Raw genomic sequence first — 55,861 nt, 5'->3', positions numbered from 1 at the left:
TCATTTGCCTGGGATCGGTCTGGTTCCTGAAAAGCACCTCCCTGCTGCCCAACACCGCCACCTTGCTCTCTCTGTTGCTGGCCGCCGCGGGCGTTTTGCTCTTCGTCGTGGACGGCTTCAACAAATCCACCCTGGTCACCAGCCCGCTGCTGATCTACGCCGGCGGCGCCATCTACCTCTACGACGCGGTAGGCCTGCGCCCCAGCCATCTGCTGTCCTTCGGCATGATCCTCGCCGGACTGCTGATGCTGCTGGCCCGCAGCGAACACGTGCCGGAGCGCAGCCGCAGATTCCGGCTGCCGTCTCGGGACGGCGAACAATGAAAGCAGGCCCGCGCCGCCGTGCGCCCAGCCGCCTGCGACACTATCTCAATCATCACGGCCGCACGGCCCACAACATTTCCTGAAGGATAGGCATGGACAAAGTCCTCATTCTCGATTTCGGCTCTCAGGTCACCCAACTGATTGCCCGCCGCGTACGCGAAGCTCACGTTTACTGTGAGCTTCATTCGTTTGACATGCCGCTGGAAGAAATCCGCGCCTTCGCGCCCAAAGCCATCATCCTCTCCGGCGGCCCCAACTCGGTGTACGAATCCGACTACCAGGCCGATCCGGCGCTGTTCGAACTCGGCGTTCCGGTGCTGGGCATCTGCTACGGCATGCAGTTCATGGCCCAGACCTTCGGCGGCAAAGTGGAAGCCGGCGACAAGCGCGAGTTCGGCTACGCCCAGATCAAGGCCCGCCATCACTCCAAACTGCTGGAAGGCCTGCAAGACCAGGTGGACGACGCCGGCAACGGCTTCCTCGACGTCTGGATGAGCCATGGCGACAAGGTCACCGGCCTGCCGCCGGGCTTCAACGTCATCGCCGAAACCCCGTCCTGCCCGATCGCGGCCATGGCCGACGAGAGCCGCGGCCTCTACGGCGTGCAGTTCCATCCGGAAGTGACCCACACCAAGCGCGGCACGGAAATGATCCATCGCTTCGTGCTGCACGTGGCCGGCTGCAAACCCAGCTGGACCATGCCCAACTACATCGACGAAGCGGTGAAGAAGATCCGCGAGCAAGTGGGCGACGAAGAAGTCATCCTCGGTCTGTCCGGCGGCGTGGACTCCTCGGTGGCCGCCGCGCTGATCCACCGCGCCATCGGCCCGCAACTGACCTGCGTCTTCGTCGATCACGGCCTGCTGCGCCTGAACGAAGGCAAGATGGTGATGGAAATGTTCGCGCAGAACCTGGGCGTGAAAGTGGTTCACGTGCAGGCAGAAGCCGACTTCATGAGCAAGCTCGCCGGCGAGAGCGACCCGGAGAAGAAGCGCAAGATCATCGGCGCGGAATTCATCGAGGTGTTCGACCGCGAATCCGGCAAGCTCAGCAACGCCAAATGGCTGGCCCAGGGCACCATCTACCCGGACGTGATCGAATCCGCCGGCGCCAAGACCAAGAAGGCCCACACCATCAAGAGCCACCACAATGTGGGCGGCCTGCCGGAAGACATGAACCTCAAGCTGCTGGAGCCGCTGCGCGAGCTGTTCAAGGACGAAGTGCGCCAATTGGGCGTCGCGCTCGGTCTGCCGCACGACATGGTCTACCGCCACCCCTTCCCGGGCCCGGGCCTGGGCGTGCGCATCCTGGGCGAAGTGAAGAAAGAGTACGCCGATCTGCTGCGCCAGGCCGACGCCATCTTCATCGAAGAACTGCGCAACACCGTGGACGAGAAGAGCGGCAAGAACTGGTACGAACTGACCAGCCAGGCCTTCGCCGTGTTCCTGCCGGTGAAATCGGTGGGCGTGATGGGCGACGGCCGCACTTACGACTACGTCGTCGCGCTGCGCGCCGTGGTCACCAGCGACTTCATGACCGCTCACTGGGCGGAGCTGCCGTACAGCCTGCTGGGCCGCGCGTCCAACCGCATCATCAACGAGGTCAAGGGCATCAACCGCGTGGTGTACGACGTGTCCGGCAAGCCGCCGGCCACCATCGAGTGGGAATAAGCGCCCTCCTCTCAACCCCGGCAAACGCCGGGGTTTTTTCTTGTCCGCGCCCGGCGCAATTTATGCCGTTAAAATGCAATTGACTATCGCAACATTTCCCGACACGCGCTAAACTGGCGGCATGTTTGCCATACCGCCATATTCGCATTGCCTTAAGCAGATTCCAGCCCTGCGTCCAGCCCTTGCCGGCGCGCATTGAATCCGACTCCAGCCCCTCCTTCGCGCCACCGTCACCCAAACCGTCATGAACGCCATCGCCACGCCCGCCGCCGCACTTTCACGCTCCGACTACCGCACCCTGGGACTGGCCGCGCTGGGCGGCGCGCTCGAAATCTACGACTTCATCGTCTTCGCCTTCTTCGCCGCCACGCTCAGCCAATTGTTCTTCCCGCCGCAGATGCCGGAATGGCTGCGCCTGCTGCAAACCTTCGGCATCTTCGCCACCGGCTACCTGGCTCGCCCGCTGGGCGGCATCCTGATGGCCCACTTCGCCGATCGCCTGGGCCGCAAGCGCATGTTCAGCCTCAGCATGCTGATGATGGCCGGCCCCTGTCTGCTGATCGGCCTGCTGCCCACTTACGCCCAGATCGGCTATCTGGCGCCGCTGCTGCTGCTGTGCCTGCGGCTGCTGCAAGGCGCGGCGGTGGGCGGCGAGGTACCCAGCGCCTGGACCTTTGTCGCCGAACACGCGCCGGCGCGCCATCGCGGCTACGCGCTGGGCCTGTTGCAAGCCGGCCTGACCATGGGCTATCTGCTGGGCGCGCTGACCGCCACCCTGCTGGCCGAAGTCTTCAGCCCTCAGCAAATGCAGGACTACGCCTGGCGGATTCCGTTCCTGCTCGGCGGCCCGCTCGGCCTGTTCGGCGTCTGGCTGCGCCGCTGGCTGAATGAAACGCCGGTATTCCTGTCCCTGCGCTCTCAGCGACAGGAGCGCGCCTACCCGCTGCTGGAAGTGCTGCGCGCGCACCGGAGCACCCTGCTGCCGGCGGCGCTGCTGACCTGCGTGCTGACTTCGGCCGTGGTGATTCCGGTGGTGGTCACCCCCACCTTGCTGCAGCAGCACTTCGCCTGGCCGGCCAAGGACGCCTTCGCCCTGGGCAGCCTCGGCATCGTCTTCCTCAACATAGGCTGCGTGATCGCCGGCCGCGTCACCGACCGCGTCGGCCCGTTGCGCAGCCTGATCCTCTACAGCCTGTTGTTGCCCGTGGGCGTGGGCCTGCTCTACGCCAGCCTGATCGGCGGCTGGCGCTGGCCCGGCCTCGCCTACGCCGTCGCCGGTCTGTGCTGCGGCATCGTCGGCGTGGTGCCCTCGGCGATGATCAGTCTGTTTCCCGCCGACATCCGCGTCTCCGGCATCGCCGTCACCTACAACATCGCTTATTCGCTGTGGGCCAGCGCCGCGCCGCTGCTGCTGATCGCCGCCACGCCCTGGAGCCCCTGGATCTCGGCCCTGTTCAGCCTGGCCATGGGCGGCGTGGGCTTGTACGCGGCCAGCCGTTTCCGCGCGCCACGGCTTCCGCAGTGGGAAAACGTCGCCTACGGCCGGATTTGACGCAAGCGAAAGCGGTCAAATCCAGTGTTTGACGTCATTGGCCCAGCCTGATAGGTTCATGGTAGCCAGCTTGATTGCTGCACCGCGAGAGTCGTGCCTTCGCGGAATTCCCATTCATTTTCACCAGGAGATCTTTATGTCCAATGCCGCTGCAATCGCCAAGGAAAAAGAACAATTACTGGATGACGTGCGCCAGGTTCTGGTCAGCACCGAAGAGCTGATCGACGCCTCGCTGGACGACGGCAGCCAGAAAAGCAAGGAAATCCGCCAGCGCGTCAACGAAAAGCTGAAGCTCGCCAAGGCCAAGTTGCTGGACGCCGAGCAAGTGGTGGTCGGCAAGGCCAAGGTCGCCGCCAAAGCGACCGATCAATACGTGCATGAAAACCCGTGGAAATCCATCGGCATCGCCGCCGGCGTCGCCTTCCTGCTGGGCATGCTGGTTTCCCGCCGCTAAGGCATGCCGCAACGCCAATCTCCGCCCCGCCCCGGCAGCCTGCGCTCCTTCGCCGGCGGGGTGGCTTCCTTGCTGCTGACCCGGGCGGAACTGCTGTCGCTTGAAGCTCAGGAACTGAAAGACGACATCATCGGCAGCCTGTTCACCGGCATGCTGGCGCTGATTCTGATCGCCGTGGGCCTGATGGCGGGCCTGCTGCTGGTCTGGACGCTGACTCCGCCGACTCTGCGCGCCTGGGCGCTTGCCGCCTGCGCGCTGCTGTTCTGCGGCGCGGGCGCCTGGCTGGCCTTCCGTCTGCGTCGACGGCTGCGCGAGCAAGGACCGGCCTTCGCCACCACATTGGAAGAAGTGCGCAAGGACTGGGCGGCCTTGGGCGGCGGAGACGCGCCGTGAACCCGAGAGACCGCGCCATCAAGAAACAATTGCTGGTGATGAAGGGCGAAGCGCTCAGGGTCAAGCTGCGCCTGGAGCTGGACACCCTGCGCCGCCATCCTCTCGGCGCCGCTGGAGAAGGCCTGAAAGCCTGGGGCCGGCACCGCGGGCTCGGCAAGATTCTGGCCGTGCTCGGCAGCCTGCTGCCGCCGGGCGGAAGGTTGCAATCCTGGCTGGGCACCGGCGCGCGGCTTTGGGCGCTGTGGCAGCTGGGACGCCGCTGGCTGCGCCGCTGATCAAGCCTGGACGTTCACGCCCCCGCCGGCTTCCGCCTCAAGGTGGACCTGGACGTCCATCTCCCCGTTCTCCGACACTTCCCCGGTCGCCAACATCTTCTCGATGCCGGCCATGTCCTTGTCCATCTCCTTCATCATTTTCCTGAGCTCTTGATCGGCCTGCAGTTGACGCGTCTGCTGCTTGAGCCAGTTTTGCAGCTGCTTCAACTTCATCATGATGTCCTGGATCACCCGGTCGCCCGCCACCGGATTGCCCCCGCCGGCGCGCTGCGTTGCGCCGTCGTCGCGCGCGGCCGCTCCCGCGCTTTTGTCGCCATTGGCCGCGGCCGCGTCGCCACGCGCGCCGGCGGCCGACACATCGCCTTCCCCATCCTTTGTCTGCCGCGTTTCGTCCTCGGCGGTTTGCGCCTTGGCTTCAATCTGCGCCTGGGCGGCGGCGCCGGAAACGTCTCCGCCGCCGCCGGTCGACTCCGGCGCAGCCTCGCGCGAAGCCGCCGCGCTTGCCGCCGCCGCCGCGTCGCCGCCTACGCTGATCGGCATCATCGAATCGGCGGCGTTCTGCGTCATGCTGGCCACCAGCTGCTTGAGCTCCTTGACCGCGCGCGCCAGCTCCGCCGCCAGCGCTTTCAGGCTGGCCTTGTCCCGGCCCGCCATCTGCGCCATCTGCAGCAACATATCCACCTTCTTTTTCAGCATCTCCTTCTGCATGCCGTCCACTTCGGGCGAACGCTTGGGCAAGGGCCGCAAGGTCACCTTCAATTGCTGCATGAACTTGCCCAAGCTTTGCTGCAAGGAGGATTGCAACTGCTGACGCGCTTGTTGCGCCGGACCAGCCTGCAAGGAAGCCGTTGGAGCGGCGGTCTGGGCCGTTGCGGACTCGGCGGACGCAGCTGAAGCCGCTGGCGCGGCGCGACCGGCCGGCGGCTTGGATTGGGACAGCGCATAGGAGACGGAATAGGGCTTTATCACGGGCATATAAGAAAAAACCTATGGTTATGACATTCTATCGGCCGTGCAGGGGATTTCTTTACGCTAAAATCGACATCATGCAAGACAAACCCGTCCCACCCGCTGAAACCATGGCGAGCCGCGCTCAGCTGGCCTCGCCCCCCTTGCCGCCCGCGGCCATCGCCTGGCTCGCCGAAATCGGCATTGTAGACGCCGACGCCCTGAGGCAACGCGGCCCGGTCCTGGCTTTTTTGCAATTGAAAAGCCGCGGACGCACCGCCACCCGAAAGCTGTTGTTCGCGCTGGAGGCCGCCTGCCGCGGCATTCATTGGAACCAACTCGGCGCCGAAGCCAAAGACGCCTTGCTGCGGCAATTGGCCGCGCATCCGCCCGTGGCCGCCCCGCCGCCCGAGGCCGAGATCGCCCGTCATCTGGCGCTGGCCCTGGAGCTGGCCGCCCAGGCCGGTTCGGAGGGAGAGATTCCGGTGGGCGCCGTCGTCGTCCGGCAAGGCGAAGTGATAGGACGCGGCTACAATCAACCTATAGGCCGACGCGACCCCAGCGCCCACGCCGAGATCATGGCCCTGCGCGACGCCGCCGGCCTGCTGGGCAATTACCGCCTGGACGGCTGCGATCTGTACGTGACGCTGGAACCCTGTCTGATGTGCAGCGGCGCCATCATGCACGCCCGCATCGCCCGCGTGATTTACGGCGCGCCCGACGCCAAGACCGGGGCCGCCGGCAGCGTGCTGGACGTTTTCGCCGACAGCCGCCTCAATCACCACGCCGCGGTGTTCGGCCAGCAACAGGCGGACGCCTGCGCGCAACCGTTGACGGCGTTTTTCCAAACCCGTCGGAAAGGCTGATGCCATGCTGCGACTGATGCTCGCCCTGTCCTTGAGCGCGTCCGCCTTCGCCGGCGACGCGGAAGACGACGCGCTGGCGATGGACCCATTGGCGGCGGCGGCTTTCGCGGTTCAGCAGCAGGCCGCCGCGCCCTTGCTGGACACCTCTCCCAATCCGCGCCATTACGGCGCACCCTGGATTCTGGTCGGCGTGCGCAGCCAGACCCTGCGCCGTTACGACGGCTGGGGGCTGTTGCAACGCGAATATCAGGTGTCCACCGCGCGCAAGGGCGTGGGAGAAGTCAGCGGCAGCTACCAGACCCCGCGCGGCTGGCACCGGGTCTGCGAGCGCATCGGCGCCGGCGTGGAAGCCAACACCATTATTTTCCGCCGTAAAGTGACGCCCTGGAAGTACACGCCGGAACTGCACATCCAGTACCCGAACAAGGACTGGATCCTCACCCGCATTCTGTGGCTGTGCGGCGAAGAGCCGGGAAAGAACCAAGGCGGCGAAGTAGACAGTTATAATCGAGCCATTTACATCCACGGTGCCGGGGACCACGTGCCCTGGGGCACCCCCACCTCCCTCGGCTGCGTCCGCATGAAGAACCCGGACGTAATCGAACTATTCGACGCCACCGACAACGGCATTGATGTCCTGATTGATGAGAACGCCTGATGCACTCCGCGCTGACCCTGACCACGCCCGCCCTGCTGTTTCCCGCCATTTCCCTGCTGTTGCTGGCCTATACCAACCGTTTTCTCGGCCTGGCCGGCATCATTCGCAATCTGTACGAGGAATACCGCGATAGCCAGGATCCCAAGATCCTCCGCCAGATCGGCAATCTGCGCACCCGCATCACCTTGATCAAATGGATGCAATGCCTGGGCATCGCCAGCCTGTTTCTATGCACGGTGGCGATGTTTCAGGTTTATACCGGCTGGCAGGCTTGGGGGGAGCTGACTTTCGGCATCAGCCTGCTGTGCATGATCTGCTCGCTGGCGGTGTCGCTGATCGAACTGCTGCGTTCGTCCGACGCGCTCAACATCCTGCTGTCCGATCTGCAAGCGGAATACGACAAGCGGCGCTGAAAGCCGGCCCGCCGCCGGCTACGCGCGGCGGGCGGTGCTGGATTGCTTGCGCCGGCAGATGGCGCGGAATCGGTCTTAAAACCTGTTCTAAGACGCCGGGCGCCGCGCCACCAGCAGGCTCAGCGGCATGCTGACCCGGCACACCTGATCGCCATCGCCCCAGGCGCGGGCGATGCGGCTGGAGGCATCGTCCAGCACATGCTCGCCCAGGGTCTGTTTGCACAGCTTGCTGGCGGACAGCGTGTTGAGAAAGCCCAGATATTGCTCCAGCGTCCAATCGCAATCAATCGCCAGATCCGGCGTTTCCAGCACAGGCAGCGGGCAACCCGCCGTGCTGTAGCCGTCCCACAGTATCTGGCAGCGGCTGGACCAGAACGGTTCGATGATGGACGTCAAAATCGCCGCGGCGCGATCCACTTCGGGGGACACCCTGCATAGATGATAACCCCAGGCGGCGAACACGCCGCCCGGCTTGAGCACCCGTCCCACCTCCGGCCAGAACGACGGGAAATGAAACCAATGCAAAGCCTGCGACACCGTGATCAGATCGAAGGCGGCGTCGTCGAACGGCGTGACCTCGGCCGGACACTCGCGGTAATACACCTGATTATGCGCCTCGGCCTGACCCAGCTGCGCGGAGCTGATGTCCGTGGCGTCCACGCGCGCGAAACTGTCCCCCAACCTCACCGCGGTCTGACCGTTGCCGGTGGCGCAATCCCAGGCTCGCCCATATTCGGCGCACTGCGGCAATAGCCACTGATACAAGGCCTCCGGATACGCCGGACGAAACCGGGCGTATAAATCCGAATACAGGCTGAAAGTAGCAACGGAATTGGATAGCATGTTCGCTCTCTACAATTGCTGTAGCTTTCCATTAGATGACAGCCTAGACCGTCATGTCCATTCGTCATAACAGACGTTCACAATATATTTCAGCCCAGACGCATTCTCAAGCCGCCCGCAATGCGGGCGGACTTCTGTCCATCGTGCCTGGCCACAAAAATGCTTATATCATAATCTATCGGCAATCGCCAGCCGTCGCGACGGCGTCCGGCTCCGGATTGGCAAAGCGAGGCCAGGAGAATCAAATAGGCGGGACGGGGGAAAACCGGCAAGAGGCGCGCCGGAAACGCAAAAAAGCCCGCATGGCGGGCTGATTGCTGTTCTAAAAGCGGGATTGTGGTGCCGGTAAGAGGAGTCGAACCCCCGACCTTCGCATTACGAATGCGCTGCTCTACCAACTGAGCTATACCGGCACATCACTCCGCCCTGAAGCAGAGCGCGTAATAATAAACAGTTTCCTGCGATTTGAAAAGGGGCGTCGGCCATTTCCAAATAACCGGCTTGATTCTTTAAGCCCCCAATGCAAAAACCCTGAATTCAAATACTTGAATTCAGGGTTTTGAATCTGGTCGGAGTGAGAGGATTCGAACCTCCGGCCTCTACGTCCCGAACGTAGCGCTCTACCAGGCTAAGCTACACTCCGTTTTACTGCCTTCAGCGCCAAGCGCCGAGGAGCAGAAATTTACTACATCCGATGCTTTCTGACAAGCTTTTTCTAATTGACTGGTCGGAGTGAGAGGATTCGAACCTCCGGCCTCTACGTCCCGAACGTAGCGCTCTACCAGGCTAAGCTACACTCCGACGACCATCTTCAAGCTTGTCCGAAAACCACCCCGCTGCTGTCTTGGCTGCGGTACAATCTGTGGCATCAGAGGACGCGCATTATGGAACAAATATGTGGTTTAGGCAACTATCTTTTTACCGTTTGAATCAAGACGACGCCCCTAACAACGAACAGCTTTCCGCCGCGCTGGAAAAGCGTCCATTCCAGCATTGCATGGGACTGGACTGGTTCAGCGAGGGCTGGGTGCCCGCCGCCGGCCACCTGGAGGCGCCGGTCTACGCCGTGCGCGGCTGCCAGATGGTGTCTTTGCGCCGCGAGGACAAAGTGCTGCCCTCCTCGGTGATCCGCGACTTCGTCGATTTGAAAGTCGCCGAGATAGAAGACAAGGAGTTGCGCAAGGTGGGCCGCAAGGAAAAGCTGGCCCTGAAAGAGCAGATCACCGACGACCTGCTCCCGCGCGCCTTCGTGCGCAGCAGCCGGATGAGCGCCTATCTGGACACCCGCCGCGGCTGGCTGATGGTGGACTCGGCAGCCGCCAGCAAGGCGGAGGCGCTGGTCTCCAAGCTGCGCGAAGCGCTGCCGCCCTTCCCCGCCGCGCTGCCGCGCACCAAGATCGCCCCGCACACCGCGATGACGGACTGGCTGGCGGCAGGCGAGGCGCCGGCCGGCTTTGAGCTGGACTCCGATTGCGAGCTCAAGGACAGCGGCGAAAACGGCGCGGTGGTGCGTTGCGCACGCATCGACCTGACCGCGGACGAGATCCGCCAGCACATCGCCACCGGCAAGCAAGTGACCCGGGTTGGCCTGATCTGGCAGGAAAAGATCCGCTTCCAACTGACCGATATGCTGCAGCTGAAGCGGCTGCAGTTCCTGGACCTGCTGCAGGACGAAGCCAGCCAGGCCGGCGATGACCGCGAAAGCCTGTTCGAAGCCACCTTCACCTTGATGAGCGAAGAACTGGGCGAACTGGTGGACGCGCTGGTCGCCGCGCTGGGCGGCCTGGAAGAAGCGACCAGCCCGGCGGCTGTCGCCCCGTCGCAGGACAAGCAGCCCGCCGTCGTCGACGAAAACTCGGCGGAAGTGCCCTGGGACTAAGAGAGGGTTCGATGCTCGCATGCAGCGTGCGCCGCCCAACTCTTTGACCGCAAGGCCTTGTCTCGCTCTGACGAGCGAGACTTGGACCGACTCGCCGAGCCTTCCCGCCCCCGCAAGCGCTTCACGCTTGCGGGGGCGGCTCTTCATCGCTCCGTTCGCAAGCCTCATAGCAATCAGCTAAGCAGCAAGCAAAAACAATCAATTTAACAAATACAAAGCCTTGAGCGATACTCCGCATACCTTAGCAAGAGAGATCGCAATGAAAGCATTCGACAGGCAAGCGCTCTGGCTGGAAGTATGGGCCGGCTTCGCCTGGCTGCAATAGCGCGGCCAACAAAGCCCTGATACCGCCTTACGGCCCCCTGACGGAGCGAAGGATTCCGCCTTTCCCCTCCGCTCCGGCCCCCGGCTTCGACGCCCCCGTTTCAAGCCTTCCGCCACAGCGGCCGCTCCTACGCGAGCGTTTATTTTGACATTCAAACAAGAATGATTATCATTCAAATATAGGAGCGTCAAATGACCATGTATCGACAACAGCTGAGAAGGTTGAAACGGCAGCCATTGAGCGACAGGCAGAGCAAGCGCAACTGGCGGCGCATCATGGGCGTCCTCATCTTCATTGCCGGCTGTGCCATCCTGCTTGGCGGATTGAGTTAAAACCGGAGTAGGCCGTCCCTTTGCAAGACGAGCCGCCGCATCGCCAAATTGTTTCCAACGAGTAAACAATAAAGCCAATAAACTGCGGTTTATCAGAGAATCGCCGTGGCTTAAGCTGAAGCCATCACTTGAATGAAAGCTTCAGCCATGACTACTCGCCTACCTGCGCTGTTCATCTCGCACGGCGCCCCCACCCTGGTGCTGGAAGACAGCCCAAGCCGCCATTTCATCGCCCAGCTGGGAACGGAGTTGCCGCGCCCGCGCGCCATCGTCATCGTTTCCGCGCACTGGGAAACCCGCGGCCTGGTGGTCAACCACAAGCCAAATCCGGAAACCCTCCACGACTTCTACGGCTTTCCCGAGGCCCTGTACCAGTTGAATTACCCGGCCCGCACCGATGCGCAGCTCTGCGCGCGCCTGCACGAATTGTTCGCCGCCGCCGGACTGCCGGCGCAGAGCACCGAACAACGCGGACTGGATCACGGCGCCTGGACGCCGCTGATGCTGATGTACCCGCAGGCGGACATCCCCATCGTCAATCTGTCGCTGCCGCATCAGGCGCCGGCCGCTGAACTGATGCGCATCGGCGAGGCGCTGCGCCCGCTGCGCGACGAAGGCGTCCTGATCATCGCCTCCGGCAGCTACACCCACAATCTGCGCGCGCTGGCCCCGGAAGGCTCTGCGCCGGCGCCGTGGGCGCTGGCCTTCCGCGATTGGCTGGACCTGCAGTTGCTGAACGATGCCCGGGACACGCTGGCCGACTGGCTGCAGCAAGCGCCCTATCCGCGCCACAACCATCCCAGCGACGAACACATCGCCCCGCTGTGGGTGGCGCTGGGCGCCGGCACCCCGGGCGCGCCCACGCTCAAGCTGCACGACGACTGGCGCATGGGCAATCTGTCCATGGCCAGCTGGCGCTTTGACTAGCCGCCCGCCGCCGGCGGCGCCTTGTCGTCGTCTTCCTCGTCTTCGTCGTCCCAGCCCAAGGGCTTGACCCCGGGCGGCAGATCCGGCGGCGGCTCGCGCCGGGACAGCCGGATCAGGATGCCCAGCGCCGTCGCCGCCGGCGCGGCGGCGATGAGAATCCAGAACAGGGTGGAATGCATCAAATCCATGTCCGCTCCCATGCAAAACGCCCCGGCCTGAGCCGGGGCGCGATGGCTTGTCCGCCTGCGCTCAGCGTTGGCGCAGCAAACGCGCCGCGTCCAGCGCAAAATAGGTCAGGATGCCGTCCGCTCCGGCGCGCTTGAACGCGATCAGGCTTTCCAGCATGCACTTTTCCTCGTTCAGCCAGCCGTTCTGGAAGGCGGCCTTCAACATCGCGTACTCGCCGGACACCTGATAGGCGAAGGTCGGCACCCGGAACGTGTCTTTCACTCGACGGATCACGTCCAGATAGGGCATGCCCGGCTTGATCATCACCGCGTCGGCGCCCTCTTCCAGATCCTGCGCCACTTCCTGGATCGCTTCGTCCAGATTGGCCGGGTCCATCTGGTAGTTGTTCTTGTCGGCCTTGCCCAGATTGCCGGACGAACCCAAAGCGTCGCGGAAGGGGCCGTAAAAGCCGGACGCGTACTTGGCCGAATACGCCAGAATCTTGGTGTGGATGAAGCCTTCCTCCTCGAAAGCCTCGCGGATCGCGCCGATGCGTCCGTCCATCATGTCGGACGGGCCGAACATGTCCACGCCGGCCTCCGCATGACAGAGGCCTTGCTTGATCAGGATTTCGGTGGTTTCGTCGTTGAGCACATAGCCGCTCTCGTCCATCACCCCGTCCTGGCCGTGAATGGTGTACGGGTCCAGCGCGCCGTCAGTCATCACGCCCAGCTCGGGGAAGCGTTTCTTCAATTCGCGCACCACGGTCGGCACCAGGCCTTCGGGGTTGTAGGCCTCTTGCGCGCTATTGTCCTTACCCGATTCGATCACCGGGAACAGCGACAGCATCGGGATACCCAGTTCCAGCGCCTGTTCGGCGGTGTATAGCAGCTTGTCCAGCGTTTGGCGCGGCGCGCCCGGCATCGACGGCACTTCCACCACCCGATTCTGCCCTTCCATCACGAATACCGGATAGATCAGATCGTTGGCGGTCAGCACGTTTTCACGCATCAGGCGGCGGGAGAATTCATCCTTGCGCATGCGGCGCATGCGGGTGGCGGGAAAATAGCGATTGGCGAAAATCATGACAATTCCATTAGAAGGATTAGCCCGGCCATTGTACGCCTGTTGCCGCCGACCCGCAGCGGATGCCGGCCGGCAAAACAGAGTGTTCTGGATTTTGCACGCCGGCTTTGCGGACAGCGCCGGAAACCGCCGCCGTCCGCTTTCTCCTGAGCTCAGCGCTTGCGCGGCGCCAGCTCGCCTTCCTCCGCGGCCTTGCCGGCCTGCGCCGCCAATTCCGCGGCCAGATTGTCCTCCGCGCGCCGTCCTTCCCAGTAGGCGGCGTTAACAATGCCCAGCGCTTCCGGGTGGAACACCGGGTCCAAACCGCGCGCCTTCTGCGCCTCATAGTCCCGCAGACAGGCCAGCGCCGGTTTTTGCATCAAGACGATGGCGATGATGTTGAGCCAGGCCATCAGGCCGACGCCGATATCGCCCAGACCCCAGGCCAGATCCGCGGTCTTGACCGTGCCGTACACCGTTGCCGCCATCAAGGCGATCTTCAGCACAAAGCTCAGCCAGGGCAGCTGAATCTTGCGGTTGATGTAGGCGATATTGGTTTCGGCAATGTAGTAGTAGGCGACGATGGTGGTGAAGGCGAAAAAGAACAGCGCCAGCGCCACGAAGATGGAACCGAAGCCCGGCATGATGCTTTCCATCGCGATCTGCACATAACCCGGCCCCGCCGCCACGCCGGCGATGCCGGTGTACATGGCCTGGCCTTCCGGACCCTGCACATTGTATTGGCCGGTGATCAGCAGCATGAAGGCGGTGGCGGAGCAAACGAACAAGGTGTCGATATAGACCGAAAAGGCCTGCACCAGGCCCTGTTTGGCCGGATGCGACACCGCCGCGGCGCTGGAGGCGTGCGGGCCGGTGCCCTGGCCGGCTTCATTGGAATACACGCCGCGCTTCACCCCCCACTGGATGGCCAGGCCGAGAATGGCGCCGAAACCGGCCTCCATGCCAAACGCGCTTTTCAGCACCAGCGCCATCACGCCGGGCAGCTGCTCGATGTTCAAGGCGATGATTACGCAGGCCACGATGATGTAGCCCAAGGCCATGAAGGGCACCACCGCGCCGGCGAACAGCGCGATGCGCTTGACCCCGCCGAAGATGATGAAGCCCAGAATGATGGCCAGCACCGCCGCGGTGACGGTGGGCGCGATGCCGAAGGCGGTGTTCAGCGAGGCGGCGATGGAATTGGCCTGCACGCCCGGCAACAACACGCCGGTGGCGACGATGGTGGTGATGGCGAACAGCCAGGCGTACCACTTCAAACCCAGGCCCTTCTCGATGTAGAAAGCCGGTCCGCCGCGATACTGGCCGTCGATCTTTTCCTTGTAGACCTGGCCCAGCGTCGATTCGACGAAGGCCGAACTGGCGCCGAGGAAGGCCACCATCCACATCCAGAAGATGGCGCCCGGGCCGCCGAAAGTGATCGCGGTGGCGACGCCGGCGATATTGCCGGTGCCGACGCGGCCGGCCAGCGTCATCGCCAGCGCCTGGAACGAGGACACGCCGCTGGCGCTGCTCTCGGTATTGAACATCAGGCGCAGCATTTCCCGGAAGTGGCGCAATTGCAGGAAACGCGTGCGCACGGACAAGTAAAGACCCACGCCCAGACACAGGTAAATCAGCGCCGGGCTCCAGATGACGCCGTTGACGGCGTTGACCAAATCTTCCATGACATTCTCCTTTGAGCGAAGCCAAGCTCACCGCGCTGATGCAGGGTGGCCCGGATAATTTTTATGTTTTCGCTCCGGAGCGGGGTTCCGGAGCCCCACCAAGATAAGGCCGGATACCGGAACCCTCCAGATAATTCATTTTAAAAAATCGCTCATTACAACAAGTTACTCAAAAATAGTTGACCAAAAAAAATATTTATGTTCCAACAAAAAAACGGCAAGCGTGTGCTTGCCGTTTTGTCGTCCGCGACCGCGAGGGCCGCTGAGAGACGTCTTAACCGAAGAAATCCTTCAACTTGTCCATGAAGGACTTGGAGCGCGGATTGTGAGTGGCCACGTCGCCCTGGCTGATGGCGTCGAATTCGCGCAGCAGCTCTTTCTGACGTTCGGTCAGCTTGACCGGGGTTTCCACCACCACATGGCAATGCAGATCGCCGTAATCGGTGCCGCGCACCGCTTTCACGCCCTTGCCGCGCAAGCGGTAGACGCGCCCGCTCTGGGTTTCCCCCGCGATCTTGACCTTGGCCATGCCGTCCAGCGTCGGGATTTCCACTTCGCCGCCCAGCGCCGCGGTGGAGAAGGAGATCGGCATCTCGCAATGCAGGTCCATGCCGTCGCGCTGGAACACCGCGTGCGGCTTGATGTGGGTGACCACGTAAAGGTCGCCGGACGGTCCGCCGTTCTGGCCCGGCTCGCCTTCGCCGGACAGACGGATGCGGTCGCCCTCGTCCACGCCGGGCGGAATCTTCACGTTCAGCGTTTTGTTGGTCTTTTTCTGGCCCGCGCCGTGGCAGCTGGTGCAGGGATCGGTAATCTGCTTGCCGGTGCCGTGGCAGGTGGGGCAAGTCTGCTGAATGGAGAAGAAGCCCTGGCTCATCCTCACCTGGCCGTGGCCGCCGCAGGTGGAGCAGGTCTTGGGCTGGGTGCCGGGCTTGGCGCCGCTGCCGTGGCAGACTTCGCATTCTTCGTGCGAAGGGATGCGGATCTGCTTCTCGCAGCCGCGGGCCGCCTCTTCCAGCGAGATTTCCATGTTGTAGCGCAGGTCCGCGCCGCGATAGACGTTGGAACGCCCGCCTCCGCCGCCGCCGGAACGGCCGCCGCCGAAGATATCGCTGAAAATGTCGGCGAAGTCGCCGAAACCGCCAAAGCCCGCGCCGCCGCCGGCGCCGGCCTGCGGGTCCACGCCGGCATGGCCGAACTGGTCGTAAGCGCCCCGCTTCTGGCTGTCGGACAGAATCTCGTAGGCTTCCTTGACCTCTTTGAACTTCTCTTCCGCTTCCTTGCTGTCCGGATTACGGTCCGGGTGATACTTCATCGCCAGCTTGCGGTAAGCCTTTTTGATGTCGTCGTCGGAGGCGTCGCGGTTGACGCCCAACACATCGTAGTAATCTTTCTTGGACATGTTCCTGTCTCTCTCAAATTCAGTCGGCTCGGGAAGCAAGCCCCCTAGCGCGGCCGGCCACCATACGCCAATGACCGGTCCGGGCCGCGGAACACTCCGGCGGGCCCGGCCCGGTCATCAGGCGTCAAGACATCGGCTGGCGATTAAGCCTTGTCTTTCTTCACTTCTTCGAACTCGGCGTCGACGACGTTGCCGTCTTCCTGCTTGCCGGCCTGAGCGTCCGCGCCGCCCTGCTGGGCGCCGGCTTCAGCCTGCTGAGCCTGGGCGTACATGATTTCGCCCAGTTTCTGGCTGGCCTTGGCCAGTTCTTCGGTCTTGGCTTCGATCTCGGCCTTGTCTTCGCTCTTGGCCACTTCCTCGGCCGCCTTCACCGCGTCTTCGATCTTGGCCTTCTCGGCGGCGTCGATCTTGTCGCCGTGCTCGGCCAGCGATTTCTTCACGCTGTGGATCAGGCCTTCCGCCTGGTTGCGGGCGGTCACCAGCTCGTGCAGCTTCTTGTCTTCCTCGGCGTTGGCCTCGGCGTCCTTCACCATTTGCTGGATCTCGGCTTCGGACAAGCCCGAGGAAGCCTGGATGGTGATGTTGGCCTGCTTGCCGGAAGCCTTGTCCTTGGCCGACACGTGCAGAATGCCGTTGGCGTCGATGTTGAATTCCACTTCGATCTGCGGAATGCCGCGCGGCGCCGGCGGAATGTCGCCCAGATTGAACTGGCCCAGGCTCTTGTTGGCGGAAGCCTTCTCGCGCTCGCCCTGCAGCACGTGGATGGTCACCGCGGTCTGGTTGTCGTCGGCGGTGGAGAACACCTGCGACGCCTTGGTCGGGATGGTGGTGTTCTTCTGGATCAGCTTGGTCATCACGCCGCCCAGGGTTTCAATGCCCAGCGACAGCGGGGTCACGTCCAAGAGCAGCACGTCCTTGCGGTCGCCGGACAGCACCGAACCCTGGATCGCGGCGCCCACGGCCACGGCTTCGTCCGGGTTCACGTCCTTGCGCGGCTCCTTGCCGAAGAACTCCTTAACTTTTTCCTGCACCTTGGGCATGCGGGTCTGGCCGCCGACCAAGATCACGTCGGAGATCTCGTTGACCGACAGGCCGGCATCCTTCAGCGCCACGCGGCACGGCTCGATGGAGCGCTCGACCAGGTCTTCCACCAGGCTTTCGAACTTGGCGCGGGTGATCTTCATCGCCAAGTGTTTCGGGCCGGTGGCGTCCATGGTGATGTAGGGCAGGTTCACTTCAGTCTGAGTCGCGCTGGACAGCTCGATCTTGGCCTTTTCCGCCGCTTCCTTCAGACGCTGCAGCGCCATCACGTCGTTCTTCAGGTCCACGCCCTGTTCGCGCTTGAACTCGGTCACGATGTAGTCGATCACGCGCTGGTCGAAGTCTTCGCCGCCCAGGAAGGTATCGCCGTTGGTCGACAGCACTTCGAACTGGTGCTCGCCGTCCACGTCGGCGATTTCAATGATGGACACGTCGAAAGTGCCGCCGCCCAGGTCGTACACCGCGATCTTGCGGTCGCCTTCCTGCTTGGACAGGCCGAAAGCCAGCGCCGCGGCGGTCGGTTCGTTGATGATGCGCTTCACTTCCAGACCGGCGATGCGGCCGGCGTCCTTGGTGGCCTGACGCTGGCTGTCGTTGAAGTAGGCCGGCACGGTGATCACCGCCTCGGTCACTTCCTCGCCCAGATAGTCTTCCGCGGCCTTCTTCATCTTGCGCAGCACTTCGGCGGAGAGTTGCGGCGGAGCCAGTTCCTGGTCGCGCACTTTGACCCAGGCGTCGCCGTTCTTGGCTTTCAGGATTTCGAAAGGCATCAGGTCGATGTCTTTCTGCACTTCCTTGTCTTCGAAGCGGCGGCCGATCAGGCGCTTGGCGGCGTAAATGGTGTTGCGCGGGTTGGTCACCGCCTGGCGTTTGGCCGGCGCGCCGACCAGGATTTCGCCATCGTCCATATAGGCGATGATGGACGGAGTGGTGCGAGCGCCTTCGGCGTTCTCGATCACTTTGGGCGCGCCGCCCTCCACGACCGATACGCAGGAGTTGGTGGTGCCCAAGTCGATGCCAATGATTTTACCCATGTCGAAGTTCCTTTATCTCAATTCGTTTCAGCGGCCATTTGTTCGATAGCGACCGCCTGTTGTCTCAATAGGTATTGGCTATGCCCATTATTTCAAGAGGAGCACGCCGCCCTTTTTTATGCTTTTGCCTTGGCGACCACGACCATGGCCGGACGCAGTACGCGATCGGATATCTGGTAGCCTTTTTGCATCACGCGCACGATGGTGTTGGGTTCGGCGTCGGCCTCTTCCGCGCTCATCGCCTGATGCTGATGCGGGTCCAGCTTGTCGCCGGCCTGGGGCGCGATGTCCTTGATCTGCGCCTTGTCGAAGGCGGACACCAATTGCTTCAGCGTCATGTCCACGCCCATCTTCAGGGTGTCGATCTGACCGCTCTGGTCCAGCAGCGCCATTTCCAGATAGTCCTTCACCGACACCAGCTCGCCGGCGAACTTGGAGATTGCGTATTTGTGCGCGGCGGCCACGTCTTCCTGCCCGCGGCGGCGCTGGTTTTCCAGATCGGCGCGGGCGCGCAGCAGCGCGTCCTTCAGTTCGGCCACTTCCGCGTCCAGCGCGGCGATGCGTTGCTCCGCGCTCAGCTCTTGCTCTACGGCCTGCTCCGCCACCGTCGCGTCGATATTGTCATTGTCCACGGCGTCTGCCGCGATGTTTTGCTTGTCCTGCATGGCGATTCCTCGGATTTGGATTCAGCGGTACGAATAGTCCCGACTCAAGGTAGGGGCTTCGTCGCGGAATTCAAGCCCTGAGAACGACTGAACGGCTTCAGACCGTCATCCTAGGCGTCCCAAACCCCGATGTGCGTTTGCGGACTTTTATTTTCTAAAAGCAAACGCTTGAGCGAGTCACAATATTCGTTTTAGGAAAGTTGCTGTTAGCTTTTGAAAATCATACATTTTCTTTGTGCTGCACTGCACACAAGCGTTTTTATTTGTGCTAATAATTGAGCCACACCCGCAAGTGCTCCGCCCGAACAGCCGCTATCCGCAAGGCTGACACGGCGGACATGCCGAGCCGGCCCCATGAGGGCCGACCGCAAGAAAATCCGGAAAACCGGATAGCCAGATCGCTTAATGAGGACGCCGGCGTCTGCCGGCGCGCACAGAAACGTATCGAGAAGGGTTTTAGCATGACGACTCGCGAACAACGCATTGCAGCCATCCAGAAAGACTGGAACGAGAATCCCCGCTGGAAAGGCATCAAGCGCGGCTACAGCGCCGCCGATGTGGAGCGCCTGCGCGGCTCGTTGCAGATTGAGTACTCCTTGGCGCGCAACGGCGCGGACAAGCTGTGGGGCCTGCTCCACAGCGAGCCGTACATCAACTGTCTGGGCGCGCTGACCGGCGGTCAGGCCATGCAGCAGGTCAAGGCCGGCGTCAAGGCCATCTATCTGTCCGGCTGGCAAGTGGCCGCAGACAACAATGAATACTCGGCGATGTATCCGGACCAGTCGCTGTATCCGGTTGACTCGGTGCCCAAGGTGGTGGAACGCATCAACAACGCCTTCACCCGCGCCGACGAAATCCAGCATTCCAAGGGCGTGGCCCAGGGCGACGCCGGCTTCATCGACTACTTCGCCCCCATCGTGGCGGACGCCGAAGCCGGTTTCGGCGGCGTGCTGAACGCCTATGAGCTGATGAAGGCGATGATACGCGCCGGCGCCGGCGGCGTGCACTTCGAGGACCAGCTGGCCTCGGTGAAGAAGTGCGGCCACATGGGCGGCAAGGTGCTGGTGCCGACCCAGGAAGCGGTGCAGAAGCTGATCGCCGCGCGCCTGGCCGCCGACGTCTACGGCGTGCCCACCCTGGTGATCGCCCGCACCGACGCCGAAGCCGCCGATCTCTTGACCAGCGATTGCGACGAGCGCGACCGCCCCTTCCTGACCGGCGAGCGCACCGCCGAAGGCTTCTACAAGACCAAGAAGGGTCTGGAGCAGGCGATCAGCCGCGCCATCGCCTACGCCGACTACGCCGATCTGGTCTGGTGCGAGACCGGCACTCCGGATCTGGAGTTCGCGCGCAAGTTCGCCGAAGCGGTGCACGCCAAGCATCCGGGCAAGCTGCTGGCCTACAACTGCTCGCCGTCCTTCAACTGGAAGAAGAATCTGGACGACGCCACCATCGCCAAATTCCAGCGCGAGCTGGGCGCGATGGGCTATAAGTACCAGTTCATCACTTTGGCCGGCATCCACAATATGTGGTACAACATGTACGACCTGGCGCAAGATTACGTTGCCCGCGGCATGTCCGCCTATGTCGAGAAAGTGCAGGAGCCGGAGTTCGCCGCTCGCGAGCGCGGCTACACCTTCGTGTCCCATCAGCAGGAAGTGGGCACCGGCTACTTCGACGACGTCACCACCGTGATCCAGGGCGGCCAGTCCAGCGTCACCGCGCTGACCGGTTCCACCGAGGAAGAGCAGTTCCACTAAGCCGCCGCCGTTCACGCCGAGAAAACGCCCACGACCGTGGGCGTTTTTATGTGTTCTGCGCGGTAAAACACCGCTATTCGGACGCAGGGCCCGCAACGCAGCAAGCCGATGGGATTGTTTAATTCAACTAAATAATTAATTCATCCGGCGGCGCTTTTTCAATTCTTCATCATCGCCAATACTGGGCAAAGGCCTGCCGCGCGGCAGGCCTTTCTTCATTCACGGCAATATGAAAGGCCCGTCATGGCAAAAGTCGTCGTTGTTTATCACTCCGGTTATGGTCACACCCAGCAAGTGGCCCAGCATGTCGCCGCCGGCGCCAGTGCGCAGTTGCTGGCCATCGACGCCGAGGGCAATCTGCCCGCCGGCGCCTGGGATCTGCTGAACAGCGCCGACGCCATCATCTTCGGCTCGCCCACCTATATGGGCAGCCCGAGCTGGCAGTTCAAGAAATTCGCCGACGCCAGTTCCAAGGTCTGGTTCACCCGCGGCTGGCAGGACAAGGTGTTCGGCGGCTTTACCAATAGCGCCAGTCTGAACGGCGACAAGCAGGTTTCGCTGATCTATCTGCAAACCCTGGCTTCCCAGCACGGCGGTCTGTGGGTCAGCCTGGGCCTGCTGCCCAGCAACGCCAAGAACGCCAGCCGCGAGGACATCAACAACCTGGGCGGCTCGGTGGGCCTGCTGGTGCAATCCCCGTCCGACGCCAGCGTCGACGAAATCCCGCAAGGCGATCTGGACACCGCCAAGGCCTATGGCCAGCGCGTGGCCGGCATCGCCGCCAAGCTGCGCGGCTAAAAGCTCGTTCAGACAAGTCAAAGGGGGCCAAGCGGCCCCCTTTTTTCTTGCCCGCGCCCCGCCTCAGCCGCGCGCGGCCAGTTGCTCCAGCAGCTTCTGGTGAATGCCGCCGAAGCCGCCGTTGCTCATCACCAGCACATGGTCGCCGGGGCGGGCCGCGGCGGCCACCGCTTGCAGCAGCGCGTCGAAATCGTTGAAGGTCTGCGCGCGCTCGCCCAGCTCGGCCAGCGCCTCGCCGGGATTCCAGCCCAGATTGGCGGCGGAGCAGAACACCAGATCGGCGTCGGCCAGAGAGGCCGGCAGCGCCGCCTTCATCGTACCCAGCTTCATGGTGTTGGAGCGCGGCTCCAGCACCGCCAAGATGCGCTCGCCGCCCACCTTGTGACGCAAGCCGGCCAGGGTGGTGGCGATGGCGGTGGGATGATGGGCGAAGTCGTCGTACACCGTGACGCCGGCCGCCACGCCGCGCACTTCCATACGCCGCTTGACGTTCTGGAAGCGCGACAGCGCGTCGATGGCGCTGTTCACCGCCACGCCGACATGGCGGGCGGCGGCGATCGCCGCCAGCGCGTTCAGACGGTTGTGTTCGCCCATCAGATCCCAGCGCACCCGGCCCTGAAGCCGGCCGTCGAGCAGCACGTCGAAATGGCCGTTGGCCTCCGCCGCGCCCAGCTGCCAGCCGGCGTCCGCGCCGAAGCGCTCCACCGGCGTCCAGCAACCGCGTTCCAGCACCCGATCCAGGCTGGCCTCGCGGCCGTTGCTGACGATCAGGCCCTGGCCCGGCACCGTGCGCACCAGGTGATGAAACTGGGTTTCTATCGCCGCCAGGTCGGCGAAGATGTCGGCGTGGTCGAACTCCAGATTGTTCAGCACCGCGGTGCGCGGCCGGTAATGAACGAATTTGGAGCGCTTGTCGAAGAAGGCGGTGTCGTATTCGTCGGCCTCGATCACAAAGAAGGGGCTGACGCTGGCCGCGTCCTGGCGCGGCGCGCCGGGCAGGCGCGCCGACACGCCGAAGTTCTGCGGAATGCCGCCGATCAGGAAGCCCGGCGCCAGGCCGGCGTCCTCCAGTATCCAGGCCAGCATCGAGCTGGTGGTGGTCTTGCCGTGAGTGCCGGCCACCGCCAGCACCCATAAGTCCTTGAGCACGTTTTCCGCCAGCCACTGCGGGCCGGAAATATACGGCAGCCCGCGATTGAGGATTTCCTCCATCAGCGGCTTGCCGCGCGTCACCACATTGCCCACCACGAAGATGTCCGCGCCGATATCGGCCTGCTCCGCGCCGAAGCCCTGAATCAGCTCGATGCCCATGGCTTCCAGCTGGGTGCTCATCGGCGGGTAAACATTGGCGTCGCAGCCGGTGACCTTGTGACCGGCCTGTTTGGCGATAGCGGCGATGCCCCCCATGAAGGTGCCGCAAATGCCCAGGATATGGATGTGCATAGTTCGGTTCAGCGTATTGAAACGGCAAAACGGCAAGCATACCGGAAAGCGGCCGCCGCCGACATCCGGGCTCGCAAGCCGGGGCGCGGCCGGCCGCGCCTGTCCTTCGGATCAGGCCCGTCCGACAAAACATGACATTCAGCTTAAACGGCGTCGATCTGGAACTAGGCTGAATTGGCCGCCCTGCAACTGTTCATGGGCAGACACGCCAATTCGGAGACCAAGATGAATATGCTCAAAGCTCGCTTCGCTCCCCTTCCGCTGGGTCTCGCCGCGCTGCTGCTCGCGGCGCCCGGCCACGGCGAAGACCTCCCGCAGATAGACAACCCGCCGCGGCTGCTGGCTATCCCGACCGCTCAGCCCGCCGGCGCGCTCAATACCGCCGCCCTGCTCCGCGCGCCGCTGGAGCTTGACCAGCCGCAGGCCGCCCCGCGCGAAGTCGCCTACGATCTGGACATCCGCTATCGCTACGGCTGGATTCGCAATCCTTCGCTGGAACGCCCCGGGCAGATCCATTACGACAAGGTCGCGCTGCGCAGCTACCTGCCCGGCGCGCTCAGCCCGGTCGCGACGCCGGCATCCTCTCAACCCAGCGCCACGCCCTTCATCGCCCCGCTGATCGAGGTCTACCCCGGACAAACCGTGCGCATCGGCCTGAACAACAAGCTGAACCGCGACGCCGACGGCAAACCCATCCGCGACCCCAGCTGTACCGACCAGGGCGGCAGCGGCAACCAGCCCCATTGTTTCAACGGCACCAATCTGCATACCCACGGGCTCTGGATCAATCCGGCGGGCAATAGCGACAATGTGCTGATCTCCATCAATCCCGGCGTCAGCTTCCAGTACGAGTACAACATTCCGCCCGACCACCCGGCCGGCACCTTCTGGTATCACACCCATCGCCACGGCTCCACCGCGCTGCAAGTGTCCAGCGGCATGGCCGGCGCGCTGATCGTGCGCGGCACGCGGCAACCCACCCAGCAACAGAACGGCGACATCGACACCCTGCTGCGGCCCTATGCCGGGGTCAACTTCCGCGAACGGGTGCTGGTGTTTCAGCAGATCCAGTACGCCTGCCGCTTCAAGGCCGGACAATACAAGGGCATGATCAAGACCTACGGCAACACCGCCACCCCGCCCAATGAGGAGGACCAACGCTATCGCTGCGACGGCGACGACGTGGGCGGCATAGAAGGCTACGACCAGTTCGGCCCCAAGACCTGGCAAGAGTCCGGCCGCTACACCAGCATCAACGGCGTGGTCTTGGGCAAGATGGCCCAGGCGCGGGCCGGCGACGTGGAACGCTGGAGAATGGTGCACGCCGGCGTGCGCGACACCATCAACCTGAAACTGCGCCGCCTCAGCGACAATGCGCCGCCGCTGGCCGGCCTGTTCGCCAGGCAGATGGACGATTACGTCGCCCGCTATTGCAGCAGCGGCACGGAGCTGGACCTGCCCTTGATCGCCGCAGACGGCCTGACCATGGGCAAGGTGCAAACCCGCAAGAGCGTGGTGTTCCAGCCCGGCTATCGCTGGGACGCTCTGGTGTCCTTCCCCAGCGCCGGCAAATACTGCCTGATCAACGACGTCAAGGTCAGCAGCACCATAGACCGCTCGGCGCCGTCGGCCCGCTTGCTGGGCGTGGTGGACGTTGCGCCCGGCCAGGCTTCGCGTCCGTTGCAGGAGGTGTTGATCGGCGCCGCCCGCGCCCACTTTCCATCCGCCGTCGCCACCAAGGTCAGCGCGGAACTGCGCAACGGGATGAAGCTGAGCAGCTTTGTGCCGCATCCGGACATAAGCCCCCAGGAAGTGACGGGAACCCAGACGCTGACGTTCAACATCGACGTGTCCCAACCCGGCGCCGCCTTCTTCCAGGTGGACGGCAAACCCTATGCCGGCGAACGCATAGACCGCACCCTGAAGCTGGGCGGCGTGGACGAGTGGACGCTGCGCTCCGACTTCGTCAGCCACCCCTACCATATCCACGTCAACCCGTTCCAGATCGTCAAGATAGTAGACCCCAAGGGCAAGGACATTAGCGCGGAAGGCGCGCCGGATTCGATGGACCCGGGCGATACGCAATACAGCGGCCTGAGAAACGTCTGGAAAGACACTCTGTGGGTGAAAAACATCGAAGCCAGCAATGACCCGAAAATTGCCGCAGCCGGCCGCTACACCATCACCATCCGCACCCGCTATCAACGCTATATCGGCGACTTCGTGCTGCATTGCCATATCCTGGATCACGAGGACCAGGGCATGATGCAGAATATTCGCATCGCGCTGCCGGACGGCAGGGGCGGCACCGCCCTCGGCCATCATTGACCGGCCCGCCATGAAAAAAGCCCGCGGCAGCGGGCTTTTTTACCGAAGGACGGCCGACTCAGAAGAAAATCAGCGTCATCAGCACGAACAGCGGCAGCAAGATGACGCAGGACCAACCCAGATAGCCGAAGAAGCTCGGCATCTTCACATGGCGGTGCTCGGCGATGGCCTTGACCATGAAGTTGGGCGCATTGCCGATATAGGTGTTGGCGCCCATGAACACCGCGCCCATGGAGATCGCCAGCAGAGTGTCCGCCATCGGCCCCATCAGCACTTGGGCGTCGCCGTGGGCCAGGTTGAAGAACACCAGATAGGTGGGCGCATTGTCCAGGAAGCTGGACAGGATGCCGGTCATCCAGAAATACATCGCGTTGACCGGCTGGCCGTTGGCGTCGGACACCATGTGCACCAGGCCGGCCAGGTGGCCGTCGGCGCCGGCGCGCAGGATGGCGATCACCGGACCGATGGTGATGAAGATGCCGGCGAACAGCTTGCCCACTTCCAGGATGGGATCCCAGTTGAATTCATTGCCGGCGCGCACCTGCTTGGGCGTGATCCACAGCGAGGCGAAGGCCAGGCCGATCAGCGCCAGATCGCGGACGATGTTCTGCAACTCCACAGGGGTGCCCATGATGTCGAACACCACGCCCGGCTTCCAAACGCCGGACATCAGCACCGCGCCGACGATGCCGGCCAGCAGGAAGAGGTTGCGCTTGCCGTGCAGCTTGATCGGCTTGTCCTTGGAACGGTCGATTTCCGGCAGCGCGCCCGCCTGCGCTTCCTTCTTGAAGAAATAGCTGTCCAGCGCGTAGAAAATGGCCAGCAGCGCCAGCGACAACACCAGCACCGGCAGCGCCATATGCTGCACCGTCCAGCCGAAGCTGACGCCTTTGAGGAAGCCCAGGAACAGCGGCGGGTCGCCCAGCGGCGTCAAACCGCCGCCGATATTGGCCACCAGGAAGATGAAGAACACCACCACATGCACATTGTGCTTGCGCTTCTCGTTGGCGCGCAGCAGGGGGCGGATCAGCAGCATCGCCGCGCCGGTGGTGCCCATGATGGAGGCCAGCGCCGTGCCTATCGCCAGAATGGCGGTGTTGAGTTTGGGCGAACCGTGCAAGGAGCCCCACACCAGGATGCCGCCGGACACGGTGTACAGCGAGAACAGCAGCACGATGAAGGGTATGTATTCGCCGAACAGCGCGTGGACGATCAGCGCCGTCGAAGTGCCCAGGCCGTAAGACACGGCGAAGGGCGCCAGGAACAGCACGGTCCACACCGCGGTGATCTTGCCGAAGTGATGGTGCCAGATGCCCGGCGCGAATATGGGGAACAGCGCGATGGACAGCAGAATGCCGGCGAACGGCAGCCCCCAGGCCAGGCTCAGCGTGGCGCCGTCCAGTTCGGCGGCTTGCGCCAGCGCCGGCAGCAGGGCCAGCGCGGCGGCGCTCAAGAGTGTTTTGGTCATTTATCTTCCCGAGGGCATGACGCCCATTGATAAAAGCGCCATCGCCTGCTTCAAGACGAGCTTGGACAGGCTATGCAAAGTATGGATTCCGGCGATATTGTTGAAGCGCAAGAGCAACCGGATGCCCTTGCGCTGACGCTTCCCAGTCAGGCCGGCATGCATCCGCGCGGCGCGGAAGCGGCGCGCTTGATTTAGGCCCAAACGGTTACAAAGCGTTACATCGTCCCATAACTCGGGCAGTCCGGACAAGGAAAACCGGTATCGGAAGCAAGTGTTTTTGCGCGATTGCCACGCTAATTAAGCATTTGATGAAACAAGGCCGGCGGCGCTACGCCGTCGGCCTTGTCTGCGGAGACGAACGCCTCAGCGCTGAATGAATTCGATCTTGTAGCCGTCCGGGTCTTCGACGAAAGCGATCACCGTGGTGCCGTGCTTCATCGGACCGGCTTCGCGCGTCACCTTGCCGCCCTTGGCGCGCACCATGTCACAGGCGGCGTAAGCGTCCGGCACTTCGATGGCGATGTGGCCGTAAGCGTTGCCCAACTCGTAGGATTCGGTGTCCCAGTTGTGGGTCAGCTCCAACACCGTCTGCTCTTCTTCCGCGCCGTAGCCGACAAAGGCCAGGGTGAAGCGGCCGTCCGGATAATCCTGGCGGCGCAGCAATTTCATATCGAGCACTTCCTGGTAAAACGCCAGCGAGCGCTCCAGATTGCCCACTCGCAGCATGGTGTGCAGTAAACGCATCATCACTCTCCTTAATTCATCAATCAAAATGGAACAGCCCGGCGCCGTGCAGCTTCAACCAGCGCCGCGCCGCCTGCCAGTCCGGATACAGGCGCGCGGTCTCCGCCCAGAACGCCGGTGAATGGTTCATGTGTTCCAGATGGGCCAGCTCATGGGCGATCACGTAATCCAGCACCGCCGGCGGCGCCTGCAGCAAGCGCCAGTTCAGCCGGATCACCCCGGCCGCGGTGCAACTGCCCCAGCGCGTGCGCGCCGACGACAGCTGCAGGCCGCTGGGCCGGCGCCGGCAGGCGCGCGCCAGTGCCTCCATCCGCGCCGGAAAACGCAAGGCCGCCTCTCGTTTGAAGAAACGGCATACCGCCTGCTTTAAAGCGGCCGCGTCGCCCTCGACGATACCGGTAACAATCAAGCCCTCCGCCGACAGCCTGGCCGTGCGCCGCACGCCGGCCGCCAGCACGATGGGCAGAGCCTGACCCTGCCAACTCAGTTGGCTGAGATCCTCGGCTTGCCGCCGCGCCTGCCTTTGCCGCGCCACATGGCCGGCGATCCAGTCGCGGCGCTCCAACAGCACTTCGCGCAGGCGGGCGGCGCTGACCGCCGGATGCGCGACCAGCTCCACCCGGCCCGCGCTGACCCGTATGCCCACGCTTTTGCGCGGGCGCCGGGTCAGCACCACGTCCACCTCGCCGTCAGGCAGCGGCAGACGCAGCCAGACGTTTGCGCTTTTCATCCGCGTCCGCGAAAGGGCCTACGCCGCCGATCTCGCGCTGGCGCGCCTCGATCCACTGCTCGGCTTCCTTCATCATCGCCTCGGGCCCCAGCTCTTCGCTCGGCACAATGGGCTTGCCCACCACCACGGTGATCTCGCCGGGGTATTTCAGGAAGGCGTTGCGCGGCCAGAATTCACCGGCGTTGTGCGCCACCGGCACCAGCGGCATGTCGAACTGCTTGGCCATACGCGCCGCGCCCAGCTTGTATTTGCCCGCCACGCCCGGCTTGGTGCGGGTACCTTCCGGGAATACCGTGATCCAGAAGCGGTGGCGTTTGCGCTCCAGCCCCTGCTCCAGCAGGCGCTGGTTGGCGTTGGCGCGGTCGGAGCGGTTGATGATGATGGGGTTCATCAGCACCAGGCCCCAGCCGAACACCGGAATCCAGGTCAGCTCGCGCTTGGCCACGTACACCTGCCACGGAAAGATCTTCTGCAAGGCCAGCGTTTCCCAGCCGGACTGGTGCTTGGAACAGATCACCGACGGCTGCTCAGGCAGGTTTTCCGCGCCCAGCACCTTGTATTTCAGGCCGATCACGTGCTCCAGCATCCACAGCAGGCTCAAGGCCCAGCTGACGCCGAACACATGGCGCGCGCGGCGCGGCAGCGGCGCGGACAGCAGCAGCAGGAAGAAGAAGAGCGGCGTGACGATCATCAGCACCAGCCAGTACAGCAGGTTACGAAGCCATAAACTCAGCATGCTTGGAACACTATCCTTTTCTGAAATCAACGTTCGCGGGAATCGATCAGATATTCCGCGGCGTCGTACAAATCGTCGAACACCAGGGTGCCGGCCGGCAGTTCGCCGTCGGCCAGCGTCTTGGCGCCCTTGCCGGTCTTGACCAGGATGGGCAGGCCGCCCACCGCCGCCACCGACTCCAGATCGCGCCGGCTGTCGCCGATCAGCGGCAAACCGTCCAGCTTCACATTGAAGCGCTCCGCGATCTCCAGCACCATGCCCGGCAGCGGCTTGCGACAGTCGCAGCCGGCGCTGGGGCCGTGCGGACAGAACAGCACCGCGTCGATGCGGCCGCCGGCCTGGCCCACCAGCCTATGCATCTTCTCGTGCATGGCGTTGAGCGCCTGCATGTCGAACAGGCCGCGGCCGATGCCGGATTGATTGGTGGCCACCACCACGCGCCAACCGGACTGGGTCAGATTGGCGATCGCCTCCAGGCTGTGTTCGATCGGCACCCATTCCGCCGGCGATTTGACGAAATCGTCGCGGTCTTCGTTGATCACGCCGTCGCGGTCGAGTATCACTAGTTTCACGGTTTTCCCCGTCCAGAGCGCCGGGGCGGCCGCGGCCGCCCCATCGGATTACTCCGCCAGCAGCGAGATGTCCGCCACGCGGTTGAACAAGCCGGCCAGACGCGCCAGCAAGGCGATGCGGTTGTTGCGCACCGCGGCGTCGTCCGCCATCACCATCACGCCGTCGAAGAAGGCGTCCACCGGCGCGCGCAGCGAGGCCAGCTGAGTCAGCGCGGCGGCGAAGTCGCGGGCGGCGAACTTATCGTCCACCTGCGGCGCCAACTGCTCGACGGCGGCGAACAACGCCTGCTCGGCCGCTTCGCCCAGCAGCGCCGGATTCACCGCGCCCACTTCGCCTTCCACCTTCTTCAGGATGTTCTTCACCCGTTTGTTGGCGGCGGCCAGCGCGGCCGCTTCCGGCAGCGCTTTGAAAGCGGCCACGGCGGACAAGACCGCGCGCACTTCCGCCAGCCGGCTGGGCGAGAGCGCCAGCACCGCGTCGATCTCGTCGCCCTTGTAATCGGCGGCGAGGAAGTTCTTCAGGCGGTCCATCATGAAGCCGAACACCTCGTCGGCCACGCTGGCGGACAGCTTGCCGGCCGGGAAGGCCGCGGCGACGATGTTCAGCAGCGCCTTCAGGTCCAGATCCGCGTCCAGCGCCATGCGCACCACGCCCAGAGCGGCGCGGCGCAGGGCGAACGGATCCTTGTCGCCGGTGGGGATCAGGCCTATGCCCCAGATGCCGACGATGGTTTCCAGCTTGTCCGCCAACGCCACCGCGGTGGCGATCTTGCCTTCCGGCAGCGTGTCGCCGGCAAAACGCGGGTGGTAATGGCCTTCGATGGCGGCGGCCACTTCGGCGTGCTCGCCGTCGAACTGGGCGTAATACATGCCCATCACGCCCTGCAACTCGGGGAATTCGCCCACCATGCCGGACACCAGGTCGGCCTTGGCCAGGTAGGCGGCGCGGGCGGCCAGCGCGGCGTCGGCGCCCAGCTCATGGGCGATGGCGCCGGCGATGCTCTGCAAGCGCTCCACGCGCTCCAGCTGCGAACCAATCTTATTGTGGTAGACCACATTGGCCAGACGCGGCAGCCGGCTGTCCAGCCGCGCCTTCTGGTCCTGTTCGAAGAAGAACTTGGCGTCGGACAGGCGCGCGCGCAGCACGCGCTCGTTGCCGCCGACGATGAAGGACGGATCCGCGGTTTCCAGGTTGGACACCAGCAGGAAGCGGTTCATCAGCTTGCCGGACGCGTCCAGCAGCGGGAAGTATTTCTGGTTCTGCTGCATGGTCAGGATCAGGCATTCCTGCGGCACGCGCAGGAATTCGGCCTCGAAGCCGGCTTCCAGCACCACCGGCCATTCCACCAGGCCGGTCACCTCGTCGAACAAGGCCTCCGGCGCGGCGATGGTGGCGTTCAGGCGGGCGGCGGCCTCGGCCAGCTTGTGGCGGATCAGTTCGCGGCGCGCGTCGAAGCTGGCCACCACCTTGCCGGACTCATGCAGGGTGCGGGCGTAGGCGTCGGCGTTGGCCACGGTCACTTCGCCCTCGGACAGGAAGCGATGGCCGCGGGTGCGCTGGCCGCTGTGCAGGCTCAGCACCTCGCCCGGCACCACCGCGTCGCCGTGCAGCATGATCAGGCCGTGCACCGGACGCACGAACTGCACGTCCAGGCTGCCCCAGCGCATCAGCTTGGGCGCCGGCAGCTTTTTCAGCGCCAAGGCCACCACGTCTGCCAGCACCGCGGCCAGCGGCTGGCCCTGCTTGACGCTCTCGTAGACGTACACGTCCTGCTTGCCGTCGCTCATCGTGGACAGCGCGGACACGTCCACGCCGCAGGAGCGGGCGAAACCGGCCAGCGCCGGCGTGGGCTGGCCGTCTTTCATGCCGGCGGCCACGGCCGGGCCCTTGCGGCTAATCTTCTGGTCCGGCTGCAAGGCGGCCACATCGGCCAACTGCACCGCCAGGCGGCGCGGCGAGGCGTAGACCGTCGCTTCGGCGTCGGCCGGCGCGAACTGCATCTTTTTCAGTTCGTCGCCTATGGTCTGGGCAAAGCTGGCGGCCAGCTTTTCCAACGCTTTGGGCGGCAGCTCCTCGGTGAGCAGCTCAATCAGCAATGTCTGGTTCATATTCACTCTAAAACTTAACGCTTGGCGGCCCCGGCGGCTTCGCAGATCACCTTCATCATGGCGTCGGCGACCGATCCGTTATACACGGGCTGCCATTTCCAGGCGTGACGCGGCACTGGAAACAGGGTTGAGAACAGGTGCTTGTTGTTGCGATCGAAATAATCGGAACTGACAAACACGTACTGGTACTTGCCGCAGTCGGCGTAGCCTACGCTGCGGCGGATATTGAATTTCAGCTTGTAGCTTTTCTCGTACTGGATCTTGTCGAACCGTTCCTGGTTGACGAAGTGCACCAGCCCGTCCTGCCCCAGCCACAGCGAATTGCCGTCTATCGCCAATTGCAGCGCCTTGCCGTCCTGATACGCCACCCAGTCGGCGGCGGGCTCGGCCTGCGCCGGCAGCGCCAGCGCGGCGCACAGACATGCGAAAAAGGCCTTCATGCGCATTCCCTCTGTCAAGAAACGGCCGGGGCGGCAAGCCAAGCTCAGGCCTGCCGGCACATCGGGAAACCCAGCGCTTCGCGGGCGTCGTAATACGCCTGCGCCACGCCGCGGGACAGGGTGCGGATGCGGCCGATATAGGTGGCGCGTTCGGTCACCGAGATCGCGCCGCGCGCGTCCAGCAGGTTGAAGGTGTGCCCGGCCTTGAGAATCATCTCGTAGGCCGGCAGCGGCAGGCTGGCCTCCAGCAGCGACTTGGCCTCGGCCTCGTAGTCGTTGAACTGGCGGAACAGCAGCTCGACGTTGCTGTGTTCGAACGCGTACTTAGACTGCTCCACTTCGTTCTGGAAGAACACATTGCCGTACGTGACCGGCTGGCCGTCCGGCAGATGGGTCCAGATCAGGTCGTAGACGTTCTCCACGCCCTGCAGATACATGGCCAGACGCTCCAGACCGTAGGTGATCTCGCCCAGCACCGGCTTGCAGTCCAGGCCGCCCACTTGCTGGAAATAGGTGAACTGGGTCACTTCCATGCCGTTCAGCCACACTTCCCAGCCCAGGCCCCAGGCGCCCAGGGTCGGGTTTTCCCAGTCGTCCTCGACGAAGCGGATATCCTGCACCGTCGGATCCAGGCCCAGCTCCTTCAAGGAACCCAGATACAGTTCCTGGATATTGGACGGAGCCGGCTTCAGCACCACCTGGAATTGATGATGCTGGAACAGGCGGTTGGGGTTTTCGCCGTAACGACCGTCCGCGGGTCGACGCGACGGCTGCACATAGGCCGCGTTCCACGGCTCCGGCCCCAGCGCCCGCAGAAAGGTGGCGGTGTGGGAAGTCCCCGCGCCCACTTCGGTGTCGTAAGGCTGCAGCAAGGCGCAGCCCTGGCGGTTCCAATAGTGCTGGAGCGTGAGGATGATTTCCTGGAAGGTAAGCATAGAGGTGGCAAGCAAAGTGAAAAGTCAAAGGCAGATTCTACCGCCTAGCGCCCCCCGCGCAAAGCCAAGCCGTTGGCGGCAAATCAAAAAGGCCGGCGAAACGCCCTCGCGCCGGCCCGCCTCGCGCAGCGGCGCCCTCATTTGCCCGCCGCCGGCACCATATCCCGGAACTTGCGCTGGGTGTATTTGGCGTAGATGCGCTCCACGCTGCCGTCGCGGATCAGATCGCCTATCGTCGCGTCCAACCTGGCCGCCAGCGCCGCCTGCCGGGCGCTGAAATTGGGCGACAGATCGGTGCGGTCTATCACCGGCTGCAAGATCTCCACGTTCGGCCGCAGGGAGGCGCCCCACACATCGCACAAGACGAACCGACGATGGCCGCCGGTCAGCATCGCGTACAGCTGATCCTCGTCGTTGCTCGGCTCCAGCTTCCAGTTGGGATAGTTCAGAATCTTCGGCGTATAGGTGTAACCGCGCACCATGCCCACCGCCTGGCCTTGCACCAGTTTCCAGTCGAAGGATTTGACCGGCGAGCCGCGCTTGACGCACAAGGCCACCGGATAGCTGGAATAGACGTTCTTGAAGCGCGGCGTCTGAGCGGCCACTTCATTGTCTATCACCGCGTCGTAATCGCCGGTCTTGACCCCGCGCAGGCAACGCTCCCAAGGCGCGGCCTCCATCGTCACCGGCACCTTCATCCGGCGGAAGGCCTCTTGCAGCACGTCGTGGCTGATGCCGGAATCCACCTTGCCGTTCTTCACATAGCTGAACGGCTGCCACTCCACCCCGCACAGTTTGATCGGGGCCTGCGCCGCTGCGCCCGCCGCCAGCAGACAGGCCCCGGCAGCCGTCATCCCTAGACTCGCCCGCATCGGCCTCTCCTTTCGTCCCGCTGTCCGCGACGATTTGTTATATGCCGGATCCGCGGCAATGCAAAGCCTGCGCCGCCAGCCGATCTGCCAGCGCCTGCCCCTTGGCCAGACAGTCCGGCAGCGACACCCCGTCCAGCCAGTTGGCGCAGACATGCAGGCCGCGCTCGCTCGCGGCCGCCGCCAGCGGCCGCAAGGCCGCCATCGCCGCCGTGCCCTGCGGCAGCGCCTGCGGCCAACGCACGATGCGCTGGCTCAAGGGTTCGCCCTCCAGGCCGAACAGCCGCGCCAGCTCCAGGTTCAAGCGCCGCAACAAGGCCTGATCCGGCAAAGCGGCCAACTCCGGCTGGCGACGGCCGCCGATGAAGCTGGTCAACAAGCGCGAGCCGGGCGCCGCCGTATGCGGATAGATCCGGCTGGACATCAAATGCCCCAAGGCCAAAGCCTGCTCGCTGGCCGGGTGCAAGCCGCCGAAACCCTCCAGCGGCCGGCGCAGCGTCCGCTCCGCCGCCACGGTGGCCACCACGGTCAGCGGCGCATAGGGCAGCGCCGCGCAGGCCCGCGCCCATTCCGGCTCGCAGGGTTCCAGCAGCCGCGCCGCCTGCGGCGCCGGCAAAGCCAGCACCACCGCGCTGGCCGGCTGCGGCCCCTGCGGCGTCCACAAACGCCAGCCCTCGCCCGCGCGTTCCAGCGCCAGCGCCGGACAGCCCAGCCTCACGTCCAGATCTCTCGCCAGCCGCTCCGCCAGGCTGGACAGCCCGCCCGCCAGCGTGCACATCCGCTTGCGCCGGATCTCGCCGCGCCGCCAGCGCCGCCACATGCCCAGGGCCAGCGATCCCGCCTCCCGCTCCGCCGCCGCCAATGCGGGCAGGCATTCCCTCATCAGCAATTCTTCCGGATCGCCGGCGAACACGCCGCCGATGAACGGGTCCACCAGGGTGGCCAGCACCTCCTCGCCCAAGCGGCGCCGAAAAAAGGCCGCCACCGTTTCCGATGCGTCCGGCTCGGCGGGGCGGCGCCAAGGCTCGCTCAACAGCCGCCATTTGGCGCCCGGGCTGAAATAGCCGCCGGCCAACAGGGAGGCGGGACCGTCGGGCAAGGCGCGGTAATGGCCGTGCCTCAGCACGAAGCGCCGCTGCGGCCCCGCCGCCGGCGCCAAGGGCGTCAGTCCCAGCTCCAGCAGCCATTGCCACAAGGCCTCGTCCGCCAGCAAAGTATTGGGCCCCGCCTCCATCAAGCCCGGCGCCAGGTTCAGACTCAGCACCTTGCCGCCCACCCGGTCGGACGCCTCGTACACCACCGCGTCCACGCCGCGCCGGCGCAACTGCCAGGCGCAGGCCAGGCCGGACATTCCCGCGCCGATCACCGCAATCATTTCCCGTCCCCCTCAAAGCCAAAAGGCCGCCCAGCGGCGGCCCTCGATGGAAGACAGTATGCGGCAAGACGCCGGCCGGCCAATTGATCCGCCGCAAGCCGACGCGCCGGCCTAGCCCTCCGGCGGGAACACGCCGCGTTGCTCGGCCTGCTCCAAGGCCTGTTCCAGCCATCCGGCCGCGGCGCGGCAGCCCTGCCTGACCCCCGGCATCACGCGCTCCAGCACCTGGGACTTGCGCACCTGCTGCTCCTTCCAGCCCTTGCCGTCGGAGTGCAGGTTCAACAAGGCCGGCGCCAGCCGGTCTATCGCATTGGCGAAACGCGCCTCCGCGGTAAAGCCTTGTTCGAACTCGTCCCACAAGGCCAACATTTCCTCCGCCTGCGCCTGCGGCAGCAGGTTGAACACCTGAGCCGCGCCGGCGCGTTCGGCCTCTTTCTCCTCAGGGCCTTCTCCTCGGTCGAATACGCTGACGTCGCCGGCGACGATTTCGCCGACATCGTGGACCAGCAAGAGCCTGACCACTCGGTCCAGCGCCACCGGCTCGTTGGCGTGCGGCTGCAAGGCCATGGCGAGCATCGCCACCTGCCAGCTGTGCTCGGCGGAGTTTTCCCGCCTCTGCTGCGAAGCGATCCAGTTTTTGCGGATCACTTCTTTCAATTTATCCAGTTCAAGGAAAAACTGGATGCTCTGGCTTAAGGCGGCATTACTCGTCATCACGGCTCCTGTGGATGCGGCGGCTCGCGTTCCGGCTCAGCGCCAGGGTCGGCCCGATAATGCCAAAACGATCAAAAACATTTCAATTCTACTCCATTTTCATAATCATCCATCAGGAACCGCTGACGCTCGAAGCCAGGGCCGCCTTGCCCGCCACCGGGTTGCCATCGTCGCCCACCAGCAAAAAACGGACTTCCGCCTGCTCGACGGCGCAGGGCGGGGACGAACCCAAGGCCAGCGTCTCCGCCGTTAAGGGCGCCACCATCTCCGCCGCCAATGGCTGCGCCGGCCCCCCGGCGCAGGCCAGCTCCAGCGCGCGGAAGGTGGCGTAATAAGGGCTGGCGTTGTCGATGCGCAAACGCGGACCGTCCGTCCGCTGCTCCAGGGTGAAACGCAGTTGCTCCGGCAAGTCCTCAACCGAGACGGGCAGCTTGGCCGGCCGCATCAACACCTTCATCTGAGTCCGCAGCGTGACGGTCAGCGTCTGCGCGTCCGCCGGCAAATCCGTCCTCGCCGGAGGGATTTCGTACAGGTTCAACCAGAACAACGATTCGCGATCCACGGGCAAGGGCACGCCGGTGGCGAGCAGGCGCAGACTGATCTGTCCCTTCGGGTTCAAGCGGAAGATAGGCGGAATGGGCATCACCGCCGCGCCCGCCGCTCCGGCCGTGTCCGGGCCGGACTCCAAATGACCGTCGTCGACCCAGGCCTGCACCACCACCGGATAGGGGTTGAGATTGACCAGTTGCAGCGATTGCTCGGCGCCGCCGGCCTCGAACACCACCCGCGTGGACTCCGCCATCAGGCCGGCCCAACTGCTGCCGCACAATAGGCACAACAGACCGCCCGCGCTCCAGCGCGCCCATGCGCTACTGGACACGGACCACCACTTGCGCGGTCGCGTTCAAGGAACCCGGCTTGACCTTCTTGCCCGGCAGGCGGATCAGCGTGGCGCGCATCCGGGCACGGTAATGGGTCAGACCGCTCTGGTTACCCGTCGCTTCCGCGTCCTGCAACACCGGATACCAGCCGGCTAGGGCTCCGCCGCCGGTGATCAGCTCATTGCTCAACAGGTTCAAGCGCTGGCCGCCCAGCCGGCTCAAGGCCACGCCCACGCCGGTGGCCACGGCGGGGTTGACCCCGTAACCGTCGGACAGCAGATGTGTGACCCCGCCGCCGCCGGTGCCCAAGCCCTCTTTCAAGGCCGCCTGGTAATTGGCGGCTTGCACCAGCACCCCCATCGCCGTCTGTCCCGCTCCGGTTCCGCTTTGAAAACCAGACAGGCCGATATTGGCCGGCGAGCCCGTCTGGCATTGCAGGTTGATCTCGATCGGCAGCGTACGCTGCCCGCCTTTCTCCATCTCAACCGCGCTGATGGGCGGAAAAGCCACTACCGGCGTCACCGTTACCACCCGGCAGCTGGCGGTTCTGCGGATCTTGACAGTGTTATACGGGTTGATGGAGCCGGGCCAGGCGTTGTAGAAGCCGGACCACTGCGTCGCATGATCCACGCCTTCGCCCAATAAGGGCGACAGGCCGCCGCCTTGAAACGCACTATAGGCGATGGGCTGTGTATACACCCAGTTCTGGCCAGCCACGCTGTCCTGCCAGCCGATATCTCCCGAGCCCTTGGACTGGCTGTACTTGAAGAACTCCACCTTGTAGTTGCTGAAATGCCGGGCCTTGATCAGATACCAGCCACGCGAATCCCGGTCGCGCGCCATGTCCAGTTTCAGCGGGCGTCGTTTCCAATAACGCGACGCGAACTCGCCGGTATTCAAATTGGTCACCCGCGCCATCAAACCGCGCTGCACGGTGCGGTAAGCTTGCGGCAGGCCGATGGCGCTGCCCTCCTCGTCCTTGCCTGCCCAAAGGTTATCGCCATTGGTCGAATAATATTCGTAAAAAGTGCTCGGCCTTTCCTCCGGCGAGCAACGGAACAGCACTTGCTCCGGCGTATAACTGCCGATATTGTCGGAACCCAAATCGTAAATGCTCAGTATCTTGCTGCCCAGCAAAGTGCCGTCCGGCTGGAAGACCTCATTGTTGATGTTGATGGTCATCGCCATCGCGCCCTGCCCGGCGGTATCCGTCGAACCCAACCAGGACCGCACTTCTCCCTTGCCCGGTTCAACATAATCCACATCGTTGGGATTGATCGACGGCGTGGCGCGCGACACGCGATAGCACGCGGCCTCCGCCTGCGCGCTCCACAACCCTCCCAGCAGCAGGGCCAATAAGGCCGCCGCGCCATGCCTCCGCGCCGCGGCGTCAGTTTGAAATTTCATCTTGGTCCTCATTGTTTGAGCGGCGGCGCGCACTCCGCCTCCAGGCGGATAATCGGCCGGCTTGGCGCGTCGTCGGCCAGTTCATACGGCAGCGCGCACTGCCTGTCCGCCTCTTTGCCCCACTTCACCAGCAGGCGCGCCTTGCGGGAGGCCACCCGCGCATAGGCCTGCCCGCCCTGGCCCACCATGCCGATATTGGAGCCGTCTTCCGCGTACACCATCGCGCCCATGGGCAGGGCCTGGCCGTTTGCCAGCCGCCCCTTGATCAACAGCGCCTGGCCGCGGCGGGTGGCGAACTTCAGCCTGACCGCCGCGCCGGCGTAAGGCGCGGTGCGCAATTGGTCGCCTTGCAGCTCCACGCCATCGGCCAGGCCCTTGCTGTCCAGCGACACGTCGTTGTAACGGTAAGGGGTCAGCGACGGGATCAGCGCGTAACCGGCGCGGTCCACCTTGGCGCCCATGCCGTAGCGCACTTCCGCGCCTTTGGCGCCCGGCGCTTCCACCAGGCCGAAGGTTTCGCTCAGATAGGGGCCGAAGGTCACGCCGCCGCGGTGCACCGCCACCGCGCCGCGCGCGCTGGCGCCGGTTTGGGTGAAATTGCGTCCGCGCGAATAACTGCCGCCCACGGTGACCAGCGGGAAGCGCTTTTGCACATTGCCGCCCAATGCGGTGGCGCTGTTTTGCGAGGTCTGCGACACGTTGACGCCGTAGCTGACCGTCTGCGCCTCGTCCGCGGTGCCGCTCAAGGACAGTTGCAGATTGTTTTCACCGTCGCTGCGGCTGGTCGAGGCCGCCAACATCGGCGCGCGCCGGACCTTCCCCAAGGGCATGGATAGATTGAACATCACCGTATTGCGCACCCGTCCGCTGTCCAGCGGCTGAAATCTGGAGCCGCCGTCTTGCGACTGCCCCATGCGCTGGCGCGCCACCGATACCCCGTAACTGATGGAACGGAACTGGTTCTGATAGCTGAGTTGCAGCTGGGTGTCCCGCTCCTTGCCGTTGTAGTAATCGCTGATCGCGGCGGACAGTCCCAGGCTGCCGTAATCGCCCAGCCGCTGGTTGACGCTGACGGTGAACTGGTTGCGCTGCTGGAAGCTGCCGGAGTTCCAGGTCCGGCCCTGCTTATAGGCCTCGCGCGCGCCCAGCGCGTCGACCAGATCGCGGTAGCCGCGAGTGGAGTAGCGATAGCCCGCCAAAGTAATGGACGTGGCGGTGGGCTGGATGGTGTGGCTGTAAGTCAGCGCCGCGCGCCAGCCGTGGATCTGGCTGCCGTCGCTGTCGCGGGAGCGCGACAAGGTGGCGTCCGCGCCCAAGGCGCCGTAGCGAGACCCCCACACCGCCCCGCCCAGCAGCGCGGCGTAATTGGACGCCGCCCGCGCGCCCATATTGGCGGTCAAGGCGTTGCTGACGCCGCGCTGATAAGTGAAATCGGCGAACACCGGCTTGTCTTCCAGCGTATTGCGCAGCTGGCCCACCGTCAGGCTGTAACGCGTCTGGCCCGGCCGCATCGATCCCGGCACCGCGGCAAACGGCACGGTGAAACGCTTCACCTGTCCATCCGCCTCCGTCACCTCCACCTCCAGATCGCCCTGATAGCTGGTGGGGAACAGATCGTCGATCACGAAGGGCCCGGGCGCCACCACGGTCTGATAAATTTCCTGCTTGCCCTGACGCACCACTACCCTGGCGTTGGTGTCCGCCACGCCGCGCACCACCGGCGCGTAGCCGCGCACGGCTTCCGGCAGCATCCGGTCGTCGCTGCGTAGCTGCACGCCGCGATAGCTGAGCCCGCTCAGCAGGCTGCCGCCGGTGGAGCTGTCCCCCAGCGTCAACTCGCTCTGCAGGGCGGGCAAGGCGCGCTGCACATAGCTGCGGATATGATTCCAACGCCCGCCTCCGGCCATGCCGCTGCTGTAGTTGGATTGCTGACGCAAACGCCACAGCCCCAGGTTCACCCCGGCGTCGGCGGAAACGTAGTGATAGGTGTTGCTGATATCGCCGGTGCTGGAGCGGTAGCTGTTGGCGTCGTAGTTGAGGAAGCCGATGGCCGCGCCGACATCCAGATCCTCTTCCGCCACGTAGCCGCGCGGCAGCCGTTTCATCGCCGCCTGCGGCACCGACAGATTCAGACGCAGCCGCGGCAGGTCGAACTCGCTGCCGGCGCCGGGAATGCGCAGCGCCAGCGGCCAGCACGCCGCCGCGTCCTCCTCGTCCGGCGGCAAGCTTTCGGGCAAGACCCCCGCCTTGATCAGGAAAGCCCGATCCAGACAAGCGGACGTGGGGTGGTCTTCCTCGCGCCGGAAGCTCACGGTTTGGCGAGAGTAAAACGTGTTGTTGACGAAAACATCCACCAGGTACTCGCCGGGGTCTATCTGGCTGGGCTTGTTGAAGCGCTCGATGTCGTCCGCCAGCGAGTTGCCTTGCAGCAGCCGCTTGTCGAAACGGTAAGCCAAGAGCGCCGGCGCGGCCTCGGCCGTACCCGGCTCGGCCCAGACCAAGCCAGGCGACAGGCAGACCGCGCCGGCGGCCAGCATGGGGGGAAGACCAGGAAGCCACTGGCCGCGATAGGAAGTTGAAGTCATATCCGGGGAATCACTCCGCTGCCACGGCGGCGGACTCGACTTCGTTCACGCCGCCGTAATCATTGACATGCTTGTAACGCACGGAGAGCGGCGCTCTGGTCTGCGTCAGCCCCGATATAGGCCAACTGGCTCGGGAAAACGGCGCCAGCATGTCCGCCTTGAAAGCGTGGGCCTTGCCGCCGCTCATCACCTCGCCGCCCATCAGCGTCAGGTAGTAGCCGCTGCGGTTGTCCGCGACCAATTGCCATGCGCGGCCCTGACGCTGCAAGGAGAAACGCAGTTGCTCCGGCGCCTGCTCAACCCGGCCCTGAATGCCCGCCGGGCGATAAAACAGCTTGAGCCGGCTGCGCAGCATCACCAGCATCTGGTTTTGCTCCGAGAACTCGCCGGTAACCGACGGGATCTGCAGCATGTTGAAGTAGTAGACCGACTCCCTGTCCTGCGGCAGCTCGCTGCCGTCGAACACCAGCCGCACGGTCTGACCCGCCTTGGGTTCCATGCGGAACACCGACGGCATGGCGGCGAACGGCGCCGAAGCGGACTCCGGCGTGGAGTCCACGTCGCCGGAATCCAGCCAGACCTGGACCACATTGGGCGTGGCGTCTTCGTTGCTCAGTTGGATGCTGCTCTCGCGAGCCTGGCCGGGATAAACGATGCGGGTGTTGTTCAGCACCACGCTGGCCCAGGCCGCCGGCCACGCCGTCAGCAGAATCAGTCCCGGCAGCAGCGCGCGCCGGAGCGCGGCGGCGCTAAACGCGCCGCGCTCCGGCTGACTGCCGCTAGGTTTACAAGTAGGAAACCGCATACTGCACGCTGCCCAGCACCGACCCTACGGTGGCGGCGCCTTCGGCGTAGTAGCGGACGGCGAACTTGTGCTCAGCCGTGGTTTTGCCTGCTTCCAATACCAGGCCGGACGCCTTGTAGCCGCCGGTCAGGTCGAACGGATTAGCCGGAGCAGCCGGGTCCAGCAATTGCAGGGCAACGTTCTTGGCGGTGCCGGTGTTAACGATATTGCCGTCCTTAGTCAGGCTGTTGGCGACGAACACGGTCTTGATCTCGGTGCCGCCGGTGGGCGCCGCTTCACAACCGGTCAGACGGATGGTGAAATCGGTTTGCCCCGCCGCCGCGCCCGGCGCGCTCAGGCTGGTCGTCGGCACCGTAGGCAACAGAACCACCGGGTTGCTGTCATTGCCGTTGATATCCACCTTGCAAGTTTGCGAAGACACTTCGCCCTGGAAGTTAATGGTGTTGCCCGCCAGCGCTAAAGTCGGCAGAAATAAACTGGCCAAAACGACGATCTTTTTCATGAAACGACTCTCCATTGATATTTAAATATCTTCAATTTCAAACTCGCCGAAAACCCTTTTAATCGAGCCCAAAATAAAGACAGGCCGATTGTACTTAGCCCCCCTAAACAGACAAATAGGATTTTTCCTAAAAAAATCATGGCGACACAAAAAAACGCAAACGCATTTACCAAAAACGAATTTACAATAATGATAAAATTAATATATTCATAACAAGCAGAATATTCTCAAAAATTACATAATGGATCTATTTATAGATAACCAAAACCACCAGGGTCTCCGCACTCGGATGTCATGGAGAGGTGAGCCCTAGAAACTGGGCTCGCACATCATCATCCCAGGCAGCCGCTTTGCGTTTGATCCGCATGCTCATCTTCCCGTTCTTCCCCATCGGGACGGGCCGAACAAGGTTCAATACGATCTTTTTCAGCAAAGACAAATTCTCCGGCGCATAGTCCTTGCAAACGCTGCTGGCGTCTTCCGCAAAGTTCACGTCCAACATCCAGTGCAGGCGGTTTTCGATGCCCCAGTGCGCGCGCGCCGCGTGTGCCAAATCCTCTGCGCTCAGCGTGCGCGAGCTGATGTAATAGCGGCGCTCCCATTGCCCACGCTTGTCGCCGACTTGTCGCAACGAATCAATCACACCCAGCGTTTCGCACCCCGGCCAAGCCTCGATATCTACTCGTCCTGCCGCAGGCAGAACCCGCGCCAATTGCACTACCTGCCGGCCATGGCTGCGCTCAGCCCTCGCATTGGTTTTTGGCGTGTCGCCTGCATCAATGAACGCCGCTTCCACTATGCTCAGCAAGGAAGGCTGGTTGCCTTTGACTGCCAGCAGATAGTCGCCGCCTTGCTCATGGATTTGGCCAGCAATGTCGCGTTGACAGCCCATAGCGTCAAAACTGACCAGCAGTCCTTTAAGTTGCAGGCTTTCCAACAGAGCTGGAATCGCAGTGATTTCGTTGCTTTTTTCGTGCACCTTCTCTTGCCCCAGCACCAGCCCAGCCTGCGTGGCAAAGGCACTCACCATATGGATGACCTGTCGCCCACCTCGACTGGATCCACGCACCGTCTTGCCGTCAATGGCAAGTTGTTCCATTTCCAGCGCGGGTAAAAGACCGCCCGCCCAGGTTCGAAACGCGGTTTCGAACTGCTTGGGATCCATCAAACGGAAGATGCGCAAGAAAGTCTCTTCCGATGGAATGCCATTTTTCAGGATCAAGAAGCGCCGCAGCCAATCCCGCTTGTAGCGTGCCCAGGCCACCATCTTCTCGAAGGTATCGTTGTCGCATAGCACCGCGCAGATAGTGATCACAAGGATTTCGCGGAAGTCATGCAATGTGCCATTGCTGGGATGGCGGGGATCGTCAATATGTTCAAGGGCTTGCATCAGGCTAACTCCGGGCGCGCTCACAGTCATGCAGGCAAAGCTGGGAGTAAACGCGATTCCTGATTGCTTATGCAAGTCACCGATTTTCAGATGCCTTGCTTATGTCATACAAGTGCGGAGGTCCTGGCTGGTAGCCCCTTCGGACGACCGCCCTTTCGGCCCCGTGCGCGAGCGGCTGTGAGGCCGGCTTTCGTGCGTTCACGGATCAAGTCCCGTTCGAATTCGGCAAGGGCGGCGAACATGTTGAACACTAAGCAGCGCCCTTGTGGTGTCGTGGTGTCAATGGGATCGTTCAGGCTCTTAAGCCCGATGCCGCGTGCGGACAGGGTGTTGACGGTGGCGACCAGGTGCGCTAGCGAGCGTCCGAGACGATCCAGCTTCCAGATCACCACTGTATCGCCCTCGCGTGCGTCGTCCAGCAGCCGGTTCAATATTGGCCGGTCGGTCTTGGCGCCGTTCGCCACCTCGGTAACGACCTTGGCGCATCCGGCCACCCGCAACGCATCCACTTGCAGGGCGACGTTTTGGTCGCGGGTGCTGACGCGGGCATAGCCAAGAATCATGGGCAAGGCTTTCGCGGTGACGCTGATGCGTATAGGATACTCACCATCGCAGAATAAATCGAACGTTGTTTCGTTGCACAGCTAATCTGCACGGGAGATTGGCCATTTGGGCCACAATCGGGCGGTGCCGGTGCTGCATGAAGAAACGATGGATTTATCGAACGGTGTAGCCCAGACGATCTACCCCATACCAGAAACGACAATGAGTGAATTCATACCAAACGCGCAGTCCTTCTGGAATGCGATCGCACCTCACACGCAACAGCGACTCCTCGAGAATGTCTGGTGCGCCCACTGTCGTGAACAGACGACGATTGTTGATTTCAGTGGCCGGATTGAACGCGGAAATCTCTTGCTGCTGGGTCGGTGTGCCACTTGCGGCGGCAATGTCGCACGCGTCATCGAAGGTCCCGATGCGTGAGAACAAACGGGATGCGATCCACCGTTCAGCCATTCTCAACGAATGTGGGCCGAGCCCGATGTTATCGGGCCGTTCTCACACAATGTGGGTTCGTTCTCACTTAATGTGGTCCAGAAAGGCTGATGTAATCGGGTCGGTCGGTGGATGTTATCGAGTCGTTACACTTAAGACTTGCCACCTCCGGTATTTGGCGGCGCCACGGTGGCGAGCAAGGTGCGTACATCTATTTGATGACAAGCCGCCCAGCGTACCGCATTGGCGAAAGCATGGAGTAGGTCGTCGATGGCAGCATCCGGCACTATCGGTGCCGGATGCTGGGCCTCACTGAGTACCGACTCGATGCGAATCAACAGTTGACGCCCACCTTCGTCGTATGATTCATAGTCGGGCCCAAGCCATGTTTTCCAGATATTCAGCCCATCAAGACCGATTCAGCCACAAGCTGCCCAGCGAAGCACCATCCCCGGCACCTCTGGCCATTTCGGCCAGTCTGGCTTCGTAGGCCTCGCGCACCTCCATTGGTACGCCGCGAACTGGCTTGGCCGACTCGGTCAGACGCTCGCGCAACGCACCGCCCAGAGCATCGGCAAACGCTTCGCGCGAAGCCCCATCCGCCACCGCCTCGGCCTGCCGCGACATGTCCTCCGGCAGCCGCAAACGCGCGAGCCTGGCCTGGAATGCCGGCAGCGTATCCTGCGTCAGTTGTTCCAACATCGGCAGCAGCTCGTTTTTCAACATGCCTTCTGCCACCTGCTCGACAAATCGCTGGCCATCCAGGCGCCGCAAGGCAATCGACTCTTGGATGAAACCCGATGCATCGCTCTCGGCCAGATCAGGATGCCGCATGGCAAGGCCAGCCCGGAGCATGGTGCGGTTGTCACTAGTGAAATTGTTCTCGCCATTGCCGACATAGGCCGGCATCAAGCTGGACAAGGCGGCGGAAGCCGCCTTCACCGTGCCCAGCTGCGGCGACACCACCACGGAAGCCACTTCGGTGCCCACCTGGTTGTCCACCTCTAGCCCGACGCCGCGGGTGCCTTCCTTAGCAAAATAATCGCGGGCAACAAGGAAATCCCTCACCTGATTGCTTAACACTTCCCAATCTGCGCGCGTGTCGCCTTCCGGCCGCATGGCCAGTAGCCCGGCCTCGATTTCCGCCGTAGGCGCGCCTTCCAACAGCATATTGGACAGCGCTTCGCCCCCGTCTTCTGGCAAGCGGCTCAATTGGCCCAGAATACGCTCTGCGGCATGATCGAGATAGGTATGCTGCACCTTGCCTGCCAGCTGCGCCACCGCAGCGCCGACGACAACTAGGCCGCCGTCGCTGTTCGCGCCCCGGCTTTGCAGGCCGAGCACGGTACGGAAAGGCTGGTCGCTGTAAACCTGGTTATAATCGTAAACCGGCTCCAGCTGCGATGCGATTTCGACCAGCATGGCGCCGGCGCTGCCCGGCTTGTTGATATCCTGGCCCAGAGCGTAGACGTAGTAATCCGCCTGCAAGCTTTGCACGGCCTGGGGTGCGCCGCTGCCCGGTGCGGTATAGCTCAGTTTGAGCCCGTCAGACTCTCCCGGCGCGATCTCCAGCCCGTCCACTTTATGCAGGGCCGTTTTCGACAACTCCGGTGCAAACTGCAATTGATTGCCGTCCAGCAGCACCGGCGCGGTGCTGCGCACGAACCAAGCCACCTTGGCGCCCAGCTCGCCCGCGCGCTCCACCGCGTCGATGCCGGCATTGGGCCCATGAACCACCACGGTCTTGCCCGCGAAACGGGCGGGATCGACATCGCTGGCCCGCATAAACTCGTCCAGGTCCATCACCTTGCCGCGCAGTGCTTCCGGCTGGTCCAGGCGGATATTGCCCAGGCGCTTCTCTGCCACGGTTTGCGGAGCCCCCTGGTTCCAGATGCTGGTATGCGGCCCCGCGCCAGCTCCCAGCACCACTTGGCGGCTGTCCAGCACCCTGCCGTCGTCCAGCATTAGACGGAAGCTGCCGTCGTCGAGGCGGTGGATGTTCTTCACCTGGGCCTCTAGGCGCTCGGCGCCCAAGGACTCCAGCCTGCCTATCTGTCGGCCATTGCCTGCGGCGAACTCGCCGCGGTCGGCATAGCCGGGGTCGTAGGCCGGCGCGCGCTCGTCCCACTGGCCGATGATTTCATTCTGATGATTGATGTAGCCCTGGCCGCGCACCGACGGCGACCATGAGTCTTCGACTCCGATGACGCTAACCTTGCCCAGCAGTGGCTGATCGGCCGCAGCTCTTTCGAAACGGCCAGCTATTTCATTGGCCAGATAGGCGATGCTGCTGCCCACGCCAATGAAGGTCACCTCGCGCAGGCGATGCGGATCCAGCCCTGTTGCCGGGTCGCCGATTTTTGTAGTTTCAGCCGCGACTTGCGCACGGCCTGCTTCCTGAGCGGAGCCGGCCGATGCGGCCGGAAAAAGCAGTCTTTGTCCTATAAGCATTTTTGGGGTCTCTTCGACTTTGTTCTGTAGGACAAGTCTTTTATCATAGGGCTTAATGGGTAGTCTTTAAGATATCAATCATTGCACCGCGCATATAGCGATCACGAGGATTTCGCGGAAGTCGTGCAATGTGCCATTGCTGGGATGGCGGGGGTCATCAATATGTTCAAGGACTTGCATCAGGCTAACTCCTGACGCGCTCACAGTCATGCAGGCAAAGCTGGGAGTAAACGCGATTCCAGACTACTTATGCAAGCCTCCGATTTTCAGATACCTTGTTTATGTCATCCGAGTGCGGAGACCCTGCCAAAACCACCAACACAGCCCCCTGCTTACATGGATGCCATCCAGGCAATCTGCGCCGTCCGCTCAGCCAACATTGCCATATCATGCGCCACATCAGCGTTTTCCAACCGAGCTTGACTCTGACATCTCCAAGGCCATAAGCACCCTCTCCTAATGAGTTCATCTCAGACAGTGTTATGTTTTAATACTATCCTTAACAGCTAACACCCTATCCATTTCACAAAAATAACCTATCAAAACTTCAGAGAACATCATGTCAAGCGCCACGCCTGGCAGGAGAGTTTATAAAAACAAAAAACCCCTTGCTCCAAGAAGCAAGGGGCTGTCATTTCCAGCCGCCGGCCGGATCAGACGCTTAGTTTAAAGCGGCGCCCACAGCGCAGGCTGCGAAGCCGGCGTCCAGCCTGCGCCTTCCCAAGCGGTATGCGGCTGCAGGCAGCGGTATTGCTTGCCTTCGAAGACGACGACCTGGCCGGCCTTGTAGTTTGCGCCTTCTTTCCAGGCGTCGCCCTCCACCGGCGGCGTGGTGCCGCTGTCGTCGACCTTGACCGTCAGCGCATGCGCCGCGGTTTTCTCGCCCTTGCTGTTGCTGACCTTGACCTTGAAGTTGTAGGCAGTGTCCTGCTCCAGCGCCGGCGCCTTGAAATTGAGCGTGGCGGCGTTGAGCGCCAGGCCGGCGATCTTGGGCGTCACTTCCCACAGGTAGTTCAGATTGGTGCCGGAAGCGGCCGCGGCGGACAAGCTGACGTTGGCGCCGCTGTTGACGCTGGATGGGCCGCTGATGGTGACCTGGCCCGGAGCGATTTCGTCCGTCGGCGGCGGCTTGATTTCGCCCAAGGAGGTTTCGATTTCGAAGTTGTAGGCCTTGTTGAGACCATAGACCGCGTTTTCAGTGGCGCTTTCCAGCGGCTGAACCTGATTGTTCACCAGCTTGCCCACTTTGATGATGCTGGACTCCTGATTGACTTTCTGGGCCAGCGCGTACACCCATTTTTCCGGCTGCTGCTGACCGGCGCCCACGATGATTTCATGGCGCGCGATATCGCTGCCGCGAACGCGATCGAACACGCGCATGGTCACCTTCATGCCTGCGTTCAACACGACATTGCTCTTATTGACTACGCCGCTGTGTTGCCATTGGGTATTGCTCCGCACGATTTCCACGTCGGAGCAGGCATAGAACGCTTCGTTATTGTCGTTCGGGTCGCGCTGCCACACGTTGAACACCACTCGCTTGCCCTCCATCGTAGCCGGAATGGTCACTTGTAGATCAGTGTAAGCCACGGTGTGATTCGCCAGAGAGTCGCCGGGCTTCTTGCTCGGCGCTTTGGAATAACCCGCTTCGCCAATCAGGTCCAAGTCTTTCCAATGCAGGCCCTTGGCGGGGTCGTAGTTGTTATTGCTGATATAAGTCTTGAAATACTTGGTATCGTGCGGCGCGCTCTGAGCGTAACGGAAGGTCATCTTGCCATTGGCGCCAGGTTCGAGCACCGTCGGCGTGGGCCAGCTATGCGGCTTGTCCAGCTCCGCCCAAGCATCGGGTTTGCCGCCCGCGCACAATTTGCCGTCGCGCACCAGAGTTTGGTGCTGACCATCAGAGCCGGCCTGCGCATTAGCGGTCCAATCATCTACTGCAGTAGCCGCGGCTTTGCAGCCGGAGAACTTGCTGGAGCCGTTCCAATGCCCCCCTTCCAGCTTGCAAGCCACTTCGCGGCTTACCGGGAAAGACATGGAGCCATGGGCGCCGGCGGTGGACGGGACAACGGCCATCAGGGAGGCGGCGATCTGGCTCAGGGCCAACACGGGCAGGACGAGCTTGCCGGCGGTGCGAGGTGCGGTCATGTTCTAAAACCTTGATCTTAAGGGTTGGGTTGCCGCCCTCCCTGGCCGCCGTCGGCCGAGGAAGGGCTTGTCCGCATTGTTCCAAACCCTTGCCCGCCGCCCAATCATTCTCAATAAAAGCTAAAGTTCAGCGATTTTTAATCAATATCGGCCATCAAACGGCAAAAGCCCGACAGGCTTACGCCTGCCGGGCAGACCCCGAAACCGGGTCTTAAACCTGCGTCCAGCTGGGGCTCAGCCTGAAACGCGCGGCCATCCGGACATTACTTATCCTTGCACTGGCCATGCATGTCGGTCGAGCTTACCGGACGCCATACGCCCCACTGGCCGCCCGTGCCCGGCTTTTCGCCTCGGGTCCACCATCCGTTCATCCATTCCTCGCCCTGATATGTCACTTTGGCGCAAGGCTGGGCATAGGTCTTGGCCGCGTCCCAGGCACCGGCTACCGGCGGCTTGCCGCCTTCATCCTTGGCCTTGACCTCCAGCTTGTGCTCGGCGTTCTTGCTGCCCAGCGCATTGCTGACTTTGACCGTGAAGTTATAGCTGGTGTCCTGCTTAGGCTCCGGCGCCTTGAAATTGAGGGTGGCGGCGTCCAGCGTCAGGCCGGCGATGCTGGGCGACACCGTCCACCGGTATTTCAGATTGGTGCCGGCGGCGGCTTGGGCCGACAGGCTGACCATATCGCCGCTGTTGACGCTGCTCTGACCCTTGACGGTGACCTTGCCCGGCGCGATCTCGTCCACCGGCGGCTTACCGCCCTCATCCGATTGTTCCAAGGCAAAGCTGTATTCCTTGCCCAGGCCGAACACGGTGTTGGCGGTGGCGTGCTTGACCGGCACCACTTGGCCGTTTTGCAATTGGCCCACCTTGACCACGCTGGATTTGGCGTTGACCGCGGTGGCCAGCGCATAGGTCCAGTCTTTGGCCGCGGTTTGACCGGCGGCGATCTTGATCGAATGCTTTTCAAGGTCCCCGCCCCGCAGCTTGTCGAAAACGCGCAGGGTGATGGTGGAGTCGGGCTTGGCCTCGAACGGGCTGGAGACCAGCGCGCCCAGCGGTTTGAAGTCCGCGCTGTTGGCCACGATGTTCACGTCCGAGCAGCTGTAGAAGGCTTCGGCGCTGTCGCTGCGCTGCCATACGTTGTAGATCACGCGCTTGCCCTGCATGCCGGCCGGGATCTTGACGTCCAGCTTGGTCTTGGCGCTGGGCGCCACCGCGCCGGAATCGCCGATCAATTGCAGATCGTCCCACTGCAGCGGACGCTTGAAGTCGTAGGAGTCCTTGCTGATATAGGATTTGAAATAGGCGGTCTGGTGCTGGGCGGACTGATGATAAGTCATCGTGTATTTGCCGTCCGGTCCCGGCTGTATGCTGGTGGCCGGCCAATCGACGCCAGCGTCCAGGCCGCTGAATCTTGCGTTGCCGCCGGCGCACAGCTTGCCATTGGGCACCACTTGCTGGTGATTGCCGCCGGCGCCGCCTTGCAGCACGCTGCTCCAGTCGTACATCGCCTGTGCGCCGCCGCTTTGCTTGACGGCCTGGCAACCCGGCGTTCCCGGATTTTCCGGATTGTCCGCGGTGCGGCAGTAGTAGATGCGGCTGATCGGCTCTTCCATCGTGCCGTGGGCGGAGGCGGCGGCCGGAGCCAGCAGCATCAGGGAAGCGGCGATCTGGCTCAGCGTCAGAGCAGGCAGGGCGAACGTGCCTGCGGAGCGGGGTGCGGTCATTGTTGAAACCTTAATTTAAGGGATTGGGTGACAGCCCTCTCCAACCGCCATCGGCTGGGAAGGGCTTGCCCGCATTGTTCCAAACCCTGGTGCGGCCCCCAATCAATCTCAACAGAAGCTCAAGCCGGCGGCCGCGCCTAGCGCTCTCCTCCCTCGCTCTCCACCCACGGCGCCAGCAGCAGAAATTCGCTGCCCAGCCGGCTTCTGGATTTGACCTCGACGCGGCCGCCGTGGGCCTGCATCACGGCCTTGACGAAGGGCAGGCCCAGGCCGGCGCCGTCGCGGCGGCCTTCATCCACCTGATAGAACGGCTCGAATAGCCGCGGCAAGGCGTGTTCCGGAATGCCTATGCCCTGGTCCACCACGCTGATGCCGGCCATGTCCCCCCAGCGCGCCAGCCGCAGCACGATGTGGCTGCCGGCCGGCGAGTACTTGACGGCGTTGTCCAGCACATTGACCACGGCGCGCAGCAGCATGTCGTAATGGCCGCGCACCCACAGCGCTTCCATCGCCTCCGGGCCGTGCAGCACGATGCGCTTTTGGCGGGCGCCGGCCTCGATCTGGTCCATCGCGTCTTCGGCCAGATCAGTCAAGGCCACCGGCAGAAAGCCGGCCGGGTCCAGTTGCTCGGCGCGGGAGAGGCGCATGAAGTCCTGCGCCACGCGCAGGCTGTAGTTCACTTGCCGGCGCAGATCGTTGAAGAACTGGTCCTGCCGCGGCCCGGTCTCGCCGCCGCGCTGTTCTATCATCGCCAGCATGGTGGTCAGCGGATTGCGCAGATCGTGCGCCATCTGCCGCAGCACGCGCCGGTCGCCGGACACGCTGGCCTTGACGCTTTGCAGGTCGACCAGGCTGATCAGACTGCTGGACAGGCCGTCGCACAGTTCCGGACAGGGCGTGACCAGCAACATGTGTTCGCCCTGGCTGCTGCGCACTTCCTCCACGCCGATGTTGCCGCTGTGAAGCGCTTTTTCGCGCGCCCGCCCGGCCAGGCCCAGCACCCAGGCTTCGGCCTCCTCCGGCGCGCCTTGCTCGCACAGCAGCTTGCGCGCCGCCTGGTTGCTGAGGATGATTTTGCCGCCCTGCTCGAAGAAGATCGGATAGGGCAGCATATTGAGCACGCTGACGTAGGAGTTTTGCCAGGCGCGCATCTGCCGCATCAGCCGTTCGATTTCGTCGGCGCCGGACTCGGGCTCCTGGCCGCGCAGCGGCAGGTCCATGCCGGCTTCGAGCAGGCTCTGCCGCATCGCCTCCATTTCCTGCCGCAGCAAGAGATGAGTCTTGGTCTGCCAGCGCCAGGCGCAGCCGGCGTAGATCAGCAAGCCGCCTGTCAGCGGCGAGCTGACCGGAATCCAGATCTGGGTTTGCAACAACAAGAGGGTGGACGTCAGCCAGCAGCCGCCCAGCCACAGCCAGGCGCGTCCGTGCATGCGCGCCGGCGGCGCCAGCAGGCAGACCAGCAGCAGGCCGAACATGAGGCCGAAGTTGACCAGCAGCTTGTACGGGGCGGCCAGCAGGGTGACCGGCCCGTGGTTCATCAGGGTCTGGGTTTGCAAGGCCAGGATCTGGCTGCGGGTATGGCCTTCGCGGTCCAGCGGGTAACGGTTGGAGCGCAGGCCCTTGAACGGGTCCAGCGCCAGATGGCCGACAAAGACGATCTTGTTGTGAAACGCCTGCCGCGGCACCGCGCCGGTCAGCACGTCCAGCATCGAATACTGCTGGATGCGGTGGTGGGCCGGCAACACCAGCAGCCAGCCGTCGGCTTGCGGCGCGCAACGCCGCCAGAACGCGGTCAGACAGCGGGTGTTTTCCCGCGGCGGCAGTTCATAGCCGGCGACGCGGATGGCTTCCATCACCATATGCGGCGCCAGCTTCCGGCCATGTTGCTTGTAGGGGACGATGCCGGTGACCACGCTGCGGTCCCCTATCAAGAGGTCGCGGTGCCCCAGCCCGGCCGCGGCGGCGTAAACGGCGGAGGGCTCGGGACCGTCCCGCCCCGGCGCGGCGGGGGCGTCGGGCGGCAAGGCCAGCACCACGCGGCCGTGGCGCCGGATGGCCTTCGCCAACATGCCTTCGTCCCGGCGCGACAGCAGGTTCATGTTCAGCGCCACGCTGTCGGCCTGCTCCAGTCTTTGCAGCAGCACGGCGTAGAGCACGTTGCCGTTGACTTCCTCATGACCCAGCGCCTGCACCGTGGCCTGGTCGACATTGACGAGCACGACATCGTGTTCGTCGTCTTCGGTCTGCAAGGCGGAGAGCAGTTCGAAGTACAGCCGGTCCAGCGAGTGGAACAAGGCGTCCTGGTTGGGGATGGCGAACACCACCAGCAGCAGGACGAAGGCGATCAGAAAGCGCGCGTCGTGCCGGTGTCCGCGCCGGAACGCTTGGCAAAGCCATTTCATAAGACGGCCCAAGCGCGAAAAAAGGACGCGGCCGGCCAAGCCGGCGCCTCATTCAAGGAGCAGCTCAAGGCGAGACCGGCCGAAGACCTTGGGCGCGCATGCGGGAAATGCGGGCTCGGGAGACGGCCGTCGGCGCGCAATGCCAGAGTCAACGCGCAGCGGGTTGCAAGCGGGTCCTCAGACCCGCTCCAGCCGGTAACCGTAGTTGTACACGGTGGAGATCACCATGCCGTTGCGCGGCCGCAGGCCCAGCGCCGAGCGCAGATTGCTGACATAGGTGGCCAGGCTGGCGTCGTATTTACGGTCCGCCTGGCCCCAGATGCGCTGGCTGAGAAAGTCCTTGGTCAGGATGCGGCCCAGGTTGCGGAACAGCAGCGTGGCCAACGCGAATTCCCGCGCCGGCAGCGTGGCGGCCTTGCCGCCGGGCAAGCTGACGCTGCGCGCTTCCGGATGGAAGGTGTAGCCGCCGGCCTCGAACGAGGCCTCCGGATTGCCCAGCCGCTGTTGCTTGCGAAACTGGGCGTTCAGCCGCGCCAGCAGCTCGCGCTCGCGGATCGGTTTTTGCAGATAGTCGTCGGCGCCGTGCTCCAGCGCCAATACGATGTCTTCTTCGTCGTCGCGCTGGGTCACCATCAGGATGGGCAGCGCCGGCGGCAGCTTGGCGCGCGCCCATTTGAGCACCTCGACGCCGTTTCGGCCCGGCACCTCCCAATCCAGCAGCATCGCGTCGCAGCGCTGCTGTCGGAATTGGGCGACGAACTGGTCGCCGTCGGCACAGGCGACGGCTTGATGGCCATATTGTTCCAGCAGCTTGACCACGCTGGCGGTTTGGAGCGGACAGTCTTCTAAAATAGCAACAATCATCATATGCGTTTCGGTTGAAAGCGACGGACTCGCGCCGGGAGCGGAAGCGGCGCGCCTTTGGAGCCGCGGCGCGGCCGCGGGCGCAAAAGCGTTGGAAAGCCGCTGTCATCGGTCGCCAAAGAGGGTGATTCTTACGGAAGCATGGTCCGGGAATCTATAGGAGTACTCCTAACTTTCTCAATAATTCCTAAATTAATCCGGATGCATTGAGCCGAAACAAGACGCAAATCATGCCTTTAGAATAAATCCGCCCGCCGCCGGCCTCACGGCGCGGCCGGCGCCAGGAACACCCATTGCCGATAGCTGCCCTTGTCTGCGAAATCGCCCAGCTCCGCGGCGAAGCCCCGCTGCTTCAAGGGCCGGCCTTCCGCCAGGCTGTGCACGCCGACGATGCCGCCGTCCGCGCCCTTGATCAGCCCCCATTCCGGCTTGCCCGTGAGCGGATCGGCGTAGAGGCGGCGCAGGTGGCGGCGGGTGAAGGGCACGCGTTCGTCCTTGAGCAGGGCGTCCAGCGTTTTGGGATAGGCCGGCGCGGGGCCGGAACGGTGGTAGGAGGCGATGGCGCGCTGCAATTGCAGGCCGATGTGCAGCAGCTCTTCTTCCTTGTCGCCTTGTTGTTGCCGGCTCCAGGCGCCGGCCGCCGCGCCCAGGGCCGCGCTCATGGCCAGCACCAGCGTCAGCGCTCCCAGATAGGCCAGCCCGCGCTGCTTACCAGCTGCCATAGCGGCTGCCGTCCAGGCCGGTTCCCGGCGCGCCGCTGGCCACGTCGCCGACGCCGCCCTCCTCCGCCGGTTTGGCTTGCCAGCCGTCGCGCCGGCCGGCGATGGGATCGAGCGGCAGTTCGCGCAGATAGCGGCCGGCCACCAGTTCTTGCAAGGCGGCCGGATTGGCGCCGTGGTCGGCGCGGTAGTCGTCTATCGCCTGGCGCAGCGCGGCCAGATTGTGGCGCAGCACGGTTTCGCGGGCGCGGTCCTGCTGCTTGAAGTAGTTGGGGCCGATCAGGGCCATCAGCGCACCGATGATGCTCATCACCACCAGCAGCTCGATCAGGGTGAAGCCGCGCGCCGCTTCACCATTGTTGGTAGGGTATGCCATTGATGCCCTTTCTGAGGCTCTTGGAACGGATGTCGTATACGTCGCCGCCGGAGGCGAAGGCTTCCGCCGAGCTGTCGTAGCCGCGCGTGTCCCAGCTCGCCGCCGGGTCCGCGCCGTCGCAGCTTTCGCACATCGGATCCGCCGGCAGACGGCGCAGGAAATAGAGCTTGCCGCCGGCGGCGTCGCTCTTGTCCGGCACGCCGTCCACCAGGCTGGCGAGGCTGGGCGGATAGCCGCTCCGATCCGGAGAAGCGTCTATCTTCTTGTCCGTCACCGCCTGCCGGTAGGCGTCGATGGCCGTGCGGATCTGGCGCAGGCTGTGGCGCAGCTCGGCCTCCTGGGCGCGCCGTCTGGCCAGTTCGCTCAGCGGCAGGCTGGCGCTCAGCAACAGCGCCAACAGGGTAAGCGCGGCCAGCGTCTCGATCAGGGTGAAACCGGTTTGACGCGGCATAAGCACCTCAGGGCGCGGCCAGCGGGCTGTCCAGCGCCGGCGCGGAAGCGTCCCGCGCGGGCGCGGCGGCGGGCGGCTGCGCCTCGGTCCGCAGCGGTTCCACGCTCAGCCGGCTTTCGGTGCCGGAATGGAAATAGCTGTTGGAGGCGGCCGGCAGGTCCAGCGCCCGTTCTATGCGCGGGGTCAGCAGCAGGATCAGTTCGGTGTTTTCGACGCCG

At 63.5% G+C, this 55,861-nt stretch carries 52 protein-coding genes, 3 tRNA genes and 1 pseudogene (2 of these 56 only partly in view); 17 read left to right on the top strand and 39 right to left on the bottom strand.

Going from position 1 to position 55,861, the window contains the following annotated elements; all coding sequences use genetic code 11:
* From DB032_RS03865 to DB032_RS03840, 6 genes are all read left to right on the top strand, one after another.
* On the top strand, positions 1–323 hold the 3' portion of the coding sequence (locus tag DB032_RS03865; protein ID WP_107798322.1) for a hypothetical protein. Its footprint begins 31 nt before the window's first position; only the last 323 of its 354 coding nucleotides appear in the window; its start codon lies off the left edge, out of view; it ends in the stop codon at positions 321–323.
* Between the two features lie 86 nt (positions 324–409).
* Positions 410–1,993 (top strand): glutamine-hydrolyzing GMP synthase, encoded by a 1,584-nt coding sequence (gene guaA / locus DB032_RS03860; protein WP_107798321.1) that lies wholly within the window; start codon positions 410–412, stop codon positions 1,991–1,993.
* 244 nt (positions 1,994–2,237) lie between these two features.
* Positions 2,238–3,545 (top strand): MFS transporter, encoded by a 1,308-nt coding sequence (locus DB032_RS03855; protein ID WP_107798320.1) that lies wholly within the window; start codon positions 2,238–2,240, stop codon positions 3,543–3,545.
* 136 nt (positions 3,546–3,681) lie between these two features.
* Positions 3,682–3,999: a YqjD family protein gene (locus DB032_RS03850; protein WP_048415023.1), complete on the top strand. Its 318-nt coding sequence runs from the start codon at positions 3,682–3,684 to the stop codon at positions 3,997–3,999.
* 3 nt (positions 4,000–4,002) lie between these two features.
* Complete coding sequence (locus DB032_RS03845) at positions 4,003–4,392, top strand: phage holin family protein (protein ID WP_107798319.1); 390 nt, start codon at positions 4,003–4,005, stop codon at positions 4,390–4,392.
* A complete protein-coding gene (locus DB032_RS03840; protein ID WP_107798318.1) occupies positions 4,389–4,667 on the top strand; it encodes a hypothetical protein in 279 nt (92 codons plus the stop codon). Before DB032_RS03845 ends, DB032_RS03840 begins: the two co-directional genes overlap by 4 nt.
* Here DB032_RS03840 and DB032_RS03835 read toward each other — a convergent pair whose 3' ends face one another.
* Positions 4,668–5,459 (bottom strand): hypothetical protein, encoded by a 792-nt coding sequence (locus DB032_RS03835; RefSeq protein ID WP_107798317.1) that lies wholly within the window; start codon positions 5,457–5,459, stop codon positions 4,668–4,670.
* A 287-nt stretch (positions 5,460–5,746) separates the two neighbouring features.
* On the opposite strand from DB032_RS03835, the gene tadA reads away from it, so the two are divergent.
* From tadA to DB032_RS03820, 3 genes are read left to right on the top strand one after another with little or no spacing between them, the layout of a single operon-like run.
* Positions 5,747–6,481: a tRNA adenosine(34) deaminase TadA gene (gene tadA / locus DB032_RS03830; RefSeq protein ID WP_107798316.1), complete on the top strand. Its 735-nt coding sequence runs from the start codon at positions 5,747–5,749 to the stop codon at positions 6,479–6,481.
* Between the two features lie 4 nt (positions 6,482–6,485).
* Entirely contained in the window at positions 6,486–7,139 is a 654-nt protein-coding gene (locus DB032_RS03825; protein ID WP_199225806.1) for a L,D-transpeptidase, read from the top strand.
* Positions 7,139–7,552, top strand: a complete 414-nt coding sequence (locus tag DB032_RS03820) for a DUF2721 domain-containing protein (protein WP_019104308.1) — start codon at positions 7,139–7,141, stop codon at positions 7,550–7,552. The genes DB032_RS03825 and DB032_RS03820 overlap by 1 nt, the downstream gene beginning before the upstream one ends.
* A gap of 87 nt (positions 7,553–7,639) precedes the next feature.
* Here the strand turns inward: DB032_RS03820 and DB032_RS03815 are convergent, their stop codons facing one another.
* The 4 genes from DB032_RS03815 to DB032_RS03800 all read right to left on the bottom strand — a co-directional run bounded on the left by DB032_RS03815 (position 7,640) and on the right by DB032_RS03800 (position 9,196).
* Positions 7,640–8,395 (bottom strand): class I SAM-dependent methyltransferase, encoded by a 756-nt coding sequence (locus tag DB032_RS03815; protein ID WP_107798315.1) that lies wholly within the window; start codon positions 8,393–8,395, stop codon positions 7,640–7,642.
* 337 nt (positions 8,396–8,732) lie between these two features.
* A tRNA-Thr gene (locus DB032_RS03810) sits at positions 8,733–8,808 on the bottom strand.
* 153 nt (positions 8,809–8,961) lie between these two features.
* Positions 8,962–9,038 (bottom strand) — tRNA-Pro (locus DB032_RS03805).
* Positions 9,039–9,119: 81 nt separating this feature from the next.
* Positions 9,120–9,196, bottom strand: a tRNA-Pro gene (locus DB032_RS03800).
* Between the two features lie 94 nt (positions 9,197–9,290).
* Here DB032_RS03800 and DB032_RS03795 point away from each other — a divergent pair.
* The 3 genes from DB032_RS03795 to DB032_RS03790 all read left to right on the top strand — a co-directional run bounded on the left by DB032_RS03795 (position 9,291) and on the right by DB032_RS03790 (position 11,858).
* Positions 9,291–10,274 (top strand): recombination-associated protein RdgC, encoded by a 984-nt coding sequence (locus tag DB032_RS03795; protein WP_107798314.1) that lies wholly within the window; start codon positions 9,291–9,293, stop codon positions 10,272–10,274.
* Between the two features lie 516 nt (positions 10,275–10,790).
* Entirely contained in the window at positions 10,791–10,931 is a 141-nt protein-coding gene (locus DB032_RS24055) for a hypothetical protein (RefSeq protein WP_158274229.1), read from the top strand.
* Positions 10,932–11,078: 147 nt separating this feature from the next.
* Complete coding sequence (locus DB032_RS03790; protein WP_107798313.1) at positions 11,079–11,858, top strand: class III extradiol ring-cleavage dioxygenase; 780 nt, start codon at positions 11,079–11,081, stop codon at positions 11,856–11,858.
* Here the strand turns inward: DB032_RS03790 and DB032_RS03785 are convergent.
* The 6 genes from DB032_RS03785 to grpE form a co-directional block, all read right to left on the bottom strand.
* Positions 11,855–12,046: a hypothetical protein gene (locus DB032_RS03785; protein WP_107798312.1), complete on the bottom strand. Its 192-nt coding sequence runs from the start codon at positions 12,044–12,046 to the stop codon at positions 11,855–11,857. The genes DB032_RS03790 and DB032_RS03785 overlap by 4 nt on opposite strands.
* 61 nt (positions 12,047–12,107) lie before the next feature.
* The gene (gene hemB / locus DB032_RS03780; RefSeq protein ID WP_107798311.1) at positions 12,108–13,112 is read right to left on the bottom strand and encodes a porphobilinogen synthase; all 1,005 of its coding nucleotides are present in this window, start codon (positions 13,110–13,112) and stop codon (positions 12,108–12,110) included.
* A gap of 152 nt (positions 13,113–13,264) precedes the next feature.
* Positions 13,265–14,776, bottom strand: coding sequence for a sodium:alanine symporter family protein (locus DB032_RS03775; RefSeq protein ID WP_107798310.1), 1,512 nt, complete (start codon positions 14,774–14,776; stop codon positions 13,265–13,267).
* A 274-nt stretch (positions 14,777–15,050) separates the two neighbouring features.
* Positions 15,051–16,178 (bottom strand): molecular chaperone DnaJ, encoded by a 1,128-nt coding sequence (dnaJ, locus tag DB032_RS03770; protein WP_107798309.1) that lies wholly within the window; start codon positions 16,176–16,178, stop codon positions 15,051–15,053.
* Positions 16,179–16,321: 143 nt separating this feature from the next.
* Positions 16,322–18,253 carry a molecular chaperone DnaK gene (dnaK, locus tag DB032_RS03765; RefSeq protein WP_107798308.1) on the bottom strand — a complete coding sequence of 644 codons (1,932 nt, stop codon included), beginning with the start codon at positions 18,251–18,253 and terminating at the stop codon, positions 16,322–16,324.
* Positions 18,254–18,369: 116 nt separating this feature from the next.
* Positions 18,370–18,918 carry a nucleotide exchange factor GrpE gene (gene grpE, locus DB032_RS03760; RefSeq protein WP_107798307.1) on the bottom strand — a complete coding sequence of 183 codons (549 nt, stop codon included), beginning with the start codon at positions 18,916–18,918 and terminating at the stop codon, positions 18,370–18,372.
* Between the two features lie 461 nt (positions 18,919–19,379).
* On the opposite strand from grpE, the gene aceA reads away from it, so the two are divergent.
* Positions 19,380–20,678 (top strand): isocitrate lyase, encoded by a 1,299-nt coding sequence (gene aceA / locus DB032_RS03755; RefSeq protein ID WP_019101049.1) that lies wholly within the window; start codon positions 19,380–19,382, stop codon positions 20,676–20,678.
* A gap of 243 nt (positions 20,679–20,921) precedes the next feature.
* Positions 20,922–21,476, top strand: coding sequence for a flavodoxin family protein (locus tag DB032_RS03750; RefSeq protein ID WP_107798306.1), 555 nt, complete (start codon positions 20,922–20,924; stop codon positions 21,474–21,476).
* Between the two features lie 63 nt (positions 21,477–21,539).
* Here DB032_RS03750 and mpl read toward each other — a convergent pair whose 3' ends face one another.
* Positions 21,540–22,919: a UDP-N-acetylmuramate:L-alanyl-gamma-D-glutamyl-meso-diaminopimelate ligase gene (gene mpl / locus DB032_RS03745; RefSeq protein WP_107798305.1), complete on the bottom strand. Its 1,380-nt coding sequence runs from the start codon at positions 22,917–22,919 to the stop codon at positions 21,540–21,542.
* A 225-nt stretch (positions 22,920–23,144) separates the two neighbouring features.
* Between mpl and DB032_RS03740 the strand changes: the two genes are divergently transcribed.
* Positions 23,145–25,247, top strand: coding sequence for a multicopper oxidase family protein (locus tag DB032_RS03740; protein WP_199225805.1), 2,103 nt, complete (start codon positions 23,145–23,147; stop codon positions 25,245–25,247).
* A 58-nt stretch (positions 25,248–25,305) separates the two neighbouring features.
* Here DB032_RS03740 and DB032_RS03735 read toward each other — a convergent pair whose 3' ends face one another.
* Positions 25,306–26,715, bottom strand: a complete 1,410-nt coding sequence (locus DB032_RS03735; RefSeq protein ID WP_107798304.1) for a sodium:proton antiporter — start codon at positions 26,713–26,715, stop codon at positions 25,306–25,308.
* A 72-nt stretch (positions 26,716–26,787) separates the two neighbouring features.
* On the opposite strand from DB032_RS03735, the gene DB032_RS24720 reads away from it, so the two are divergent.
* Positions 26,788–26,910 (top strand): hypothetical protein, encoded by a 123-nt coding sequence (locus DB032_RS24720; protein WP_255411626.1) that lies wholly within the window; start codon positions 26,788–26,790, stop codon positions 26,908–26,910.
* A gap of 168 nt (positions 26,911–27,078) precedes the next feature.
* On the opposite strand, the gene gloA is transcribed toward DB032_RS24720, so the two are convergent.
* From gloA to DB032_RS03650, 17 genes and pseudogenes are all read right to left on the bottom strand, one after another.
* Entirely contained in the window at positions 27,079–27,459 is a 381-nt protein-coding gene (gloA, locus tag DB032_RS03730; protein WP_107801660.1) for a lactoylglutathione lyase, read from the bottom strand.
* A 19-nt stretch (positions 27,460–27,478) separates the two neighbouring features.
* On the bottom strand, positions 27,479–28,189 hold the full coding sequence (locus DB032_RS03725) for a M48 family metallopeptidase (protein ID WP_227107131.1): 711 nt from the start codon (positions 28,187–28,189) through the stop codon (positions 27,479–27,481).
* Positions 28,149–28,925, bottom strand: coding sequence for a 1-acyl-sn-glycerol-3-phosphate acyltransferase (locus DB032_RS03720; RefSeq protein ID WP_107798303.1), 777 nt, complete (start codon positions 28,923–28,925; stop codon positions 28,149–28,151). Before DB032_RS03720 ends, DB032_RS03725 begins: the two co-directional genes overlap by 41 nt.
* Positions 28,926–28,951: 26 nt before the next feature.
* On the bottom strand, positions 28,952–29,497 hold the full coding sequence (gene gmhB / locus DB032_RS03715; RefSeq protein WP_019103520.1) for a D-glycero-beta-D-manno-heptose 1,7-bisphosphate 7-phosphatase: 546 nt from the start codon (positions 29,495–29,497) through the stop codon (positions 28,952–28,954).
* A gap of 48 nt (positions 29,498–29,545) precedes the next feature.
* Positions 29,546–31,606 carry a glycine--tRNA ligase subunit beta gene (gene glyS / locus DB032_RS03710; RefSeq protein ID WP_107798302.1) on the bottom strand — a complete coding sequence of 687 codons (2,061 nt, stop codon included), beginning with the start codon at positions 31,604–31,606 and terminating at the stop codon, positions 29,546–29,548.
* Between the two features lie 14 nt (positions 31,607–31,620).
* Entirely contained in the window at positions 31,621–32,046 is a 426-nt protein-coding gene (locus DB032_RS03705; protein WP_227107127.1) for a surface-adhesin E family protein, read from the bottom strand.
* Between the two features lie 44 nt (positions 32,047–32,090).
* Entirely contained in the window at positions 32,091–32,981 is an 891-nt protein-coding gene (gene glyQ / locus DB032_RS03700) for a glycine--tRNA ligase subunit alpha (RefSeq protein ID WP_107798300.1), read from the bottom strand.
* 137 nt (positions 32,982–33,118) lie between these two features.
* Entirely contained in the window at positions 33,119–33,853 is a 735-nt protein-coding gene (locus DB032_RS03695) for an ABC transporter substrate-binding protein (RefSeq protein ID WP_158274228.1), read from the bottom strand.
* A 37-nt stretch (positions 33,854–33,890) separates the two neighbouring features.
* On the bottom strand, positions 33,891–35,225 hold the full coding sequence (gene hemG, locus DB032_RS03690) for a protoporphyrinogen oxidase (RefSeq protein ID WP_107798298.1): 1,335 nt from the start codon (positions 35,223–35,225) through the stop codon (positions 33,891–33,893).
* A gap of 111 nt (positions 35,226–35,336) precedes the next feature.
* On the bottom strand, positions 35,337–35,939 hold the full coding sequence (locus tag DB032_RS03685; RefSeq protein ID WP_107798297.1) for an HD family hydrolase: 603 nt from the start codon (positions 35,937–35,939) through the stop codon (positions 35,337–35,339).
* Between the two features lie 112 nt (positions 35,940–36,051).
* Complete coding sequence (locus DB032_RS03680) at positions 36,052–36,819, bottom strand: molecular chaperone (protein WP_199225804.1); 768 nt, start codon at positions 36,817–36,819, stop codon at positions 36,052–36,054.
* Entirely contained in the window at positions 36,809–38,227 is a 1,419-nt protein-coding gene (locus DB032_RS03675; RefSeq protein WP_107798296.1) for a fimbrial protein, read from the bottom strand. Before DB032_RS03675 ends, DB032_RS03680 begins: the two co-directional genes overlap by 11 nt.
* Before the next feature lie 8 nt (positions 38,228–38,235).
* Positions 38,236–40,812, bottom strand: a complete 2,577-nt coding sequence (locus tag DB032_RS03670; protein WP_107798295.1) for a fimbria/pilus outer membrane usher protein — start codon at positions 40,810–40,812, stop codon at positions 38,236–38,238.
* A 10-nt stretch (positions 40,813–40,822) separates the two neighbouring features.
* Entirely contained in the window at positions 40,823–41,617 is a 795-nt protein-coding gene (locus tag DB032_RS03665) for a molecular chaperone (RefSeq protein WP_107798294.1), read from the bottom strand.
* On the bottom strand, positions 41,598–42,119 hold the full coding sequence (locus DB032_RS03660) for a fimbrial protein (protein WP_107798293.1): 522 nt from the start codon (positions 42,117–42,119) through the stop codon (positions 41,598–41,600). The genes DB032_RS03665 and DB032_RS03660 overlap by 20 nt, the downstream gene beginning before the upstream one ends.
* 292 nt (positions 42,120–42,411) lie before the next feature.
* Positions 42,412–43,509 (bottom strand): ISAs1 family transposase, encoded by a 1,098-nt coding sequence (locus DB032_RS03655; RefSeq protein WP_107801655.1) that lies wholly within the window; start codon positions 43,507–43,509, stop codon positions 42,412–42,414.
* 113 nt (positions 43,510–43,622) lie between these two features.
* Positions 43,623–44,072 (bottom strand): annotated as a pseudogene (locus DB032_RS03650) (recombinase family protein); the annotation flags it as partial.
* Positions 44,073–44,178: 106 nt separating this feature from the next.
* Between DB032_RS03650 and DB032_RS23505 the strand changes: the two are divergent.
* On the top strand, positions 44,179–44,493 hold the full coding sequence (locus DB032_RS23505) for a hypothetical protein (protein ID WP_146176573.1): 315 nt from the start codon (positions 44,179–44,181) through the stop codon (positions 44,491–44,493).
* A gap of 420 nt (positions 44,494–44,913) precedes the next feature.
* Here the strand turns inward: DB032_RS23505 and DB032_RS03645 are convergent, their stop codons facing one another.
* The 9 genes from DB032_RS03645 to DB032_RS03605 all read right to left on the bottom strand — a co-directional run.
* The gene (locus DB032_RS03645) at positions 44,914–46,956 is read right to left on the bottom strand and encodes a restriction endonuclease (RefSeq protein ID WP_107798291.1); all 2,043 of its coding nucleotides are present in this window, start codon (positions 46,954–46,956) and stop codon (positions 44,914–44,916) included.
* Positions 46,957–47,622: 666 nt separating this feature from the next.
* Positions 47,623–49,104, bottom strand: a complete 1,482-nt coding sequence (locus DB032_RS03640) for a lytic polysaccharide monooxygenase (RefSeq protein ID WP_107798290.1) — start codon at positions 49,102–49,104, stop codon at positions 47,623–47,625.
* A 263-nt stretch (positions 49,105–49,367) separates the two neighbouring features.
* A complete protein-coding gene (locus DB032_RS03635) occupies positions 49,368–50,831 on the bottom strand; it encodes a lytic polysaccharide monooxygenase (protein WP_107798289.1) in 1,464 nt (487 codons plus the stop codon).
* A gap of 137 nt (positions 50,832–50,968) precedes the next feature.
* Entirely contained in the window at positions 50,969–53,233 is a 2,265-nt protein-coding gene (locus tag DB032_RS03630) for an ATP-binding protein (RefSeq protein WP_146176572.1), read from the bottom strand.
* A gap of 177 nt (positions 53,234–53,410) precedes the next feature.
* Positions 53,411–54,100: a response regulator transcription factor gene (locus tag DB032_RS03625; RefSeq protein ID WP_199225803.1), complete on the bottom strand. Its 690-nt coding sequence runs from the start codon at positions 54,098–54,100 to the stop codon at positions 53,411–53,413.
* A 260-nt stretch (positions 54,101–54,360) separates the two neighbouring features.
* A complete protein-coding gene (locus DB032_RS03620; RefSeq protein WP_107798287.1) occupies positions 54,361–54,819 on the bottom strand; it encodes a type II secretory pathway, pseudopilin PulG in 459 nt (152 codons plus the stop codon).
* A complete protein-coding gene (locus DB032_RS03615; RefSeq protein WP_107798286.1) occupies positions 54,806–55,192 on the bottom strand; it encodes a type II secretion system protein in 387 nt (128 codons plus the stop codon). Before DB032_RS03615 ends, DB032_RS03620 begins: the two co-directional genes overlap by 14 nt.
* Positions 55,167–55,643, bottom strand: a complete 477-nt coding sequence (locus DB032_RS03610) for a type II secretion system protein (RefSeq protein WP_107798285.1) — start codon at positions 55,641–55,643, stop codon at positions 55,167–55,169. Before DB032_RS03610 ends, DB032_RS03615 begins: the two co-directional genes overlap by 26 nt.
* A gap of 7 nt (positions 55,644–55,650) precedes the next feature.
* Positions 55,651–55,861, bottom strand: partial view of a secretin N-terminal domain-containing protein gene (locus tag DB032_RS03605; protein WP_146176571.1) — the final stretch only. 1,628 nt of this gene lie beyond the right edge of the window; 211 of the gene's 1,839 nt are visible here — the last part of the coding sequence; its start codon lies beyond the right edge, outside the window; its stop codon occupies positions 55,651–55,653.

This window comes from Chromobacterium sp. Panama (assembly GCF_003052555.1).
Classification (GTDB): Bacteria; Pseudomonadota; Gammaproteobacteria; order Burkholderiales; family Chromobacteriaceae; genus Chromobacterium.
This window is presented reverse-complemented; position numbering and strand designations above follow the sequence as displayed.

What these genes read in the sequence shown, in the direction of transcription:
- DB032_RS03825 (WP_199225806.1), top strand. Translation starts at nt 6,486, where the DNA reads ATGCTGCGACTGATGCTCGCCCTGTCCTTGAGCGCGTCCGCCTTCGCC.
- DB032_RS03665 (WP_107798294.1), bottom strand. Translation starts at nt 41,617, where the DNA reads ATGCGGTTTCCTACTTGTAAACCTAGCGGCAGTCAGCCGGAGCGCGGC.
- DB032_RS03635 (WP_107798289.1), bottom strand. Translation starts at nt 50,831, where the DNA reads ATGACCGCACCCCGCTCCGCAGGCACGTTCGCCCTGCCTGCTCTGACG.
- tadA (WP_107798316.1), top strand. Translation starts at nt 5,747, where the DNA reads ATGGCGAGCCGCGCTCAGCTGGCCTCGCCCCCCTTGCCGCCCGCGGCC.
- DB032_RS03740 (WP_199225805.1), top strand. Translation starts at nt 23,145, where the DNA reads ATGAATATGCTCAAAGCTCGCTTCGCTCCCCTTCCGCTGGGTCTCGCC.
- DB032_RS03670 (WP_107798295.1), bottom strand. Translation starts at nt 40,812, where the DNA reads ATGACTTCAACTTCCTATCGCGGCCAGTGGCTTCCTGGTCTTCCCCCC.
- hemB (WP_107798311.1), bottom strand. Translation starts at nt 13,112, where the DNA reads ATGATTTTCGCCAATCGCTATTTTCCCGCCACCCGCATGCGCCGCATG.
- DB032_RS03695 (WP_158274228.1), bottom strand. Translation starts at nt 33,853, where the DNA reads ATGCGGGCGAGTCTAGGGATGACGGCTGCCGGGGCCTGTCTGCTGGCG.
- DB032_RS03660 (WP_107798293.1), bottom strand. Translation starts at nt 42,119, where the DNA reads ATGAAAAAGATCGTCGTTTTGGCCAGTTTATTTCTGCCGACTTTAGCG.
- DB032_RS03705 (WP_227107127.1), bottom strand. Translation starts at nt 32,046, where the DNA reads ATGAAGGCCTTTTTCGCATGTCTGTGCGCCGCGCTGGCGCTGCCGGCG.
- dnaK (WP_107798308.1), bottom strand. Translation starts at nt 18,253, where the DNA reads ATGGGTAAAATCATTGGCATCGACTTGGGCACCACCAACTCCTGCGTA.
- DB032_RS24720 (WP_255411626.1), top strand. Translation starts at nt 26,788, where the DNA reads ATGCAAAGTATGGATTCCGGCGATATTGTTGAAGCGCAAGAGCAACCG.
- DB032_RS03620 (WP_107798287.1), bottom strand. Translation starts at nt 54,819, where the DNA reads ATGGCAGCTGGTAAGCAGCGCGGGCTGGCCTATCTGGGAGCGCTGACG.
- aceA (WP_019101049.1), top strand. Translation starts at nt 19,380, where the DNA reads ATGACGACTCGCGAACAACGCATTGCAGCCATCCAGAAAGACTGGAAC.
- DB032_RS03725 (WP_227107131.1), bottom strand. Translation starts at nt 28,189, where the DNA reads ATGAAAAGCGCAAACGTCTGGCTGCGTCTGCCGCTGCCTGACGGCGAG.
- DB032_RS03850 (WP_048415023.1), top strand. Translation starts at nt 3,682, where the DNA reads ATGTCCAATGCCGCTGCAATCGCCAAGGAAAAAGAACAATTACTGGAT.
- DB032_RS03675 (WP_107798296.1), bottom strand. Translation starts at nt 38,227, where the DNA reads ATGAAATTTCAAACTGACGCCGCGGCGCGGAGGCATGGCGCGGCGGCC.
- glyQ (WP_107798300.1), bottom strand. Translation starts at nt 32,981, where the DNA reads ATGCTTACCTTCCAGGAAATCATCCTCACGCTCCAGCACTATTGGAAC.
- DB032_RS03750 (WP_107798306.1), top strand. Translation starts at nt 20,922, where the DNA reads ATGGCAAAAGTCGTCGTTGTTTATCACTCCGGTTATGGTCACACCCAG.
- DB032_RS03610 (WP_107798285.1), bottom strand. Translation starts at nt 55,643, where the DNA reads ATGCCGCGTCAAACCGGTTTCACCCTGATCGAGACGCTGGCCGCGCTT.
- hemG (WP_107798298.1), bottom strand. Translation starts at nt 35,225, where the DNA reads ATGATTGCGGTGATCGGCGCGGGAATGTCCGGCCTGGCCTGCGCCTGG.
- DB032_RS03790 (WP_107798313.1), top strand. Translation starts at nt 11,079, where the DNA reads ATGACTACTCGCCTACCTGCGCTGTTCATCTCGCACGGCGCCCCCACC.
- DB032_RS03720 (WP_107798303.1), bottom strand. Translation starts at nt 28,925, where the DNA reads ATGCTGAGTTTATGGCTTCGTAACCTGCTGTACTGGCTGGTGCTGATG.
- mpl (WP_107798305.1), bottom strand. Translation starts at nt 22,919, where the DNA reads ATGCACATCCATATCCTGGGCATTTGCGGCACCTTCATGGGGGGCATC.
- DB032_RS24055 (WP_158274229.1), top strand. Translation starts at nt 10,791, where the DNA reads ATGACCATGTATCGACAACAGCTGAGAAGGTTGAAACGGCAGCCATTG.
- DB032_RS03625 (WP_199225803.1), bottom strand. Translation starts at nt 54,100, where the DNA reads ATGATGATTGTTGCTATTTTAGAAGACTGTCCGCTCCAAACCGCCAGC.
- DB032_RS03615 (WP_107798286.1), bottom strand. Translation starts at nt 55,192, where the DNA reads ATGGCATACCCTACCAACAATGGTGAAGCGGCGCGCGGCTTCACCCTG.
- grpE (WP_107798307.1), bottom strand. Translation starts at nt 18,918, where the DNA reads ATGCAGGACAAGCAAAACATCGCGGCAGACGCCGTGGACAATGACAAT.
- DB032_RS03630 (WP_146176572.1), bottom strand. Translation starts at nt 53,233, where the DNA reads ATGAAATGGCTTTGCCAAGCGTTCCGGCGCGGACACCGGCACGACGCG.
- DB032_RS03685 (WP_107798297.1), bottom strand. Translation starts at nt 35,939, where the DNA reads ATGACGAGTAATGCCGCCTTAAGCCAGAGCATCCAGTTTTTCCTTGAA.
- dnaJ (WP_107798309.1), bottom strand. Translation starts at nt 16,178, where the DNA reads ATGTCCAAGAAAGATTACTACGATGTGTTGGGCGTCAACCGCGACGCC.
- DB032_RS03855 (WP_107798320.1), top strand. Translation starts at nt 2,238, where the DNA reads ATGAACGCCATCGCCACGCCCGCCGCCGCACTTTCACGCTCCGACTAC.
- DB032_RS03795 (WP_107798314.1), top strand. Translation starts at nt 9,291, where the DNA reads ATGTGGTTTAGGCAACTATCTTTTTACCGTTTGAATCAAGACGACGCC.
- DB032_RS03785 (WP_107798312.1), bottom strand. Translation starts at nt 12,046, where the DNA reads ATGGATTTGATGCATTCCACCCTGTTCTGGATTCTCATCGCCGCCGCG.
- DB032_RS03645 (WP_107798291.1), bottom strand. Translation starts at nt 46,956, where the DNA reads ATGCTTATAGGACAAAGACTGCTTTTTCCGGCCGCATCGGCCGGCTCC.
- DB032_RS03775 (WP_107798310.1), bottom strand. Translation starts at nt 14,776, where the DNA reads ATGGAAGATTTGGTCAACGCCGTCAACGGCGTCATCTGGAGCCCGGCG.
- DB032_RS03735 (WP_107798304.1), bottom strand. Translation starts at nt 26,715, where the DNA reads ATGACCAAAACACTCTTGAGCGCCGCCGCGCTGGCCCTGCTGCCGGCG.
- DB032_RS03845 (WP_107798319.1), top strand. Translation starts at nt 4,003, where the DNA reads ATGCCGCAACGCCAATCTCCGCCCCGCCCCGGCAGCCTGCGCTCCTTC.
- DB032_RS03820 (WP_019104308.1), top strand. Translation starts at nt 7,139, where the DNA reads ATGCACTCCGCGCTGACCCTGACCACGCCCGCCCTGCTGTTTCCCGCC.
- DB032_RS03640 (WP_107798290.1), bottom strand. Translation starts at nt 49,104, where the DNA reads ATGACCGCACCTCGCACCGCCGGCAAGCTCGTCCTGCCCGTGTTGGCC.
- DB032_RS03655 (WP_107801655.1), bottom strand. Translation starts at nt 43,509, where the DNA reads ATGCAAGCCCTTGAACATATTGACGATCCCCGCCATCCCAGCAATGGC.
- gloA (WP_107801660.1), bottom strand. Translation starts at nt 27,459, where the DNA reads ATGCGTTTACTGCACACCATGCTGCGAGTGGGCAATCTGGAGCGCTCG.
- glyS (WP_107798302.1), bottom strand. Translation starts at nt 31,606, where the DNA reads ATGAACCAGACATTGCTGATTGAGCTGCTCACCGAGGAGCTGCCGCCC.
- DB032_RS03815 (WP_107798315.1), bottom strand. Translation starts at nt 8,395, where the DNA reads ATGCTATCCAATTCCGTTGCTACTTTCAGCCTGTATTCGGATTTATAC.